Source organism: Mycobacterium sp. IS-3022 (assembly GCF_001500065.1).
Lineage (GTDB): Bacteria > Actinomycetota > Actinomycetes > Mycobacteriales > Mycobacteriaceae > Mycobacterium.
This window is the reverse complement of the sequence record NZ_LQIN01000034.1, coordinates 57,672-114,247: the sequence shown is the minus strand read 5'-3', so window position 1 is coordinate 114,247 and position 56,576 is coordinate 57,672. Positions and strand designations below refer to the sequence as shown.

63 protein-coding genes and 2 pseudogenes (2 of these 65 cut by a window edge) are annotated in these 56,576 nt (G+C 66.2%); 11 read left to right on the top strand and 54 right to left on the bottom strand.

The genetic code is table 11. The annotated features are described in order from the left end of the window. The 6 genes from resB to AU188_RS17635 form a co-directional block, all read right to left on the bottom strand. Window positions 1-991, bottom strand: the 5' portion of a protein-coding gene (gene resB / locus AU188_RS17660) for a cytochrome c biogenesis protein ResB (protein ID WP_286137552.1). 533 nt of this gene lie to the left of the window's left edge; only the first 991 of its 1,524 coding nucleotides appear in the window; it begins with the start codon at window positions 989-991; its stop codon lies off the left edge, out of view. Between the two features lie 122 nt (window positions 992-1,113). After that, window positions 1,114-1,947, bottom strand: a complete 834-nt coding sequence (locus tag AU188_RS17655; RefSeq protein WP_059164967.1) for a cytochrome c biogenesis CcdA family protein — start codon at window positions 1,945-1,947, stop codon at window positions 1,114-1,116. Next, a complete protein-coding gene (locus AU188_RS17650) occupies window positions 1,944-2,561 on the bottom strand; it encodes a TlpA disulfide reductase family protein (protein WP_156426738.1) in 618 nt (205 codons plus the stop codon). The genes AU188_RS17655 and AU188_RS17650 overlap by 4 nt, the downstream gene beginning before the upstream one ends. Further along, window positions 2,558-3,178: a histidine phosphatase family protein gene (locus tag AU188_RS17645; protein ID WP_059164966.1), complete on the bottom strand. Its 621-nt coding sequence runs from the start codon at window positions 3,176-3,178 to the stop codon at window positions 2,558-2,560. Before AU188_RS17645 ends, AU188_RS17650 begins: the two co-directional genes overlap by 4 nt. Then, window positions 3,175-4,479, bottom strand: coding sequence for a glutamate-1-semialdehyde 2,1-aminomutase (gene hemL / locus AU188_RS17640; RefSeq protein WP_059164965.1), 1,305 nt, complete (start codon window positions 4,477-4,479; stop codon window positions 3,175-3,177). The genes AU188_RS17645 and hemL overlap by 4 nt, the downstream gene beginning before the upstream one ends. 52 nt (window positions 4,480-4,531) lie before the next feature. Further along, window positions 4,532-4,915, bottom strand: coding sequence for a nitroreductase/quinone reductase family protein (locus AU188_RS17635; protein WP_059164964.1), 384 nt, complete (start codon window positions 4,913-4,915; stop codon window positions 4,532-4,534). Between the two features lie 21 nt (window positions 4,916-4,936). Here AU188_RS17635 and AU188_RS17630 point away from each other — a divergent pair, with 21 nt between their 5' ends. Then, complete coding sequence (locus AU188_RS17630) at window positions 4,937-5,317, top strand: nitroreductase family deazaflavin-dependent oxidoreductase (protein WP_059164963.1); 381 nt, start codon at window positions 4,937-4,939, stop codon at window positions 5,315-5,317. A gap of 5 nt (window positions 5,318-5,322) precedes the next feature. Here the strand turns inward: AU188_RS17630 and AU188_RS17625 are convergent, their stop codons facing one another. Further along, entirely contained in the window at window positions 5,323-6,009 is a 687-nt protein-coding gene (locus tag AU188_RS17625; protein ID WP_059164962.1) for a FadR/GntR family transcriptional regulator, read from the bottom strand. A gap of 84 nt (window positions 6,010-6,093) precedes the next feature. On the opposite strand from AU188_RS17625, the gene AU188_RS17620 reads away from it, so the two are divergent. From AU188_RS17620 to AU188_RS17610, 4 genes are all read left to right on the top strand, one after another. Further along, window positions 6,094-7,302 carry a CynX/NimT family MFS transporter gene (locus AU188_RS17620; RefSeq protein ID WP_502687623.1) on the top strand — a complete coding sequence of 403 codons (1,209 nt, stop codon included), beginning with the start codon at window positions 6,094-6,096 and terminating at the stop codon, window positions 7,300-7,302. Window positions 7,303-7,437: 135 nt separating this feature from the next. After that, on the top strand, window positions 7,438-7,563 hold the full coding sequence (locus AU188_RS25825) for a hypothetical protein (RefSeq protein WP_286137541.1): 126 nt from the start codon (window positions 7,438-7,440) through the stop codon (window positions 7,561-7,563). 248 nt (window positions 7,564-7,811) lie between these two features. Further along, window positions 7,812-8,285, top strand: coding sequence for a hypothetical protein (locus tag AU188_RS17615; protein WP_059164961.1), 474 nt, complete (start codon window positions 7,812-7,814; stop codon window positions 8,283-8,285). A gap of 61 nt (window positions 8,286-8,346) precedes the next feature. Continuing rightward, complete coding sequence (locus tag AU188_RS17610; protein ID WP_156426737.1) at window positions 8,347-9,006, top strand: hypothetical protein; 660 nt, start codon at window positions 8,347-8,349, stop codon at window positions 9,004-9,006. Here AU188_RS17610 and AU188_RS17605 read toward each other — a convergent pair. The 14 genes from AU188_RS17605 to AU188_RS17540 all read right to left on the bottom strand — a co-directional run bounded on the left by AU188_RS17605 (window position 8,954) and on the right by AU188_RS17540 (window position 19,766). Further along, on the bottom strand, window positions 8,954-10,312 hold the full coding sequence (locus AU188_RS17605) for a cytochrome P450 (RefSeq protein WP_059164959.1): 1,359 nt from the start codon (window positions 10,310-10,312) through the stop codon (window positions 8,954-8,956). The genes AU188_RS17610 and AU188_RS17605 overlap by 53 nt on opposite strands. After that, window positions 10,309-10,794 carry a pyridoxamine 5'-phosphate oxidase family protein gene (locus AU188_RS17600; RefSeq protein WP_059164958.1) on the bottom strand — a complete coding sequence of 162 codons (486 nt, stop codon included), beginning with the start codon at window positions 10,792-10,794 and terminating at the stop codon, window positions 10,309-10,311. The genes AU188_RS17605 and AU188_RS17600 overlap by 4 nt, the downstream gene beginning before the upstream one ends. 80 nt (window positions 10,795-10,874) lie before the next feature. Next, window positions 10,875-11,201: a hypothetical protein gene (locus tag AU188_RS17595; RefSeq protein WP_059165031.1), complete on the bottom strand. Its 327-nt coding sequence runs from the start codon at window positions 11,199-11,201 to the stop codon at window positions 10,875-10,877. Between the two features lie 44 nt (window positions 11,202-11,245). Further along, window positions 11,246-11,938: a TetR/AcrR family transcriptional regulator gene (locus tag AU188_RS17590; RefSeq protein ID WP_082686684.1), complete on the bottom strand. Its 693-nt coding sequence runs from the start codon at window positions 11,936-11,938 to the stop codon at window positions 11,246-11,248. Next, window positions 11,925-12,782, bottom strand: coding sequence for an oxygenase MpaB family protein (locus AU188_RS17585; RefSeq protein ID WP_059164957.1), 858 nt, complete (start codon window positions 12,780-12,782; stop codon window positions 11,925-11,927). The genes AU188_RS17590 and AU188_RS17585 overlap by 14 nt, the downstream gene beginning before the upstream one ends. A 115-nt stretch (window positions 12,783-12,897) precedes the next feature. Further along, complete coding sequence (locus AU188_RS17580) at window positions 12,898-13,149, bottom strand: hypothetical protein (protein WP_059164956.1); 252 nt, start codon at window positions 13,147-13,149, stop codon at window positions 12,898-12,900. Further along, complete coding sequence (mce1N, locus tag AU188_RS17575) at window positions 13,146-13,628, bottom strand: transport-regulating membrane protein Mce1N (RefSeq protein WP_059164955.1); 483 nt, start codon at window positions 13,626-13,628, stop codon at window positions 13,146-13,148. Before mce1N ends, AU188_RS17580 begins: the two co-directional genes overlap by 4 nt. After that, window positions 13,625-13,996: a hypothetical protein gene (locus AU188_RS17570; RefSeq protein WP_059164954.1), complete on the bottom strand. Its 372-nt coding sequence runs from the start codon at window positions 13,994-13,996 to the stop codon at window positions 13,625-13,627. Before AU188_RS17570 ends, mce1N begins: the two co-directional genes overlap by 4 nt. A gap of 20 nt (window positions 13,997-14,016) precedes the next feature. After that, window positions 14,017-14,442, bottom strand: coding sequence for a hypothetical protein (locus AU188_RS17565; protein WP_059164953.1), 426 nt, complete (start codon window positions 14,440-14,442; stop codon window positions 14,017-14,019). Beyond that, window positions 14,439-15,419 carry a porphobilinogen synthase gene (gene hemB / locus AU188_RS17560; RefSeq protein WP_082686683.1) on the bottom strand — a complete coding sequence of 327 codons (981 nt, stop codon included), beginning with the start codon at window positions 15,417-15,419 and terminating at the stop codon, window positions 14,439-14,441. Before hemB ends, AU188_RS17565 begins: the two co-directional genes overlap by 4 nt. A gap of 16 nt (window positions 15,420-15,435) precedes the next feature. Continuing rightward, window positions 15,436-17,106 (bottom strand): bifunctional uroporphyrinogen-III C-methyltransferase/uroporphyrinogen-III synthase, encoded by a 1,671-nt coding sequence (locus AU188_RS17555; protein ID WP_059164951.1) that lies wholly within the window; start codon window positions 17,104-17,106, stop codon window positions 15,436-15,438. Window positions 17,107-17,160: 54 nt separating this feature from the next. Next, a complete protein-coding gene (gene hemC, locus AU188_RS17550) occupies window positions 17,161-18,093 on the bottom strand; it encodes a hydroxymethylbilane synthase (protein ID WP_059164950.1) in 933 nt (310 codons plus the stop codon). A gap of 3 nt (window positions 18,094-18,096) precedes the next feature. Then, entirely contained in the window at window positions 18,097-19,440 is a 1,344-nt protein-coding gene (locus AU188_RS17545) for a glutamyl-tRNA reductase (protein WP_059164949.1), read from the bottom strand. Window positions 19,441-19,511: 71 nt separating this feature from the next. Continuing rightward, window positions 19,512-19,766, bottom strand: a complete 255-nt coding sequence (locus AU188_RS17540) for a glutaredoxin family protein (protein WP_059164948.1) — start codon at window positions 19,764-19,766, stop codon at window positions 19,512-19,514. 38 nt (window positions 19,767-19,804) lie between these two features. On the opposite strand from AU188_RS17540, the gene AU188_RS17535 reads away from it, so the two are divergent. Together AU188_RS17535 and AU188_RS17530 are read left to right on the top strand one after the other, a co-directional pair. After that, window positions 19,805-20,722 carry an HAD family hydrolase gene (locus AU188_RS17535; protein WP_059164947.1) on the top strand — a complete coding sequence of 306 codons (918 nt, stop codon included), beginning with the start codon at window positions 19,805-19,807 and terminating at the stop codon, window positions 20,720-20,722. Between the two features lie 47 nt (window positions 20,723-20,769). Continuing rightward, a complete protein-coding gene (locus AU188_RS17530; RefSeq protein ID WP_059164946.1) occupies window positions 20,770-21,309 on the top strand; it encodes an FAS1-like dehydratase domain-containing protein in 540 nt (179 codons plus the stop codon). Between the two features lie 90 nt (window positions 21,310-21,399). On the opposite strand, the gene AU188_RS17525 is transcribed toward AU188_RS17530, so the two are convergent. The 9 genes from AU188_RS17525 to AU188_RS17490 form a co-directional block, all read right to left on the bottom strand. Next, complete coding sequence (locus AU188_RS17525) at window positions 21,400-22,467, bottom strand: lysophospholipid acyltransferase family protein (RefSeq protein WP_059164945.1); 1,068 nt, start codon at window positions 22,465-22,467, stop codon at window positions 21,400-21,402. Between the two features lie 37 nt (window positions 22,468-22,504). Further along, window positions 22,505-23,605 (bottom strand): SDR family oxidoreductase, encoded by a 1,101-nt coding sequence (locus tag AU188_RS17520; protein WP_059164944.1) that lies wholly within the window; start codon window positions 23,603-23,605, stop codon window positions 22,505-22,507. A gap of 31 nt (window positions 23,606-23,636) precedes the next feature. Then, window positions 23,637-23,738, bottom strand: coding sequence for a 30S ribosomal protein bS22 (locus AU188_RS25050; protein ID WP_003402602.1), 102 nt, complete (start codon window positions 23,736-23,738; stop codon window positions 23,637-23,639). A 122-nt stretch (window positions 23,739-23,860) separates the two neighbouring features. Further along, on the bottom strand, window positions 23,861-24,121 hold the full coding sequence (locus tag AU188_RS17515; protein WP_059099129.1) for a helix-turn-helix domain-containing protein: 261 nt from the start codon (window positions 24,119-24,121) through the stop codon (window positions 23,861-23,863). Between the two features lie 127 nt (window positions 24,122-24,248). Beyond that, window positions 24,249-25,130, bottom strand: coding sequence for a pyrroline-5-carboxylate reductase (proC, locus tag AU188_RS17510; protein ID WP_156426736.1), 882 nt, complete (start codon window positions 25,128-25,130; stop codon window positions 24,249-24,251). Between the two features lie 30 nt (window positions 25,131-25,160). Then, window positions 25,161-25,973, bottom strand: a complete 813-nt coding sequence (locus AU188_RS17505) for a thioesterase family protein (RefSeq protein ID WP_059164942.1) — start codon at window positions 25,971-25,973, stop codon at window positions 25,161-25,163. A 25-nt stretch (window positions 25,974-25,998) separates the two neighbouring features. Then, window positions 25,999-26,844, bottom strand: a complete 846-nt coding sequence (locus AU188_RS17500; RefSeq protein WP_059164941.1) for a sugar phosphate isomerase/epimerase family protein — start codon at window positions 26,842-26,844, stop codon at window positions 25,999-26,001. 15 nt (window positions 26,845-26,859) lie between these two features. Continuing rightward, on the bottom strand, window positions 26,860-28,032 hold the full coding sequence (locus AU188_RS17495) for an Rv0497 family membrane protein (RefSeq protein WP_059164940.1): 1,173 nt from the start codon (window positions 28,030-28,032) through the stop codon (window positions 26,860-26,862). Window positions 28,033-28,058: 26 nt separating this feature from the next. Then, a complete protein-coding gene (locus AU188_RS17490) occupies window positions 28,059-29,081 on the bottom strand; it encodes a Ppx/GppA family phosphatase (protein WP_059164939.1) in 1,023 nt (340 codons plus the stop codon). A 33-nt stretch (window positions 29,082-29,114) separates the two neighbouring features. On the opposite strand from AU188_RS17490, the gene AU188_RS17485 reads away from it, so the two are divergent. Further along, window positions 29,115-29,891, top strand: coding sequence for a DUF3109 family protein (locus tag AU188_RS17485; RefSeq protein ID WP_059099135.1), 777 nt, complete (start codon window positions 29,115-29,117; stop codon window positions 29,889-29,891). Beyond that, on the top strand, window positions 29,888-30,181 hold the full coding sequence (locus tag AU188_RS17480; RefSeq protein WP_172799536.1) for a YciI family protein: 294 nt from the start codon (window positions 29,888-29,890) through the stop codon (window positions 30,179-30,181). The genes AU188_RS17485 and AU188_RS17480 overlap by 4 nt, the downstream gene beginning before the upstream one ends. Window positions 30,182-30,253: 72 nt before the next feature. On the opposite strand, the gene AU188_RS17475 is transcribed toward AU188_RS17480, so the two are convergent. From AU188_RS17475 to AU188_RS17365, 24 genes and pseudogenes are all read right to left on the bottom strand, one after another. Continuing rightward, the gene (locus AU188_RS17475; RefSeq protein ID WP_059164938.1) at window positions 30,254-31,225 is read right to left on the bottom strand and encodes an oxidoreductase; all 972 of its coding nucleotides are present in this window, start codon (window positions 31,223-31,225) and stop codon (window positions 30,254-30,256) included. Then, complete coding sequence (locus tag AU188_RS17470) at window positions 31,222-32,151, bottom strand: SDR family NAD(P)-dependent oxidoreductase (RefSeq protein ID WP_059164937.1); 930 nt, start codon at window positions 32,149-32,151, stop codon at window positions 31,222-31,224. The genes AU188_RS17475 and AU188_RS17470 overlap by 4 nt, the downstream gene beginning before the upstream one ends. Then, window positions 32,148-33,725 carry a flavin-containing monooxygenase gene (locus AU188_RS17465; RefSeq protein ID WP_059164936.1) on the bottom strand — a complete coding sequence of 526 codons (1,578 nt, stop codon included), beginning with the start codon at window positions 33,723-33,725 and terminating at the stop codon, window positions 32,148-32,150. The genes AU188_RS17470 and AU188_RS17465 overlap by 4 nt, the downstream gene beginning before the upstream one ends. Beyond that, on the bottom strand, window positions 33,722-34,612 hold the full coding sequence (locus tag AU188_RS17460) for a metal-dependent hydrolase (protein ID WP_059164935.1): 891 nt from the start codon (window positions 34,610-34,612) through the stop codon (window positions 33,722-33,724). The genes AU188_RS17465 and AU188_RS17460 overlap by 4 nt, the downstream gene beginning before the upstream one ends. Window positions 34,613-34,654: 42 nt before the next feature. After that, window positions 34,655-35,467, bottom strand: coding sequence for a metal-dependent hydrolase (locus tag AU188_RS17455; RefSeq protein ID WP_059165028.1), 813 nt, complete (start codon window positions 35,465-35,467; stop codon window positions 34,655-34,657). Window positions 35,468-35,715: 248 nt separating this feature from the next. Beyond that, the gene (locus AU188_RS17450) at window positions 35,716-36,420 is read right to left on the bottom strand and encodes a TetR/AcrR family transcriptional regulator (RefSeq protein ID WP_059099140.1); all 705 of its coding nucleotides are present in this window, start codon (window positions 36,418-36,420) and stop codon (window positions 35,716-35,718) included. A gap of 250 nt (window positions 36,421-36,670) precedes the next feature. Further along, window positions 36,671-37,309, bottom strand: coding sequence for a TetR/AcrR family transcriptional regulator (locus tag AU188_RS17445; RefSeq protein WP_286137539.1), 639 nt, complete (start codon window positions 37,307-37,309; stop codon window positions 36,671-36,673). Between the two features lie 66 nt (window positions 37,310-37,375). Beyond that, entirely contained in the window at window positions 37,376-37,810 is a 435-nt protein-coding gene (locus tag AU188_RS17440; RefSeq protein WP_059099141.1) for an SRPBCC family protein, read from the bottom strand. Next, a complete protein-coding gene (locus tag AU188_RS17435) occupies window positions 37,810-39,108 on the bottom strand; it encodes a saccharopine dehydrogenase family protein (protein ID WP_059164934.1) in 1,299 nt (432 codons plus the stop codon). The genes AU188_RS17440 and AU188_RS17435 overlap by 1 nt, the downstream gene beginning before the upstream one ends. Next, window positions 39,105-39,215: pseudogene (locus AU188_RS26065) on the bottom strand (metal-dependent hydrolase); the annotation flags it as partial. The pseudogene AU188_RS26065 and the gene AU188_RS17435, both read right to left, overlap by 4 nt. A 161-nt stretch (window positions 39,216-39,376) precedes the next feature. Further along, window positions 39,377-40,942, bottom strand: coding sequence for a flavin-containing monooxygenase (locus AU188_RS17430; protein ID WP_059164933.1), 1,566 nt, complete (start codon window positions 40,940-40,942; stop codon window positions 39,377-39,379). After that, window positions 40,939-41,928 (bottom strand): SDR family NAD(P)-dependent oxidoreductase, encoded by a 990-nt coding sequence (locus AU188_RS17425; RefSeq protein ID WP_082686681.1) that lies wholly within the window; start codon window positions 41,926-41,928, stop codon window positions 40,939-40,941. Before AU188_RS17425 ends, AU188_RS17430 begins: the two co-directional genes overlap by 4 nt. A gap of 10 nt (window positions 41,929-41,938) precedes the next feature. Then, on the bottom strand, window positions 41,939-42,841 hold the full coding sequence (locus AU188_RS17420) for a metal-dependent hydrolase (RefSeq protein WP_059099145.1): 903 nt from the start codon (window positions 42,839-42,841) through the stop codon (window positions 41,939-41,941). Further along, window positions 42,804-43,822: pseudogene (locus tag AU188_RS17415) on the bottom strand (SDR family NAD(P)-dependent oxidoreductase). The gene AU188_RS17420 and the pseudogene AU188_RS17415 overlap by 38 nt, the downstream one beginning before the upstream one ends. A 24-nt stretch (window positions 43,823-43,846) precedes the next feature. Next, window positions 43,847-45,403, bottom strand: coding sequence for a flavin-containing monooxygenase (locus AU188_RS17410; protein WP_059164932.1), 1,557 nt, complete (start codon window positions 45,401-45,403; stop codon window positions 43,847-43,849). Next, entirely contained in the window at window positions 45,400-46,278 is an 879-nt protein-coding gene (locus AU188_RS17405) for an SDR family NAD(P)-dependent oxidoreductase (RefSeq protein WP_059164931.1), read from the bottom strand. The genes AU188_RS17410 and AU188_RS17405 overlap by 4 nt, the downstream gene beginning before the upstream one ends. After that, complete coding sequence (locus AU188_RS17400) at window positions 46,275-47,132, bottom strand: SDR family NAD(P)-dependent oxidoreductase (protein ID WP_059164930.1); 858 nt, start codon at window positions 47,130-47,132, stop codon at window positions 46,275-46,277. The genes AU188_RS17405 and AU188_RS17400 overlap by 4 nt, the downstream gene beginning before the upstream one ends. Before the next feature lie 297 nt (window positions 47,133-47,429). Then, the gene (locus AU188_RS17395) at window positions 47,430-47,738 is read right to left on the bottom strand and encodes a hypothetical protein (RefSeq protein ID WP_156426734.1); all 309 of its coding nucleotides are present in this window, start codon (window positions 47,736-47,738) and stop codon (window positions 47,430-47,432) included. A 136-nt stretch (window positions 47,739-47,874) separates the two neighbouring features. Then, window positions 47,875-48,555, bottom strand: coding sequence for a DUF3108 domain-containing protein (locus tag AU188_RS17390; RefSeq protein WP_059164928.1), 681 nt, complete (start codon window positions 48,553-48,555; stop codon window positions 47,875-47,877). A gap of 15 nt (window positions 48,556-48,570) precedes the next feature. After that, window positions 48,571-50,427: a CocE/NonD family hydrolase gene (locus AU188_RS17385; protein WP_059165016.1), complete on the bottom strand. Its 1,857-nt coding sequence runs from the start codon at window positions 50,425-50,427 to the stop codon at window positions 48,571-48,573. A gap of 130 nt (window positions 50,428-50,557) precedes the next feature. After that, window positions 50,558-52,135 carry a flavin-containing monooxygenase gene (locus AU188_RS17380; RefSeq protein WP_059164926.1) on the bottom strand — a complete coding sequence of 526 codons (1,578 nt, stop codon included), beginning with the start codon at window positions 52,133-52,135 and terminating at the stop codon, window positions 50,558-50,560. 9 nt (window positions 52,136-52,144) lie between these two features. Then, on the bottom strand, window positions 52,145-53,206 hold the full coding sequence (locus AU188_RS17375) for an alpha/beta hydrolase (RefSeq protein ID WP_082686679.1): 1,062 nt from the start codon (window positions 53,204-53,206) through the stop codon (window positions 52,145-52,147). A gap of 64 nt (window positions 53,207-53,270) precedes the next feature. Further along, window positions 53,271-54,887, bottom strand: a complete 1,617-nt coding sequence (locus tag AU188_RS17370) for a flavin-containing monooxygenase (protein ID WP_059164925.1) — start codon at window positions 54,885-54,887, stop codon at window positions 53,271-53,273. Between the two features lie 29 nt (window positions 54,888-54,916). Beyond that, complete coding sequence (locus AU188_RS17365) at window positions 54,917-55,468, bottom strand: SRPBCC family protein (protein WP_156426733.1); 552 nt, start codon at window positions 55,466-55,468, stop codon at window positions 54,917-54,919. 186 nt (window positions 55,469-55,654) lie between these two features. Here AU188_RS17365 and AU188_RS17360 point away from each other — a divergent pair, with 186 nt between their 5' ends. Together AU188_RS17360 and AU188_RS17355 are read left to right on the top strand one after the other, a co-directional pair. After that, complete coding sequence (locus AU188_RS17360) at window positions 55,655-56,431, top strand: class I SAM-dependent methyltransferase (protein ID WP_059164923.1); 777 nt, start codon at window positions 55,655-55,657, stop codon at window positions 56,429-56,431. Next, window positions 56,428-56,576: the 5' portion of a hypothetical protein gene (locus tag AU188_RS17355; RefSeq protein WP_059164922.1), read on the top strand. The gene runs 67 nt beyond the window's last position; the window shows 149 of its 216 coding nt (coding positions 1-149); its start codon is at window positions 56,428-56,430; the stop codon falls past the right edge of the window. The genes AU188_RS17360 and AU188_RS17355 overlap by 4 nt, the downstream gene beginning before the upstream one ends.

The window sequence follows — 56,576 nt, the reverse complement described above, 5'->3', positions numbered from 1 at the left end:
CCATGATCGCGAGCTGGTTGTCGCGGCGTTCGTCGGCGTCGGGGTAGGTGCCGCCGGGCGGATCGAACCGGTGCACGCCCGAAGACAGCAACGTCATCTGGTCATCCGGGCGCCACTGCAGCGTTTGGGTGCGCGTCTGCCCGTCGGGGAACGTCACGGTGAATGTCGGTGCGTAACCGTGGCCCTGCAGATAGATCCGGTCGCCGCCGACCCGCAGCGGATGGTTGACCTTCAGGTGGTAGGGCCGCCAGGTGCCGGATCGGAGGTCGGCGCCCGCTTGGTACTCGATGTCGGCGGCGAACGACGTCGCCTGCCCCGTCGGCAGATAGTCGGCTTGGAAGTCGTTGACACGTAGACAGATCGGGTTCAGCGAGGTGCCGTCGACGGTGTTGCCCGCGCGAAACGAGTCGAACGCCGCGGGCGAGGCCGAGCAGAATCCCGGGCCGCCGTCGGCGATCACGATGACGTTGCCCTCATAGCCGAACAACTTGCCCGCCGCGACCGCCACGAGCAGCCCGAGCAGCGAGAAGTGGAAGACGATGTTGCCGAACTCCCGCAGATAACCCTTCTCCGCTGAGATTTCCGTGATTTCGTCGTTGCGCCGAACGGCGGTGCGCCATCCGCGCAGTCGCGAAGTCACCGTCGCGGCGAGGGCTTCGGGCTCGGCCGCCGTCTCGATGCTGTGGTGTTTGGGCAGCCGGCTCAGGTTCCGCGGCGCGGCCACGGGGGTCGCCCGCATGCTGCGGAAGTGTTCGATCAACCGCGGGGTCAGGCAGCCGACTAGCGAGATGAACAGCAGGACGTAGATCGCGGTGAACCAGAAGCTGGAGAACACGTCGAAGGCCTGCAAGCGGTCCAGCCACGGCCCGATCGTCGGGTGTTCGGCGATGTACTCGTGGACCTTGGACTCGTTGAGGCTGCGCTGGGGCAACAGCGCGCCGGGGATCGCTGCGAGCGCCAGCAGGAACAGCAGCACCAGCGCGGTACCCATCGACGTCAGCGTGCGCCACGTGTTGCGTATCAGCGCGGCACTTCTGCGCGCGAACAGTCGCAAATTGCCCAGTTTTCGCGGGTTTTTCGGGCAATTTGCGTCTGGTCGCGCCGGGGTGGTGCTCATATCGGCAGCGTCACGTCACTGACGAACGCGTCGCGCACCCAGGACACGAAGTCGCTCCACACACCGGTCACCAGAGCGGCCCCGACCAGGATCAGCAATACCCCGCCGACGATCTGGATGGTGCGGGTGTGCTGTCGCAGCCACGCCAGCCCCTGCACGGCGCGCGCCGACCCGAATGCCAACAGCACGAACGGTATTCCCAGGCCCAGGCAGTAGGCGATGACGAGCGCGACGCCGCGGGCGACGTTGCTCCCGTCGGTCGCCGAGGCCACCGCGATCACCCCGGTCAGCGTCGGGCCGAGGCATGGTGTCCACCCGAGCGCGAACACCGCGCCCAGCAGCGGGGCGCCGCCGAGCGTGGAGATCTGCCGCGGGGTGAACCGCGCCTCGCGCTGCAGGACCGGGATGAACCCGACGAACACCAGCCCCATCACGATGGTCACCACGCCGCCGATGCGCTGCAGCAGAAGCTGATTGGTGATCAGTGACGTGGTCATCCCGAGGACCGCGACCGTGCCCAGCACGAACACGACCGTGAAACCGGCGACGAACAACGCGGCCGCACCCGCCACGCGCAGCCGCGTCGCCTTCGCCGAAGCAGCAGTGCGATTTGTGGAACGGGAACGGCGCTCACCGCCGCTAACACTCCACAAATCGCCGGGCGCATCGTCGGAAACGCCCACCACCGCGGCCAGATACGACAGGTAGCCCGGCACCAGCGGCACCACGCACGGCGAGGCGAACGACACCAGCCCGGCCAGCGCGCTGACCAGAAGCGCCAGCAGCACCGGGCCGCCCGCGATCAACTGGTCGACCCCCTCGAGGCTCATGTGCCGGCCTCTTTGTGCTCCGCCGCCCCGTCCTTTTCGCCTGCAAGGCGTTCCACGACCGGCTGCAGATCCTCGGCGAGAAGTTCGCGCAGGAACACCGCCGCGACGCGGTGCTCCCGGTCGAGCACCACAGTCGACGGGATGACCGTCGTCGGGTACCGGCCGCCGAACGCGATCATGGTCCGCATCGCGGGGTCGTAGATCGAGGGGAAGGTGATCTTCCGGTCGACGATGAAGTCGACCGCGGCCTGACGGTTGCTGTCGCGGACGTCGATGCCGAGAAATGCCACACCGAGGTGCCGCGTCTTGTCGTAAACCTGCTGCAGTTGGGTGATTTCGGTACGGCACGGTCCGCACCACTGTCCCCACACGTTGAGCACCACGACCTTGCCCGCGAAGTCGTCGAGGGAAATGGTTCTCGAAGGGTCCATCAGATCCGGACCGCTCAGCGGGCCGGGCCGGCCGCGGTCCTGCGGCGGATCGTAGAAGATGTCGGTCTGCCCGCCGGGCGCGACGAACTCGAAGGTGCCGCCCTGCGCGACCGCGTCGTCGCCGGTGGAGCAGCCAGCGAGCGCGACGATCGCCACGCACGCCAGAAGCAACCGCAGCTTCACTGCCCGGCCAACTCCGCGTAGCTCCAGCCGACGTAGGCGTCGCCGTGAAAGTAGAACGAGGTGAGCGAAGCCAGGTTGCACAGCCGTCGGGTCGGAAAGTGGTGCAGCGCATGACCGGTCATCGACCGGCGCAACGTCTCGACGGGCAGTTGGTGGCTCACGCACACCGCCTCGTGGCCCGCCGCCTTGGCCCTGGCGCGATGCACCGCGGCGGTCATCCGCTCGGCGATCTCGCTGTACGGCTCTCCCCAGGAAGGCGTCCGCGGGTTGCGCAGATGCCACCAGTTGCGGGGGTCGCGCAGCGCACCGTCGCCCGGCGAGACCCGTTGTCCCTGAAAGATGTTCAGCGACTCGATCAATCCGTCGTCGGTGTCGACCGACAACCCCAGGCCCGCCGCGATGGGACCCGCGGTCTCCTGTGCCCGCTCCAACGGCGAGGCCACCACATACACGATGTCGCGCGACGACAGCCAGTCGGCGACCGCCTGCGCCTGCGCCCGGCCCCGCTCGGAGAGGTGATAGTCCGGCAGGCGGCCGTACAGGATCTTGTCGGGGTTGTGCACCTCGCCGTGCCGCATCACGTGCACCACGGTCTTCACGTCCTCGGTGCTCGTCATGCCGGTCTCTCGGCTTCCGCCGCGGCTCGCGCGGCGCCCGGCAGGGCTGCGGCGATCCGGTCGAACGCGTCGTCGTCCAAAGCCGTTGAGACGAACCAAGTCTCGAACGCACTCGGCGGCGGGTACACGCCGGCATCGAGCAGCGCGTGGAAGAACGCCGGGAAGCGCCATGTCTCGGAGGCCCGCGCCGATGCGAAGTCGGTCACCGCCGCGTCGGTGAAGAAGACGCTGAACATGTTGCCGGCGCGGGGAACCCGGTGCGCCACGCCGGCTTCGGTCAAGGCGCGGCTCAGCAGCTCGGTCAGGCGGTCGGCGTTGGCGTCGAGTTGGGCGTAGGTGGCGTCGTCGGCGGCGCGCAGCGTGGCCAGGCCCGCCGCCATCGCGACCGGGTTTCCCGACAGGGTGCCCGCCTGATACACCGGCCCCAGTGGGGCCAGCCGATCCATCACCTCGGCTCGGCCACCGAACGCGGCCGCCGGCAGTCCGCCGCTCATCACCTTGCCGAAGGTGAACAGGTCGGCGTCGACGGGATCGACGCCGTACCAGCCCGACCGGCTGACGCGGAACCCCGTCATGACCTCGTCGACGATCAGCAAGGCGCCATGTTCGGCGGTGATCCGGCGCAGCGCGGCGTTGAAGCCGGGCAGCGGCGGGACGGTGCCCATGTTGCCGGGGCTGGCCTCGGTGATCACGCACGCGATCTCGTCGCCGAAGCGGGCGAAGATCTCCTCCACCGCCGCGACGTTGTTGTACGGCAGCACGATCGTGTCGGCGGCCGCGGCGCCCGTCACCCCCGGCGACGACGGCAGCCCGAGCGTGGCGACGCCGGAGCCCGCGTCGGCCAACAGCGCGTCGCTGTGGCCGTGGTAGCAGCCGGAGAACTTCACGATCTTGGCCCGGCCCGTGTAGCCGCGGGCCAACCGGATCGCGCTCATCGTGGACTCGGTGCCGGAGTTCACCAGCCGCAGCCGCTCGACCGGTGCGACCCGGCCGATGATCTCGGCGGCCAGTTCCGACTCCGAGGGGGTGGGGGCGCCGAACGACAAGCCGTCGGACACCACTCGCTGCACCGCCGCGACCACATCCGGATGCGCATGGCCGAGGATCATCGGCCCCCACGAGCAGACCAGGTCGACGTAGCGGTTGCCGTCGGCGTCGGTCAGCCAGCAGCCACTGGCCGAGGTGATGAACCGGGGGGTGCCGCCGACCGCGGTGAACGCCCGCACCGGGGAGTTGACCCCGCCGGGGATGAGGGCGCACGCGTCGGCGAAGAGCTTCGCGGAGACGTCGGTGCTCGACATGGCCACCAGTGTCCCAGCAGGCTCGAAACCGTCAACTACAGGGTGTAGTGGCTCAACCGGGAGTGAGCGCGAAGGTGGGGTGATCGACATCAGACGGCAGCTGCTTCCAGTAGGCCTCGACGACCTTGCCCGCGAGCGGCCGGTAGGCGGCGATGATCGGCCCGCGCTTGTCGACCGGCACCTCCGTGGCAACATACGCCACGTCGCCGAGCTTGACGTGGGGATCGGCGCGGACGTTCTTCACCCACTCGGCCTCGCCTCGGGTGGAGACCAGATACTTGACGCCGTCGACCTCGGGGACCACCACGGGGATCTGTTGCGGCTGCTTGCTGACGCGCTTGGTCACGGTCAGTGTCTGGCTGTTGCCGACTCCGGTCGCCATCGCGATCTTGTTGAAGATCTTGCGCACGAACCACGGAGGCTTGAGGTAGGCCATGGCGTCGAGTTTGATGGCCGTATGCAGCTGCCGCAATGGCTGGCCCGGTTCAACCGGCATGTGACCAATCCGATCCAGCGGCTGTGGGCCGGCTGGGCGCCGACCTTCGGCATCCTCGAACACGTCGGCCGCAGATCGGGCACGCCGTATCGCACCCCGTTGACGGTCTTTCCCACGGAGGATGGCGTGGCCATCCTGCTCACGTACGGACCCGACCGCGACTGGCTGAAGAACGTCACCGCCGCCGGCGGCGCGCGGATGAAGCGCTACGGCAAGACCTTCGAGCTGCGCGCGCCACGCGTGATGCCCAAGGCCGAGGCGGCGCCGTCGGTGACGGGTTTCTGGCGGCCCATCTTCGCCCGACTGCCCTTCGAACAGGCCGTGCTGCTGACGCGGGTGTAGCTCGACTACGTCGACGCCTCGTCCGACAGCCGGAACTCGCTCAAGATCTCGTCGATGAACCCGCCGGCTTCGAGCCCGGCGGATTCGACGTCGCCCGCCGCGATTGCCTCGACCAGGCGGCCGTGATCAATCACGGCCGTGGCCGGTTCCTCGGCTGCGGTCGCGACACTGGCCATGACCACGTCGGTGAGCCCGCGATACAGCTCGATCAGCACGACATTGTGGGAACTGCGCACCACGGCGACGTGGAACTCGGTGTCCGCACGGGCGAAGGCCTCGGGCTCCTCGGACGGGGAAATCTGGTCCCGACGTTTCAGCAGGGCCCGCAAGTCGTCGACGTCCGCCGCGGTTCGGGCCCGGGCGGCCAGCCGCGCCCCCTCCACTTCAAGACAGCGCCTCACCTGTAGCACTTCGCGCAACTCGGTTCCACAGAGTCGGCGTAGAGCGCCCGATACCTCACTGGTCGCCCGGACGTACGTCCCGTCACCTTGGCGGACCTCCAGCAAGCCGCTGTGCGCCAACGCCCGAACCGCCTCCCGCACGGTGTTGCGCCCCACGCCGAGCGCTCCCGCGAGTTCCGGCTCGGCGGGGATGCGGGAGTTCACCGGCCATGCGCCCGACTCCACGGAGGCACGCAGTTGCTCAATGGCCTGATCGACCAGGCCGGTCCTGCGGGTGGTAGCGAGCGTCACACATTCTCCATTTCATCCGATCATCGGATGTATGAGACTCTACAACATGTGACTTCCACCGGGCTCGGCGGCGCCGTCGACAAGATCAGGCAGGACGCCGACGCCCCTTGCCGCAACGAGATAGACCGGCCCCCGCTGCTGGCCGGTCGGTTCCTGCTCGTCGTTGCGGTCGTTCTCACCGCACTCAACCTGCGGCCGGCGATCACCAGCATCGGGCCGTTGCTGGGACCGATGCGCACCTCGCTGGACGCCTCGGCCACCTGGGCAGGCGTGCTGACCACGCTGCCCGGGCTGTGCTTCGCGGGTGCAGGACTGGCCGCGCCGGCGCTGGCCCGCCGGTTCGGTCTGGGGCCCGGAATCGCCGGCGCGATGGCGACGCTGGTTGTCGGGCTCGTCGTTCGCCCGCTCGACGGGGCGTTCGTGGTGATCGGCGGGACGCTCGTCGCCACGGCGGGCATCGCGCTCATCAACGTGCTGATCCCGGTGGTCATCAAGGACGCCTTCCCGGCCCAGATCGGCGTGATGACCGGTATCTACACCGCCGCGCTGCAAGGCGGCGGCGCGCTGGGCGCGGCGGTCACGCCGATGCTCGAGCAGGTGTTCGGCGGGTGGCGGCAGGCGCTGGGCGGCTGGGCGTTGCTCGCGGCGCTGGCGTTGGCCGCCTGGCTGCTCGGCGGCAGGGATCTCGGTAGGACCGACCTCGGCGCCACCGTCGAACCACGAGACCGCCCGATGATGCGCAGCGGCCTGGCCTGGATGGTGACGTTGTTCTTCGGTTGTCAGGCCTGCCTGGCGTACATCGCGATGGGGTGGCTGCCCGAAGTTCTGATCGACAGTGGCCTGACGCCGACGCAGGCCGGCCTGCTCAGCGGGCTGGTGTCACTCATCGGCGTGCCGATCGCGCTGTTCGGCTCGCCGCTGGCGGCCCGCGCGACGAGTCAGGGTCCGTGGGTCCTCGCCCTGGGCGTGACGGGGCTGACCGGCGTGCTGGGCCTGATGCTGGCACCGGCGGCCGCTCCCCTGTTGTGGAGTGCCCTGTTCGGAATTGGGTTGGGCGCCTTCTCACTTGCGTTGACCATCATCGCGCTACGGGCGCGAAACTCGGCAGATACCGCCCGGTTGTCCGGCATGGCGCAGGGCATCGGGTATCTGCTGGCCGGGATCGGTCCCTTTCTGTTCGGCCTGCTGCACGACGCGACGGGCGGTTGGACCGTGCCATGGGCGTTGGTGCTGGCCGTCTACGTGATCCAGATCGGTGCCGGGATGGTGGCGGGCCGCAACCGCTACGTCTGAGAAGACGCGCGGCTGTCGCCGCCGCCGGGGCGGCGGTCCGGTCCCTTTTCTGGCCCAATTGCACGGCGACTGGCCTTTATTTTTTTCTCGGGTATGGTCGCGCATTGATGCGGGGTGCCAGCGAAAGGAGAAGTTGTGGCTGGTAAGTCTCAAAGTAAGGAACTCAAAAAGCCGTCGATGACTCTCAAGGAACGCCGCGCGGCCAAGCGGGAAAAGACCGCCGAGGAGACGATTGCGCGCCGCAAGCGGGCAAGCCGCTAGTAAACCGAGCGGACCGCTTCGACTGCGGTATCGCAGTTTCTGTGATCCGGCCGCGGCATTCGCATTTTTTGCGATCCGCAATTTTCACGACACCTGCCCAACAAACTGCTGAAGTGGAAAAGGCGCGTGCGCGAAATTGTGAAAAGACGGAAAAAGCACGTTACGGGTCGAGAAATCGACCATTCAGAAGTGTGGGATTCGAAGGATGACACAGTGTCTTTTGAAGACGATCAGATATTGGCGTGCGGATGACCGCGACGAGCGTTGACCACGCAGACACGGGGGCGGGGCGTCGGGGCGCGCCCGCGGCGGCGACGAAGGCGGAGTCCACGAAGACCGGCAGACCTTCCGGTGCGGCGGGCACGAGGGTGCTGGTGCGACTGCTGGACGACTTGGCCGATGCGCCACCGCCGGCGGATCGAAGCACCGCATACCACAACGGCTACACGGCGGGCATTCGATTCGCACGTATCTGTGTGCTCGACGAGATCGCCTTGGCGTCAGGGAGTTTCGCGAAGTCATCGCATACCCGCGGGCGTCGGCGAGACCGGGAACGCGTACGCGCCGGCGTGGCCCTCGGCACGATAGCCGCGAGACTGTCACGGGATGCCGTGCCGGGCGCCGAAGACGACGCTGCGGGCCGTCGGGACGCCATTTCGCTTGCGTTGCGGCTGATTTCCGAGTACGAGCGAGAAATAAACCAGGAGACCGGCGGCGTCTAGGTGAGCGCTTCACACGAGTAGTGAGGTTGTGTTGGCGGTTCAGGTATCCGGCGATGCGCCGGTGACGATTTACGGCCGGCTTCCGGGCGTTGCGGAAGCGATTGCTGCGGCATACCGAAGTCACGGAATTGCGGTGTGCCACGGCCGCCCACCGTGCGGACGGCCGACGGCTTCGCGCTGGACTGGCACTGTCGCCTGGCCAGCCTCGGCGGCGGGGTCCGACGACGAGCCGCTCGAGGCAGCGATCCTCATCCTCGATGCGGACGCCGTCGAATCGCTGTTCGGTGACGGCCATTCCCGGCCGCCGCGCAGGCGTCTGCGGGCGTGTGAGAGCGACTGCAGCCAGTTGGGGCTCGCGGCGGTCGCCACCCGGGGCGCACGCCGGGTCCTGGTGGTCTGCGACGTGCGTCGGTTGTCGTTCGGCCAGAGGATGCGCGCCCGCCGGTGGGTTCGGAACCTGGCGCACCGAATCGCCTACGAAAGCTCCATCAACGGATTCGATGAGCTTGCCACGGCGTTGGCCGAGATCGGCACCGATGAGGAAGTCGCCTTCGCCGCTGCTGCCGCCGTCGATTGGCACCGTCGGGAACAACTCAGTAGCGCCGCACAGCCAGAGCGCCTCCCCCTCTCCGGTGCCGACCGACACGCCTCGACTGCACTGTGCGACGTCAGTCGCGCGGGCGCACACGGGCCCGGATCGGTCCCTTCGCGACGGTGGTGAACGGCACCTCGCACTCGAAAGTGCCATCGACCGAGCGGATCTCCATCGCGCGTACGATCGTGGCCAGCGCCAGCGTCGTCTCCAGTCGCGCGAAATGCTCGCCGATGCAGGGACGGCCGCCGGCGAGGAACGGCAGAAACTGCCAGCGGTTGCGGTTCTTGACGTTCTCGGGACTGAACCGCTCGGGGTCGAACGTCATCGGATCGGGCCACAACGCCGGATCGTGGTGCAGCCCATACAGTCCCAGGGCCACCAGCGTCCCAGCTTCGACACGGTAGCCGTCGACCACGATGTCACGGGTCGCCTGCCGGGCCACGCCCGCGGCCGGGGGGCACAACCGCAGCGCTTCGTGGAGCACCTGCACGGTGTAGCCGAGTCGGGGGACATCCTCGGGGGTCAGCGGCCGATCACCGATGGCGGCGGCTTCCGCGGCGACGCGGGCCTGGATGTCGGGATGATGTCCGAGCACCCACAGCGAGTACGTCAACGCGGTCGACGTGGTGTCGTGTCCGGCGAGCATGAAGATCAGCAGGTCGTTCGAGATGTCGTCATCGGAGATCGGCAGGCCGGTCTCCGGATCTCTCGCAGCCATCAACGCCCGCACGAGCGGGGCGTCGCGCGTCGGGTCGGTGCGACACGCACGCACCATCTCGTCGGTGATGTCCTTCATCTCGGCGACCGCCCTGCGGGTCCGCCGGCGCGCCGGCGTCGGCAGCCAACGTGGTGCGCGCACCGGACGCAGCGCACGGTCCGCGGTGTAGGACGACGCGACGTGCATACACCGGGCGATGGTGTCGGCGCGCTCGTTGAGGTCTACGCCCAGCACCGACCGGCCCAACGACTGCATGGCCACCCGACGGCACTCGACGTCGAGGTCCACGTCGCCGCCGTCGGGCCAGCGGTCGACGAAAGCCTGTGCCGCCCCGGACATATGGCCACCGAAGTTGCGGACGTTCTGCTTGGTGAACACCGGCTGCAGCGCACGTTTGCGCGGGCGCCACAGGTCGTTGGGCAGCACGAACAGGCTGTCGCCCGCCATGTTGCGGACCTCGTCGTGATAGATGCACCGGTCTGAGGAGGCATCGGAGCGTCCCAGCACGTCGCGCATCCCGTTCGGCGACATCACCGCAACGATCGGCGGATACAACTTCCTCGGTGCGAACTGGATGCGCGTGAGGGGACCGCCGGCGGCACGAATCACTTCCTGTCCGGTGTCGAGCCTGCGCACAAGTTTCAGCAGCTGCCAGACCGGCAGTGGGTTCTTCGGCACCAGCGGCAACGCCCGGGCGTCGATCGTGCTGGTCATGTCGAGGACCAGGTCAGCGGTGCCCCTTCGCCTTTCGTCATCACGGTGCCGGGCATCACCCTGATGCGGTAGGGGGTCAACCGCAGCGCCGCGAACTCGTCGGAGGTCGGCCCGTCCTGCCACATCGGGACGATCCTCGGGTCGTAGCCCACCGGCTCGGGACCGTTCGCGAACTTGTCCCACACCGCGGTCCGCGTCTCGTCGTCGACGTACCACTCGACCAGGCACTCGGCGCTGCAGGTGTCGTGGTTGGTGCTCCAGTAGCTCACCGAAACCTCGGGGTGCACGGCGAGATGGTCCTTCTTGATGGGGGTCGGCACGGTGGCGATCCAGCCGAGCAGGTCGGTGCCGTCCCACTCCCATATCGGGTGCAGGATGCGGGTGCGGGGACGACCGTTGGCGTCGACGGTGGCCACCGAGGCCCACACGATCGAATGCGCCATCTCGACGAAGACGGGCGCGATCTGTTCGAGAGTGGTCACGGTTGCCTAGCGTAGGCAGCGCTACGGGTCGACCGAGACACCGAGTTCCACCTCTACGAGATGGTGGTCCCGACGCAGAGTCAGTTACCGGTGCTCTCGGCGCCTTGGCCGCCTGCGGATTCCTCGCTGAATTTCGGGTTGCCCTCGTCGTCGAGCCAGTCGTTGACGGCGGTACCCGCGACCGCCCCGCCGCTGCCCGGCATCTTGGTGGTCGGCCGGTCCTCCTCGTAGGCCTTGTACATCTCTTTGGCCTTCTCACGATGCTCGTCGGTGACGTCGGGCTTCTCGGTCGGCGGCGGTGTCTCCTGCTCGCTGGTGACCTGGTGGTGTTCGTCGGTTTCCGGTTCGGCTTTCCGCTGTTCGTCGGTGAGCCGATCGTCATCCTGCTGCTTGTCGTCGGTGCTCATGGCATATATCTGCCCGAACGTGTGATCCACCAAACAGAGGCGGGCTAACCAGTCGGCGCGGTGCGCAGCGCCGGCGGCAGGCTCGGCAGGAAGTGCCGGCGGGCGAAGGTGCGGATGTCGTCGGCGGACTCCAGCGGCTGGGTACTGGGCAGCAGCAGCACCATCGCCGCGTACCGCAAGGTGATGTCGGCCAGCTCCTCGATCGCCTGCTCGCCGATCCGCTCGGTGAACCCGGCTCCGAAGATGGTCCGCAACGCCGCGGCCATCCGGGCGATCGCCGCCCCGTAATGCGTACGCGTGAGCTCGAGCAGCAGTGCCGGCTCATCGGTCAGCATTCGGTACAGCACCCGGTGGCGGCGGAACTTCAGGATCGAGAGCGTGAATGCCTCGACGTAGTGATTCGACTGCGGCCCAACTCGTTTGACCTCGTCGGCGATGTCGGCGAACAGCGCGATGTTCTCGCGCTCGATCACTGCGGCGACGAGTTCGTTGCGGTTGGCGAATCGCCGGTAGATGGTGGTGCGGCTGACCCCGGCGCGACGGGCGACATCATCGAGTGCGACCCGGCGCACGCCGTGCCGCTCGAACTCGATGACGGCGGCGTCGAGGATGGCTTCCGTCGTGGGCGACGAATCAGGCCCCGTCGTGGGCGACGAATCAGGCCCCGTCGTGGGCGACGAATCAGGGCCCGTCGCGGGCGACGAATCAGGGCCCGTCGCGGGCTCACGCCCGGGCATAGCCCTTTTGCGCATAGCCGTTGTAGCGCACAGACATTGGCAGACGGTCCCACACCGAGTTGACCGGCCGCGACCGACACACCGCGGCGAAGCGCTGGTACCGCCGCTCCTGGCGGTCACTCCACGGCAGCTCGAGCAGCGCGCGGGCGCGTGGCGGCAGACCGCCGGTGGTCAGGAACGCCGCCAACGGGTTGAACACCGGGGCGATCAGCCGCCACGCCCACCGCGGAACGCCTTTCGGGCAGGGCAAACCCTTCGTCACGTAGCCGACTCCGTACCGTGCGGTCCGGTGAGCGACGACGATCTCGTCGAGCATGCGGTCCCAGTAGCGCTCGAATTCGTCGTAGGTGGCAGGCATCGGCCGGTCGCTCACGCCATAGCGGCGGTACCACGTCTTCGACTCGAGGTAGATCTGTTCCTTGTCCTCACGGCTCAACCGCTTGACGAAGGTGTCGGCGAAGTACAGCACCTGATCGACGAACGTCGCGTGCGCCCAGAAGTAGGTGTCCGGGTCTAACGCGTGATAGCGCTTGCCGTCCGGCATTTCACCTTTGATCTCGGTGTGGAAGTCGCGCACCTGGGTGCCGGGATGATCGTCGTCGGAGCCGTAGACGGTGTTGAAGATCGGCGGCAGGGAGCGCTTCACCCGGGCGGCGGTGTCGTCGAAGAACACCGAGTGGTCGAGCACGCCCTGGCCGAGTTCGGCGAGCATGTTCTGCAGCACCGCAGGCCGTGGCCCGATCAGGTACATCCGGTTGTCCCCGAAGTAGCGCCACACCAGCGACTGCGGCCCCAGCGGCAGGGCGTCGTCCACGCTGTCGTCTTTTTCCACCAACTCGGTCATTGGCACAGTGTTACAAATTCTGCACTTTGTACCAAGTGGATGTGAGCGACCTCTCACCAACCGCGAGCGGCCTCTTTCTACGCGGTGCAGCGGGCGTGTCGCCGTGCAGACGCGGTCACCCGCGGGCGGGAGGAGGGCGGCGGCGGCGGAACCGTGCCACCGCGAGCACCGCCAGCACGCCCGCGACCGTCGCCAACACCAGCGCCAGCCCCAGCAGGGGCGCGCTGTACTCCACCGACGTCGTCGGGGGTTCGCCTTCGAGCACCGGCGCCACCATGACCGTGGTGGTGGCCGCCAGCCAGCTCAGCACGCTGCCGACCGCCGCGGCGAGGGCCAGCATCAGCTCCAGCGTTGCCCGTACGGTCATGCCGGTGGGATGCGCTCTTCGATCAGCTGAGTCAGCGCCTCCCGCAGCCGCTGGTGCTTGCGCGCCCACGCCTGCGCGGTGCGGTCGTTGGTCAGCTTGAGCCCGATGCCGGTGCGGCCACGCGGAACGCCGGTGAGCTCGCCGAGCGCCCGTGCCGCCTGCCACTTCGGCGTCTCGCTGCCGGTCGCTTCGGGGTAGACGCGGACGATCTCGTCGGTGCGGATGCGTTCGGTGCCCTGCCGCAGGGTCTCCGGCGTCAGCTCGACCGAGGTGTGGATGCGCGCGGCCTTGACCTGGATCCCGAGGAAGCCGCTGACGAGCACGAGGAACACGCCGGGCATCAGCACCTGGAAGCCGTAGCCGGCGGACGCCTGGATCAACCCCATGGCGATCGCCGCCGCGGGCCCTGCCGCCACCCACCACCAGCTGGCTCCCTGCTCGTAGAACAGCACTTGGGGTCGGACCTGGTTGTCGGTCACGTCGGTTCCTCTTGCTTCGCCGCACCCGGCCGGGTGACGAGGATCGCCCCGGCGATCAGCGGCAGGACCGCGATCAGGGTCACGATGTGCACGATGCCCCGCGCCGAGAGCAGCACGACGAACACGACGATCGTCAACGACAGCGCGACACCCGCCCTGCGGAACCGGACATCACCGGTGCGGATCCGGCCGGCAAGGAATGCCATACCGGCGCCGGCGGCGACCGTGAGCATGCCCGCGCCGCGGAACAGGGCCGGCAGGTTCACCGAGGCGGCGATCAACCCGCCGACCATCAACATCACCGAGGCGACGACCCAGCACCAGAAGGCGGCGGTGACGACGCGGGTTCGCGGCGCGGGAGCGGTCATGGTCGGGTCAGCCTAACCCGTCACCGCGTGAAGTAATCTGTGGCGTCTTTGCGGTGCAAGAGATATGCGCCCCCGAGGATCAGCACCGACCCGAGGATGGCGGTGACGGCGTAGGCGACCGCGGCGGCGGCCGGACGGTCAGAGTTGAACAGGCTGGTCGCCACATAGACGACCACCGCCAGACCGGCGCCGGTCAGCACGGTGCGGGCCCACCGGTAGCCGTGCCGCATCAGGATCTGGAAGGTCAGTACGACGGCCGCAAGGATCACCACGAAGGTCACCGAGACCACCAGCACCGGGACCGGCAGCTCGCGAGCGCGATCGGTGACCAGTAGGTCGACGACATGCCCGACGACCATCAGCGCAAGCGCCGCCACCCAGAGCCAGAAGCCGGTGTCGACGTCCTCCGGTCGGGCACCGGGCGCGGCGGGCGGTTCCGGGCTCACGCCAACCAACCGGCGACGTCGGCCGCCCAGTACGTCAACACGATGTCGGCGCCCGCCCGCCGGATACCCATGAGGGTCTCCAGCGCGACGGTCTGCAGGTCGATCCAACCGTTGGCGGCCGCGGCGCTGATCATCGAATACTCGCCGGACACCTGGTAGGCGGCCACCGGCACGGGCGAGAGGTCCGCGGCCGCACGCACGACGTCGAGATATCCCATCGCGGGCTTGACCATCACGATGTCGGCGCCCTCGTCGATGTCGAGTTCGACCTCGTGCAGTGCTTCCCGGGCGTTGCCCGGATTCTGTTGGTACGTACGGCGATCCCCGCGCAGGCTCGACCCCACCGCCTCCCGGAACGGGCCGTAGAAACCGGAGGCGAACTTCGCGGCGTAGGCCAGGATCACCGTGTCGGTGTGCCCCGCGGCGTCCAGGCCGTCCCGGATCGCTGCGACCTGGCCGTCCATCATGCCGCTCGGCCCGACCACGTGTGCACCCGAATCGGCTTGTGCCACAGCGAGTTCCACGTATCGTCGGTTGGTCAGGTCATTATCAACCCTGCCCGTCCCGTCCAAAATCCCGCAGTGGCCGTGGTCGGTGAACTCGTCGAGGCAGGTGTCGGCCATCAGCACCGTGTCGTCGCCGAGGTCCTTGGCGAGATCGCGCAGCGCGACGTTGAGAACGCCGTCCTCGGCCACCCCCGCAGACCCCGTTGGGTCCTTGTCCTCGTCGCGCGGCACGCCGAACAGCATCAGGCCGCCCACGCCCGCGGCCACGGCGTCGGCGGCGGCGCGACGCAGCGAGTCACGGGTGTGCTGCACGACACCGGGCATGGAACCGATTTCGCGTGGTTCATCGATGCCGTCGGCGACGAACATCGGCAGCACCAGTTGTCGTGGCTCCAAAGTGGTTTCGGCGACGAGTCGCCGCATCGCCGGCGTGGCGCGCAGCCTGCGCGGCCGATGCCTGGGAAAGCCCACTAGCGGCTCCTCGCGGTCAGCGACGCCGGCTCTTCTTACGCGGCGGCGGCAGTGCGCCCTCGGCGCGCAACCGGGCGGCGTGTTCGGCGAGCGCCTCCACCAGCGGCCCGACGGCCGCGACTTCGGGCTGCACATCCACCCGAAGGCCGAATTCGGCTGCGGTCTCGGCGGTTTTGGGCCCGATGCACGCGACGATGGTCCGCGCGTGCGGCTTGCCCGCGATGCCGACCAGGTTGCGAACCGTCGAGCTCGAGGTGAAGCAGACCGCGTCGAAGCCACCGGTCTTGATCATCTCGCGGGTGTGCGCGGGCGGCGGCGCGGCGCGCACCGTGCGGTAGGCCGTGACATCCTCGATCTCCCAACCACGTTCGCGCAGCCCCTCGGCCAGCGTCTCGGTGGCGATGTCGGCGCGCGGCAGCAGCACACGGTTCACCGGATCGAAAACGTCGTCGTACGGCGGGAACTCATCGAGCAAGCCGAGCGACGATTGTTCGCCGGCCGGCACCAGTTCGGGGTTGATGCCGAACGCCCGCACCCGGTCGGCGGTGGCCTGGCCGACGCAGGCGATCTTCACCCCGGAGAAGGCCCGCGCGTCGAGACCGAACTCGTTGAACTTCTCCCACACCGCGCGTACCGCATTGGTGGAGGTGAACACCACCCACTGGAACCGGCCGTCGACCAGACCCTTGACCGCGCGCTCCATCTGCGCCGGGCTGCGCGGCGGCTCTACCGCGATGGTGGGCACCTCGATGGGGAGCGCTCCGTGACCCACCAGCTTGTCGCTCATCTCGCCGGCCTGGTCCTTGGTGCGCGGCACCAGCACGGTCCAGCCGTACAGCGCACGGCTTTCCCACCAGTTCAGCTTGGCGCGGTTGGCCACGGTCTTGCCGATGGTCACGACCAGGGGGCCGGCCAAGGGGCCGGCCGGCTCGATGCCCGTCGGCTTGTCCAGCACCGCCTTGTCGAGCAGCCCGTCCAGTGTCGTCTCGACCGAACGCTGTTGGCATGTTGTGCCGCTGGCCGTCACCACCACGGGCGTGGTGGCGGTGAGCCCGTACTCGATCAGCGTGCGCGCCGCATCGGCCAGGTGGGTCGCCGTGGCGTGCAGGATCAGCGGTCCCGGTGCGGCGGCCAGCGCGGCCCAGTCGACGTGCGGGTCGCGAACGTCGGCCACGGTGTGGGCCGAGCCCAGCGGCAGGCCCGCGTACGTGGGTACCGCCGTGGTGTCCGGCAGGCCCGGCACGATCTCGAAGTTCAGGTGCGACTTCGCCAGCGCCGACACCTCGCTGATCACCGCGTCCACCGACAGTGGATCCCCGGCGACCAGCCGCACCACGTCGACACCCGTGCGGGCCTCGGCGATCAGCGTCTTGGCCACCTCGGCCGGATCGCCGACGGCCGACCGGATGTCGGGTCCGCCTGGGATCGTCGGCGCCTCATCGCCCCCGGCGTCGCCGTCGGCCGGCGCTGCCGCCGCGGGTTCGGGACCCGACGGGGGCGGCAGCTCGCTACCCACCAGGGCCAGCACCGCCTCCGGCACGTCGGGATCGGTGAACACCAGGGCGGCGTTGCCGAGCACGGTGCGGGCCCGCGTCGTCAGCAGTCCGGGGTCACCGGGACCCGAACCGACGAACGTGATGCGGCCCGGCTTCGGCTTGCGCCCCCGCCCGCTGGTCTGGCCTGTCATCTCAGTCACTCATCTCTCTGCTCTTCGCTCAACGCTCATCGCAGCTCTACTGCTTCAATCGGCGTCCGCCATGAGCTCGCGCGCCCCCAGGTCGAACAACTCCTCGGCCACCGAGAGCCCCAGCTCCCGGGCCCGGTCGGGAGTGCCGACGCCGGACGCGCGGATCACGTCGGATCCGTTCAGCGCCGCCACGCAGCCGCGCAGCGACACCTCTTCGAAGACGTTGCCGTCCTCATCGATGGACTCGACCACCTCAGCGATCGCGCCCACCGGTGCGGAACAACCCGCCTCCAGTCGGGCGAGCAGGGCCCGTTCAGCGGTGACTGCGGCGCGCGTGTCGGCGTCGTCCAACTCCGCCAGCAGCGCGGCGAGCTCGGTGTCGTCCGCGCGGCACTCGACCGCGAGCGCACCTTGAGCCGGCGCTGGCAACATCTGCACCGACTCGAGAGTCTCGGTGACATCGGCCAGCCGCCCGATGCGAGCCAGTCCCGCCCGTGCGACTACGATGCCGTCGAGATCACCGTTGCTAACCCTGTTCAACCTGGTATCCAGGTTGCCTCTTAGGGGGCGGATTTCCAAACCGAGACCCAGTGCTCTAAGCTGTGCGGCCCGCCGCGGGCTCGACGTGCCGATCAGCGAGCCGGCCGGCAACTCTCCGAGCACCAGTCCGTCACGGGCGACCAGCGCGTCGCGCGGGTCTTCGCGCGGGGGGCTTGCAGCGATGACGAAACGCGGGTCGGCCGCGGTCGGCAAATCCTTGAAGGAGTGCACGGCGGCGTCCACCCGGCCGTCATCGATGGCCTCCCGCAGAGCGGCGGTGAACACGCCCACGCCGATGTCGGCGATGGGGCCCTGGTTGCGGTCGCCCTCGGTGGAGATGGTGACGAGTTCTGCGGCGTGCCCGTTGGCAATCAGCGCATCCCGGACCGTACCGGCCTGGGTGGTCGCCAGCAGGCTGCCCCGGGTGCCTATCCGAATTACAGTCAAGCGTTACTCGGCCTTGTCGAAATCAGTTGGTATCAATGGCATTTCGGGGCCAGCGACGGCATCGACGGCCTGTTGGTCGAGCTCGAACAACTCGCGCAGCGCCTCGGCGTAGCTGTCGCCGCCGGGTGCGCTGGCCAGCTGTTTGACCCGCACGGTCGGGGCGTGCAGCAGCTTGTCGACCACCCGGCGCACGGTCTTGGCGACCTCGTCGCGGTGAGCCGCGTCCAGCCCGGGCAGCCGGTTGTCCAGCCTGAGCAGTTCGGCCTCGACCACGTCGGCGGCGCGCTGCCGCAACGCGGTGACGGTCGGGGTGACCTCGGCCATTCGCTGACCGGCCAGATAATTGGCGACCTCGGCGGCGACGATCGCGCGCGCGGCTTCGGCGTCGGAGGCGGCGGCGCGGGCCGACGGCTCACGCTGGATGCGCTCCATGTCCACCACGTAGACGCCGGGCAGCCCCGCCACCGCAGGATCGACGTCGCGGGGCATGCCGAGGTCGCAGATCACCAGCTGCTTGGGCTCTTGGCCGTGCGCCAGGCCGCGGTGCACGTCGGCCAGGGAGACGACGGGCCGCACCGCGCCGGTGCAGCTGACGACCACGTCGGCGTCGGTGAGCAGCGGCGGCAGATGGTCGAACGGGAAGGCATGGGCCTCGATGCCCAATTCGCGGACCTTCGCCGCGAGTCGCTTGGCCCGCGGCAGGCTGCGGTTCACGATGTGGATGCGATCGAGGCCGGCGCGGGTCAGATGCTTGGCGGCCAGCGAGCCCATCGCGCCCGCGCCGATCACCACCGCGGTGCGGCCGGCGAGCGAACCGAGCTTGCTTTCGGCCATGCCGAGCGCCACGGACACCACCGAGGCGCCGGCGGCGTCGATCCCGGTCTCCGTGTGCACCCGCTTGCCGACCGACAACGCCCGCTGCGACAGCTCGTGCAGCGTGCGGCCCACGGTGTGGTTGGCCTCGGCGGCCGCATAGGCGCGGCGCACCTGGCCGAGCACCTGCTGTTCTCCGATGACGGCGGAGTCCAGCCCGGAGGCGACGGCGAACAGGTGCTCGACGGCGGCTTCGGCGTAGCGCACGTAGGCGTATTTGGTGAGGTCGCCCAGGCCCATACCGGAGTGCTCGGAGAGCACCTGGCCGATGACCGACAAACCGCCGTGGAACGCCTCGACGACGGCGTAGACCTCGACCCGGTTGCAGGTGGACAGCACCATCGCCTCGGTGACGAGGGAGGACTGCAGCACCTTGTCGACGATCTTTGCCTGATCGGATTCATCGGTGCTGAGTTGTTCGAGCACCGACACCGGCGCGCTGCGGTGCGAAACCCCGAAAAGCAGCACGCTCACGGCTTAATCACCACGTCATCCACGGTAGTCGGTGAACAGTTAGGTGACCAAATTCCTGCCGGAGGCCGCAGTCACTTCGCCAGGTCGGCACGCAGCCGAGGCTCATCGACCTCCCAGTAACTGTGCTCGGCGCCGTCGAGCAGCACCACCGGCAAACGATCGCCGAACTCCGCCCGTCGCGCGGGTTCGCCCGCCGCGGCTGCGGCGTCGACATCGGTGATGACCAGCGTGAAACCCAGTTCATCCGCCAGCACGGTGAGCTGGTCGGCGACCCGTCGGCAGATCGTGCAGCCGTCGCGCGTCAGCAACTCCACCTGCCGGTCCACTCGACAAGTATCCCGCCACCGTGACTTAGGGTTGAAACGTGTCTGAGTCCGGTCGCGTCGAAGGCGAGCAGTTGGCGGGACCAGCCTCTGCCGCCGATCAGCAGCGTGCCGGTGAGGCGAGCGCCGAGCAGGCCGTCACCGGTCTGGTTCTCGAGGAGCCCACCACCCCGTCGCCACCGCCGCCCGACCTGACCGCGGCAGCGTTCTTCGACGTCGACAACACGCTGGTGCAGGGCTCGTCGCTGATCCACTTCGCCCGCGGGCTGGCCGCTCGCAAGTACTTCACCTACGGCGACGTCGCGAAGTTCCTCTACGCACAGGCCAAGTTCCAGCTGACCGGACGGGAGAACAGCGACGACGTGGCCGCCGGCCGTCGTAAGGCGCTGGCTTTCATCGAAGGCCGGTCGACGGCCGAGCTGATGGCCGTCGGCGAGGAGATCTACGACGAGATCATCGCCGACAAGATCTGGCCTGGCACCCGCTCGCTGGCGCAGATGCATCTCGATGCCGGCCAACAGGTGTGGCTGGTCACGGCGACGCCGTACGAACTTGCCGCGACGATCGCCAAGCGGCTGGGCCTGACCGGGGCGTTGGGCACCGTCGCGGAGTCCGTCGACGGGGTGTTCACCGGGCGCCTGGTCGGCGACATCCTGCACGGGACGGGCAAAGCCCATGCGGTGCGGTCACTGGCCATCCGCGAAGGGCTCAACCTGCGTCGCTGCACTGCCTACTCGGACAGCTTCAACGACGTGCCGATGCTGTCGCTGGTCGGCACCGCGGTGGCGATCAATCCCGACGCGGACCTGCGCGACCTCGCCCGGGAGCGGGGCTGGGAGATTCGCGACTTCCGCACCGCCCGCAAGGCCGCGCGCATCGGCGTGCCGTCGGCGCTGGCACTGGGCGCGGCGGGTGGGGCGTTGGCCGCCGTCGTCTCCCGTCGCCAGGACGGCCGCTGAACCGCTGATAGGCTCGCGCCGCTGACTCCGACCAGAAGAGACCGTGTATGGCCATCGCAGAGAACATCATCGGCACTCATTACCGCTACCCCGATTACTTCGAGGTCGACCGGGAAAAGATCCGGGAGTTCGCGCGCGCGGTCAAGGACGAGCACCCGGCCCACTTCAGCGAAGAGGCCGCCAAGGAATGCGGTTACGACTCGTTGATAGCGCCGTTGACGTTCCTCGCGGTCGCCGGTCGCCGCGTCCAGCTCGAGATCTTCAACCAGTTCGACGTGCCGATCAACATGGAGCGGGTGCTGCACCGTGACCAGAAGATCACCTTCCACCGCCCGATCGTGGCCGGCGACAAACTGTTCTTCGATTCCTACCTCGACTCGGTGACCGAATCACACGGGGCCGTCGTCACCGAGGTCCGCGGCGAGGTCACCGACGCCGACGGCAACCCGGTCCTGACGAGCGTCGTCACCGTGATGGGCGAGGCGCAATCCGACACCGAGGCCGACGAGGTGAGCGAGCGCATCGCCGCCGCCCGCGATGAGGCGATCGCGAAAATGATTGCCAAGCAAACTAGTTCGGGTAGCTAGCCTCTAGCGCGAGCAGTCGCGAAGTGCCCCTTAAGAGGCCCGTTCGGGGGCAGTTTGCGCCTGCTCGCGGAGGAACGCTCAGCCGGAGACTCAGCCGAGGAACGTGTTGCGGCGCTGCGCGAGCAGTTGGTACAGCGTCTGCTGGATGGTCTCGCGCACCTGGTCGGTGAGCTCGAACGTGATCATCGGGTCCTCGGCGGCCGACTCGTCGTAATCGGCCGTCTCGATCGGCTCGCCGAACTGGATGTGCCACTTCGACGGCAGCGGGACCATCCCTGCCGGGCCTGCGAGCGGGAAGAACGGCGTGATCGGGAAGTACGGCAGCCCCAGCAGCCGGGCCAGCAGCTTGACGTCGCCGATCATCGGATAGATCTCCTCGGAGCCGACGATCGAGCACGGCACGATGGGCGCCTTGGTGCGCAGCGCGGCCGAGACGAAGCCGCCGCGACCGAAGCGCTGCAGCTTGTAGCGGTCCTTGAAGTGCTTGCCCAGGCCCTTGTAGCCCTCCGGGAAAACCGCGGTCAGCTCACCGGCGGCCAGCAGGCGGTGCGCATCGGCGGTGCAGGCCATGGTGTGGCCGGCCTTACGCGCGGCCTGACCGACCATCGGCAGGTCGAAAACCATGTCGGCGGCAAGCAGGCGCAGGTCGCGGTGTGCCGGGTGGTGGTCGTGCACCGCCACCGACGCCATCAACCCGTCGAACGGCAGCACCCCGGCGTGGTTGGCAACCACCAGCGCGGCACCCGTCTCGGGCAGATGCTCGACACCGCTGACCTCGACGCGGAACCACGACTTGAAGAACACTCTCAGCAAAGGCAAAAAGATTGCGTTGTTGAGGTGGGCGTCGAATCCGAATTCGTCGACGACGTAATCGCCCATCATCCGCTTGCGGACGAATTCGGCGACCGCCCCTATTCGCTTGGCGAGTTCGGTGGGCGTCTCGTCGACGGTCGGGACGCCGGCGGCGCCAGCCCTGCGGTCGTCGATCTCACGGACGACGGCGGCGATGTCCTCAGCGGAGGCGCGACCGAGCGGATCCGAGGTCTGCGAGGGATGTCGGCGAGAGCCCTGCGTGCGCGCGGCGTTGCGCCGCTGCGCCGCTGCACGGCCCGAATTCGCGTGCAGCGGAATGACTTTCGCCTTGGACTCGCCCGCCACTGTCGTTACCTTCTCCCCACCCGATCAGTTGATGAGCCTAGCGCCCCCACCGCTGCGCCGCAGCGACGGCGCGACTCTCCATTGAGCGTACCCACCGAGGGTCGACGATCGGAGTCAATCCGCGGCCTCGGACGTAATCGTCGAAGGCTTCCACGGTGGTCCACTTTGGGTTGTAGCCGAGTTCGTTTCGCATTCGCGATGTGTCCATAACACGGCCGTAACTCAGGTAGTCCAATTGCTCGCGATCGAGTTCAGTGTAGCGAGTCGCGCGCCTCAGCGAATCCACTGCCCACAGCGCCGATCGAGGCACGGGAAGCGGGATTCGGCCGGCCCGCCGGATCGCCTGGCTCATCATGATGATGCCGGACGCCCCGATGTTGTAGGTGCCCGACTTGCCCGCCATCGTCGCGCGCTCGAGCGCCCCGAGCGCGTCCTGCTCGTGCAGCAGCTGTAACCGGGCGTCGTGCCCGACGACGGTCGGCACCACCGGACCGGCGAGGTAGCGCGACAACGCGGTGTCCATCGCGGGACCGATCATGTTGGCCAGCCGCAGGATGGTGACCGCGATGTCCGGCCGGCGCCGCCCCAGCCCGCGCGCGTAACCCTCGATGTCGATGCTGTCGCGGGCGAATCCTTCGCCCGGGGGACGTCGAGCGCTGCTGTCCTCGGTGAACAGCACCGGGTCGCGTGAGCTCGAGCCGTACACCTCCGAAGTGGACTTGAGTACGACGCGTTGCACCGACGGTGCCTTCTGGCAGGCCGCGAACAACTGGATCGCGCCCATCACGTTGAGCTCCTTCAGCGCCGCGCGCCCACCGGAGCGGGGCGCGTAGGACGCCGCGGCGGCGTGCACCACGGTGTCGACGTCGCCGTTGCGAATGACCTTCGCGATGAACGGGTTCCGGATGTCGGCGCGGACGAACTCTGCGCGGCCCATCCGGCGCAGCAGGTCCTTGCTCGGCGCGATCGCGTCGACGGCGATCACATGGTTGATCAACGGGTTCTGCGCCAGCCGGGCCGTCAGGTATCCGCCGAGGAACCGGCACGCCCCGGTGACCAGGACGACTTTGGGATAGTGCACGGCGTCGCGCGAGTCAGACCCGTTGGCGTGCCCAGTGGAACGACCCTCGGAATCCATGACCGGTCAGCCTAACGACCGCGCGCGGAGATTACTTGCCGAGTTTTCTGCGCTGGACCCGGGTGCGACGAAGCAGCTTGCGGTGCTTCTTCTTCGACATGCGCTTGCGCCGCTTCTTGATGACTGAACCCATGAACTCCGCTACCTGTGACTACTTGCCGAACAAGCATTGTTGATTGACCCGGCCACTTTACCGGGCTGCGCAGGTAACCGCGAAACTCGCCTGATCGCCGGTGCGGGCTTGCGTGAAGAAGATCAGCCTGCGTCGAAGTACGAGCTCTCCAGCATGTCGTGAACAGCCTTGGCGTGCACCCGGAACGACCGGCCGACGCGGACGGCGGGCAGCTCCCCGTTGTGCACCAACCGGTAGACCGTCATTTTGCTGACCCGCATCAGGCTCGCCACTTCGGCGACGGTGAGAAATTGAGCTCGTGGCTGTTGACCGTCGGATCCGGCGTCCCGAGCCGACTTTCCACTGGCCGAATCCCGCCCGGATGGCCCGTTCATAGACGTCATCGCAACCCAATCATTCAGGCACGGGCAGTCCCAGCGGCTTCCCCACCGCTGGCACCGACCCGTGCTTACACCAGGAGAATAGCGTGGCAGATGGTGTTACTGCGACGGGTGTGGGTAATTAAACGAATTACTCCGATGTAATTCCGAGCTGCTCAGAGCGCCTTTTCGCGGCCTCGACCGCTTCGGCGACGGCCGCCCGCAAACCACTCCGTTCGAGTTCCCGCAGACCAGCCGCTGTGGTCCCCCCCGGCGAGGTAACGGTCGCGCGCAGCTGGGCGGGCGTGGTGTCCATCGTGATTCCCGACGACGAGCCGGCCGCTCCCCCGGCCGATGCGGCCCGGTCGAGCCGGTCCAGCAGCATCGCGGCCGACCCCGCCATCGTCTGCGCCACCAGATCCGTGGCCACCGTGCGCGACAGCCCGGCGGCGACGCCCGCGTCGATGAGCGCCTCGACCATCAGGTAGAAGTAGGCCGGCCCGGAACCCGAGAGCGCGGTGACCGCGTCGAGTTGGGATTCGGGCACGGTCAGCACGCCGCCGACCGCGTCGAAGATCGCGGAGACCTCTTTCATCTGCTCCGCGGTGGCGAACCGGCCGGCGGACAGCGCGCTGACTCCCCCGCCGACGACGATCGGGGCGTTGGGCATGACACGGATCACCGGCGCCCCGGCCGGCAGCTTGTTCTCGTAGTAGGCGGTGGTGACACCGGCGGCGACCGTCACGAAAACCTGTTCGGCCGCGTCGCTTTCGGCTTGGGTGGCCGCATCGACGATCTCCCCGACGAGCTCCTCCACGTCGGCGGGCTTGACGGCCACGACGACGTAGCCGGCGTTGTCCACGGCGTTGGACACCGTCGTCACCAACACCGAATACGTCTCGGCGAGGTGTTTTGCCCGGGCCGGGTCCTTCTCGGCCACCACCAGGTCCTTGACCTGTCGCCCGGCGCGCAGCAGCCCGGACAGGAGTGCCTCACCGATACTTCCCCCGCCGACGATCGCGATTCTGGCCATGCCGGAAAGCATTGCAGAAAGCCGGTACGGCTACGCGCTCGGCACCATCGCGAGTTGGCGGCTCTGCACCACGATGCGGCCCTCACAGTCGACGACGATGTGATCCTCGTCGAACCAGTCCTGGCCGATCTCCACCGTCGTGCAGAGCACCCGCAGCCACCCGTCGGCGGGCAGGGTACGCAGATACGCAGTCAACTGGACGGTCGGCGCCCAGCCGAACCGGTTCACGCCCAACGTCACCGGCGCCGACACATCGCCGCACAGCAGCGCGAACAACACATCGGGCGCAACGCCTTTCGGGCGCACCCAGTACTCGATGACCGGCGGTCCACCGTCGGACCGCGGCGCCATGGTGGTCAGCGAGGGCCGGATGTCGCAGCCGTGCGCGAGGTGCACGATATCGGCCATCGGATGTCCCTCGCCGATCGGCTCGAGACCGGGCGGCGGCTCGGGTTGCATCAGCGGGATCACGGGGTTGACCGACAGCAGTGGCGCCACGTGATGCTCCGGGTCGCCGAGCGTGATCGCGGCCCGCACGGCCGTACGCTCACCCTGATTGAGTTCGACGTCGATCAGGCTGATGCGACGTCCGCGCTTGCGCACCGTGGTGACCACCTGCATCGGGCCGGGGTCCGGTGCCCACAGGAAGTTTCCGGACACCGCGATCGGCTGCACGTCCCCGCCGCCGTGCTCTGTTCGCGCCGCGTTTGCGCACAGCGCCAACATCGCGCCGCCGTGCACCTTCGGCCCGATTGTCCAATGTTCGTTCAGCTCACCGTGATACACGCCGTCACCGGCGTCGGTGAGCGCCATGGCGTCGGTGAACAGGGTGGAGCCGGTCATCTGGTGGTTCCTTCGCAAGGTGAGGTCAGCGCAGCAGGTGCGCGCGGGCGAACTGCAACGACTCGACCAGCAACGCCTCGCGTTCGGCGGCGGTGCGGGCGCCCGACGTGGTCACCTCAAGGATCACATGCCCGGTGAAATCGCTCGCGGCCAGCATCTCGCAGACCTCCACCGTCGGCTGCGTGCCCCGGCCCGGCACCAGATGTTCGTCGGTCGAGGCGCCGCTGCCGTCGCACAGGTGCAGGTGCACCAGCCCGTCTCCCATCCGACGGGCCATCTCGATCGCATCGGAGCCCGCGGTCGCGGTGTGCGACAGGTCCAGCGTGTAGTGCGCGTGGTTGCCGTCGAGCGGGTCGTAGGACGGCGCGAACGCCGAGATGCCGGGCCCCGGCCTGCCGCCACGTTTGCGCATCCGCTCGATCGAGGTCTGACCTGCGCCGAAGAACCGGTCGGCCCGAAACGGGAACATGTTCTCGACGGCGACCATCACGTCGCTGGCCGCCTCGAGCTCGGCGACCTGCTCAGAGAAGCCTTCGGCGTAGCGGCGCTGCCACCGGAACGGCGGATGCACGACGACGGTCTGGGCGCCCAGCTGCTCGGCCGCGCGCACACTGCGCTCGAGCTTCGGGATCGGGTTGGCGCCCCACACGCGCTGCGAGATGAGCAGGCACGGTGCATGCACCGAAAGCACCGGCATGTGGTATTTCTCGGACAACCGCGCGACGGCTTCCACGTCCTGGCTGACGGTCTCGGCCCACACCATCAGCTCGACGCCGTCGTAGCCCAGGCGGGCCGCGTACTCAAAGGCCGCCTCGGTTCTCAGCGGGTAGACCGACGCCGTCGACAGACCGACCTTGATGGCTGGGCGCACGAGTTATTGGGCGCCTCAGCCCGCCTGCATCAGTGCCAGCGGCCCGAACGTGACCATCGCCCCGACCGCGACGGCGATCAGCGTGCTGCCGATGTCCTCGGTCTTACGCACCACCCGCACCCCGACCACCAGGCCGAGGATCACCAACACTCCGAGCACCAGCGCGATGATGCTGTTCCACTTCCACAGCTGATCGAACGCGATGAACAGGCCGGCACCGAAAGCGACCGCAATCACACACTGGGCGACGACCCAGGCTCCGCGCAGGAACGCCGACATCGGTCCCGATGGCGCCACATCGGCGTCGTCCTCGAGATCGATGTCCTCCGGGCCCAGGCCGCGGCCGCGCCGGACCTCGTCGTCGGCGACGTCCGGACCGCCGAACAGCTCACTGTCCTTGTCGGGGGACCGCAGGTATGACGGCAGGTCCTCGCGGTCGTCGTCGTCTGGTTCGACGAGATCGACGGCAGCGTCGGCGGCGTCCTCCTCGTCGGCCTTGGGATCGGACCAGTCGAACGGGTCCGGGCTCATCTGCTCGGCCCCCACGCCGGTGTCGGTGTCCTCGCCCACCGCGCTTCGCCCGCCGGTGTCCTCTCCCACCCCGCTGCGCCCGCCGGTGTCCTCTCCCACCCCGCTGCGCCCGCCGGTGTCCTCTCCCACCCCACTGCGCCCGCCGAAACCGAACCGGCGCCGGGTGAAGTGCGAGCGGCGCGGCGGGGCGAAGAAGTCCAGGTCTTCGTCGGAGTCGCGATGCTCGACATGGGTCTGGTAGTCGGCGACGGCGTCGGCGTACTCGTCCTGCTCGTCTGCGGAGGCCTCGGGTTCGACTCCGGTGTCCTCGGCGGCGGGCGATACTTCCTCGACGTGGTCAGGGGCGCCGTTCGTGGCAGCGGGTTCGGCCGCTTCGGGTACGGGTTCGAGGCGTTCGGGTTCGACGGTTTCGGATTCGGCCTCGGCCGGGGCATCGACCACCGCGGCGGCCGACGGCCCGGTCGCGGGTGCGTCGTCCTGATCGCGGACGACCGGGATTTCGCCGGTCAGTTCGGCGACGGAGATCGAGTCGGTGTCCCCACGGCGACGCCGGCGCCGACCGCCGATCGGCGGGGCACCGATCGTGCCGTTGCGCGCCAGCAACTCCGCAACCGAGATGGGTCGCGTGTTGCTGTGGTCGTCTTCTGGTCCTGTCATGGTGTATTGCCTTCGGCCCTCGTCACCTATCGTCCAGCATTGCGCAAAAACGTCTGTACTGAGGCCGGATTGTCAGCGCCGCCGATCGTCGTCGGATCGTCGGCACCGACGGAGCCGCTGCCGTCGGCTTCGCTGTCGAGTCTCCGCAGAATCAGCCCTTCCCGCAACGCCCAGGGGCAAATGTCCACGCTCTCGACGGCCAGGGCCTTCATGCTCGCCTCGGCGACCAACGCTCCGGCCACGATCTGTGGCGCCCGTTCGGCACTCACTCCTTCCAATTCCGCTCGGTCGGCCGCGGTCATCCTAGAGATGAATGCTATGAGCTGCCTTAACCCGGTGGCTGTGAGCGTCCGTTTGACCCGCGGACCGGCCCCGGACGGCGCGGCGCCGGTCAACCGGGCCAGCGAGCGGAACGTCTTCGACGTCGCAACGGCCAGGTCCGGGGCGCCGGCTTTGAGCAGCTCGGCCCCGGCGTCGGCCAGTTCGGTGGTCAGCCAGTCGCGCAGCATCGCGACCCGCCGACGGCCCGGTGGGTCGTCGGGCAGCCATTCGCGGGTGAGCCGGCCCGCGCCGAGCGGGAGCGACAGCGCCACCTCCGGCTCCTCGTCGACACCGTTGGACAGCTCCAGCGACCCGCCGCCGATGTCGATATTGATGATGCGTCCGGCGCTCCACCCGTACCAGCGCCGCACGGCCAAGAACGTCAGCCTCGACTCGTCGACCCCGGCGAGTACGCGCAGCGAGACCCCCGTCTCGGCGAGCACCCGCGCGAGCAACTCCTCGGAGTTCTTGGCGTCACGCACCGCCGAGGTGGCGAACGCCATCAGCTCCGAACACCCGGAACTGGTGGCGATCTTGGCGAACTCGTCGATGGTGCCGATCAGTTTGTCCGCACCCTTACGGGTCAGCTTGCCGGAGCCGTCGATGGCCTCGGCGAGCCGCAACGAGGCCTTGGTGGAACTCATCGGTGTCGGGTGCCCGCCCCGTCGCGCGTCCACCACCAGAAGGTGAACGGTATTGCTGCCCACGTCGAGCACGCCTAATCGCACACCTTCAACTTAATCGGTCTACCGTTGATTACCGTGAGCGCATCGCATCCCGGCGAGGTCGAACTCGATTTCGCCCGTGAGTGGGTCGAGTTCTACGACCCGGACAATCCCGAGCATCTGATCGCAGCCGATTTGACGTGGCTGTGCTCCCGCTGGACGTGTGTGTTCGGCACACCGGCCTGCCAGGGCACGGTCGAGGGGCGCCCGGACGACGGCTGCTGCTCGCACGGCGCGTTCCTGTCCGACAAGGACGACATCGCCCGCCTGGACGACGCGGTCAAGACGCTGACCGACGAGGACTGGCAGTTCCGCGAGAAGGGGCTCGGTAAGAAGGGGTACCTCGAGATGGACTCCTACGACGACAAGCCCAACCTGCGCACCCGAAAACACAAGGGCGCCTGCATCTTTCTCAACCGGCCCGGCTTTCCCGGTGGCATCGGCTGCGCACTGCACAGCAAGGCACTCAAGCTGGGTGTCGAACCGCTGACGATGAAACCCGACGTGTGCTGGCAGCTGCCGATCCGGCGCACGCAGGAGTGGGTGGAGCGGCCCGACGGGACCGAAATCCTCAAGACGTGGATCACCGAGTACGACCGTCGCGGCTGGGGTGAAGGCGGCGCGGATCTGCACTGGTACTGCACCGGCGATCCGAACGCGCACGTCGGCAGCAAGCCGGTCTGGGAGTCCTACGGGCCCGAGCTGACCGAACTGCTCGGCGAGAAGGCGTATGCGGAGCTCGCGGCGATGTGCAAGCGGCGCAGCGGTTTAGGGCTCATCGCCGTGCATCCCGCGACTCGGCTGGCCGGATGAACCTGTTCCTGTTCCGGCTAATTCCGCCGCGAGCGGATTTCGCCCAGACCATGACGCCCGCCGAGCAGCAGGCCATGGCCGCGCATCAGGAGTACTGGCAGCAACTGCTCGCCGACGGTCACGTCGTCGTCTACGGACCGGTCGCAGATCCGGAAGGTGTCTGGGGAATGGGCGTGCTGCGCGCCACCGACCGCGCCGAGGTGCTCGCGATCGCCGAGCGCGACCCGTCGGTCACCGCCGGTGTCAACACCTTCGACGTGTTCGAGATCATGGGCGGCACGACGGGCTAGGTGCGGCGAGTGTCGGGTTGTGGCACGCGATCACGCCTCGAAGTCAAGTGAAGGTAACCCAGTTTCGGCGGGCTACTTCTCGAGTTTGTCAACCGACTCGAGAGCGTCGTATCGCGCACCCGTGAGCTCGACCGACTTCTCCCACAGCTCCGCCGCCAACTGTGCATTGCGCGCTGCTGCGCTGCGCGGCGATCGGCTCACCGGCCCGCGGACCCCGAACAATCGGTTCGGACCGAGATAGTCGCCGTTGCGTACGTCGGGCATCGTTGCCGCGTACAACTGGCTCAGCGCACCGCTTTCCTCGCTGTTGGTGAACAACCGAAGCGCGACGTGCATTAGTTGCACCGCTCCCGGAATCGGCGGAACCATCGAATCGAACAAGTTGGTTGCGGCCACCCCGGGATGGGCGATCACCGACTTCAGCGCGAGCCCGGCGGCGTCACTGCGTCGCGCCAGTTCCGCCCCGAATAGCAGGTTGGCCAATTTGGATTGCGAGTAGGCCGACATGCGTCCGTATTCGCGCAGCTCGAAGTTGAGATCGGCGAGGACGATGAGCCCCTGACGGTGGGCGATGCTGGACAGCGTGACGACCCGGGGTTCGGACGTGGCCAGTAGCGCGGGCAGCACCCCGTCGGTGAATGCGAAGTGGCCGAAATGGTTCGTGCCGATCTGCATCTCGAAGCCATCGGCTGTTCGGGCGAAGGGAATGGCCATCAGGCCGGCGTTGTTGATGAGCACGTCGATGCTCGGCGCTACCTCCACGACTTCGGCGGCGGACTCCCGCACCGAACCCAGATCGGCGAGATCGAGCGGAACGAGATGGTGCTCGGCTCCTGGCCCGGCCAATCGCACCCGGTCGAGTGCTTCGAGGCCGGTCATCTGGTTGCGGCAGGCCAAAATAATTCGCGCGCCGGCAGCCGCGAGCGCAGTCGCAGCCTGGAGACCGAGGCCGTTGTTCGCACCGGTTATCACCATGGTCTTACCGGCCTGATCGGGGATGTCCGCCGATCGGAAGTTGTCGACCTGCAACCTCGTTCGCGTCATCGGACTTCGGCCATCCCTGACTCCTCGACGGTGGTTCTCGGTGCGACCCGCGCCAATAATCGAGCCCCCACCGTCTCGGCGAAGCTGATCGAGAACGGTTGTGCCATCCGCCGATTGATGCCCGGCGCGATGCGCAACATGAAGTACCCCAGCCATGCCTCGGTCCGCACCGGCACGACCGCGAGGTCGTAGCGGACCGCTCGCACGGCCGCCCGGGCCACCAAATCAGGGCTCATCGGCGAGAACGGAAGCTTCTCGGCGAACTCCTGCAGCTGCCGGGTCAATTGCTTGCCACGCTCGATGATTTCAGGGTCGACGCCGACGGTCACCGCCCGGTCACCGATGTTGGTACTGATCACACCCGGACAGATCGCGCTGACACCGATACCGTGCGGGCCGAGCTCCAGGCGTAGGCATTCGCTCAGCATCTTCACCCCGGCCTTGGACACCGAGTACGGCGCCATCACCGGTGTGGGCGTGAAGGCCGCTGCCGATGCGATGTTGACGATGTGCCCGCCTCTGCCCCGCTCGACCATCATGGTGCCGAACACCCGACAGCCGTGCACCACACCCATCAGGTTGATGCCCAGTTGCTTGTCCCAATCCTCGGCGGACAGCTTGAGGAACGGGCCGCCGACGACGATCCCGGCGTTGTTGACCACAACGTCCGGCACCCCGAAGTCGGCACGCACCTCGCGAGCGAACAGTTCCCAGGCGTCGGGGTCGGTCACGTCCAGCAGCATTGCCGATGCTCGGTTGCCTACACCCTTGATCATCGCCGCTGTGGCCTCTGCAGAGTCGAGGTCGATATCCGAAACCACCACGTGGGCACCGAGTTTGGCGAAGCGGATCGCGGTCGCCCGCCCGATACCGCTACCGGCGCCGGTGACAACGACGACTTCCGGTTTGAGGTTGTTGAACTTCACAGGGCTTCTTTCGACGTAGCTGCCAGTTCGCGGACGGTTCCGGTGCCGGTACCGTAGTGGTAGACGTCGAGGTCGTAATGGCGGTTGTGCCAGTACATCTCGCCGTGCGTGGTCGGTCGGAACGGCGAGTCGCCGTGATAGTCGATGTAGTAGGTGTTGGAGCCCTCGCACGCCGGCGTGAACAGGAAGTTGCGCTCCTGGCGCCGGAGGCACTTCTGGAAGTACGCGTCGTGGACTTCTTGGCGGATCTCCACCTCCAGGGCATCGCGCCGCTTGGCTTCGGCGATCGCTCGGCTCAGATGCGCCGATGTGGCCTCGATCATCCACAGGTAAGAGCCCAGTACGAAGCCGTACGGTCCGGTGATCATGAACATGTTCGGAAAACCGGGTACCGAAACCCCTTGGTACGCCTGGAACCGGTTGACCGCCCAGAACTCCCCGGCGTCGACGCCGGCACGGCCGACGACCGGGAAGGGTGGAACCGAATCGCGCTCCCACAGTTTGAATCCGGTCGCGCAGATCAGAACGTCGACCTGGTGCTCGACGCCGTCCGCGGTCAGCACCCCGTTCGGGGTGATCCGCTCGATGGAGTCGGTGACCAGGCTGACGTCGCTGCGGTTGAATGTCGTCAGGTAGTCGTTGGACATCGACGGCCGTTTGCAGCCAAGCCCGTAGCGCGGGATCAGTTTCTCTCTGGTCACCGGGTCCTTGACCTGGCTGCGCATCCACGCCCTCACAGGTGCCTCGGCGAGCTTGCGCGTCGAGTTGACCAGCCACCCCGGGCCGGCCAGCATCCCGCTCATCCCGATCTCCGTCGCGATCGTGCCGAGACCCCGAACCGCGGAACGCAGCTGTCGCTGCTCCATCACTCTACGTAGGACGCCGCGGATCTCAGCGTCCCGCTTGGGGAACACCCAGATCGGGGTGCGCTGGAAGACGGTGAGATGCTCGACCTCGTCGACGATCGCCGGAACCAATTGCAGCGACGTCGCGCCGGTCCCGATCACGGCCACCCGCTTGCCATCCAGGGCTACGTCGTGGTCCCACAGTGCGGTGTGCATCAGTACGCCACCGAAGTCGTGCAGACCTGGAATATCCGGCATCTTGGGCCGTTCCAGCCCACCGACCGCCATCACGACATACCGGCCGGTGATCTCTGCCCCACCGTCGACGGTCAACCGCCACAGGCTGTTGCGCTCGTCGAAGGTCGCGCCGATGACCGTGGTGTTCAGTCGCAGCTTGTCCCGCAGGCCATACTTGTCCACCATGCGGTCGGCGTAGTCGCGCAGTTCGGCGCCGGGCGCGAAGACGCGTGACCAGTCGCCCCGCTGTTCGTAGGAGAAGCTGTAGATCACCGAGGGGATGTCGACCGCCACACCGGGATAGGTGTTTGCATGCCACGTGCCTCCGACGTGATCCCACTTGTCGAGAATGACGAAGTCGTGAATGCCTTTACGCTGCAACGCGATACCGGTGCCGATTCCGCCGAATCCCGCACCGACTACCACTACCTCGTGGTCGGGGTCGATGCGCTCCGCGACCGGCGGACGCTCGATATCTGTGCTCGTCGTCATTTCACGTAACCGACGAGTTCGCCGTCGGCTCCGAACAGTTCCCGTTGCCAGCGTTCGAGTAGCTCGCCGGTCCGGACATCGTCGGGGTGAAAGCCGGGTCGTAGGTACTCTCGGATCTCCGGCATGAATCCGCGCAGAAGCGGACCGCGGAAGATGTGATAGGTCTGCCGCAACACCTTGACGGGGCGCCACGCGGTCGGATCCATCAGCATGGACACCGACACCGCAGCCGTGACGAACGGGATCGTCAGGTAGTACATGAACCACATCACCGCGATGCGGATCCGCTCCGAACCGCCAACCGCGCGATAGACATCGAAGGCGACCGACTTGTGCTCGAGTTCTTCCATCGCGTGCCAGTTCAGTAGGTGCCACACCTCGGGATCACCAGGGATCGCCTGGATTTCGTCCTTGGACAGCACCCGCGCTCCCAATACGGCGGTGTAGTGTTCGGCAGCGGCCGTCATCGCCAGGTGCACCTTCGCGGGGAACAGTTTCTCGATGCGCAGCATGAGCTTCTGCCGCACACTCGTCGGTGAGAACAGCAGGAAGCGGACCAGCGGATAGCCCAGGTCGGCCAGGTGCGCGTTGAGCTTGCGATGCTCCTGGCCGTGCACGGACTCCTGGCCGATGAAGCCCGCGACCCGCTTCTTCAAGACTGGATCGGTGATTTGGTCGGAGAAGCGGCGCACCGACCGAATGAACGACTCCTCGCCGGGCGGAAACGCTCCGGACAGCACGGCCACGAGGTGGCTCATCACGATGTCGCCTTCGACGAAGTGGCGCCGGATGGGTTCGGGCTCGCCGAATGGGAACCTCATCCGACGGACCGTCGGGTACGCGCCGGTCGTCGAAGTGTCGCCGGTCGCCAGTGACTCCGTTGTCATGGTCGAATCCTTCCTTGTGGCTGTCTATTTCAGGTTGGCTGTCTATTTCAGATGGTCGACGAGGACGCCGCTGGCGCCGAAGAGTTCGTCCTGCCACCGCTCGAGCAGCGCAGTGGTATCGATGTCGTCAGGATGGAATCCCGGGCGCATGTACTTGGCGAGTTCACTTGGCAGGCCCTTGAACACCGGACCGGTGAACAACTTGTACGCCTCACGCGCCAGGCGGCGCGGTTGGCGACGCGCGATCGGGTCACGACCTATCGAAACGCCCAGCGAGACCAGGGTCACCGGAACGGTCAACGCGTACATAACGGCCATCACCGCAATACGCGTGCGCTCGGTGCCGCCGACCGCGCGGTACACGTCGAACGCCACGGACTTGTGCTCCAGTTCCTCCAGCGCATGCCAGTTGAGCAGGTGCCACATCTCCGGTTCGGCGGGGATCGACTGGATTTCCTCGCTGGAGAGCACCCGCTCGGCCAGCACGGCGGTGTAGTGCTCCGCGGCGGCGGTCATCGCCAGGTGCACCTTCGCGGGCAGCCGCTCCTCGAGACGTATCTGCCCGGCCTTCAACCGCTTCGAGTCCCACCACTGGATGGCATAGCCCATCTCGACCAGCTTCTCGTTGAGGTGGCGGTGCTCCTGGCCGTGCATCGACTCCTGGCCAATGAAGCCGGCCACCCGCTTCTTGAGGTCCGGATCGGTGATGAGGTCCGCGAAGCGGCGCACCGACCGGATGAACCCCTCTTCACCCGGAGGGAATCCCGCCGAGAGTCCGGCGACGAAATGGCTGTACACCATGTCGCCGGCGACGAAGTACTTCTTGGTGGCTTCCTCGTTGAAACGGAAGCGGATCCGCCTGGTCTTGGGATGAGGCCTGGTCTCTGGCTGAGAAAGTGTCGCGCTTCGCGCTTTCGTTACTGCCGACCCTTGCCCACTGCGTTCGTTCACGGTTGCCCGCCCTTTTCTCGAACATTCAGTAACTAGTACCGCTAGTACTAGGTGATCTCAGCCTAAGTCGCGGCGCTGCGACGCGCAAGGGTTTTGAATAATGACGTTCTTCGAGAATCGCGATCGAGGAGACGAGCCGCTTCCGGCGCGGGTCAGTCGGTTTCGAACAGCGGCAGCTGCTCGTCAGGATCTATGGCCACGCCGCGCGCAGCAGCCGTTGCCGACAATGCGCCCCAGAGCAGGGTGCTCAGCTCATCGATCAGCTCGTCCTTGCTGATAGTCGGCTCGTTGAGCCATCGCAATACGCCGAGCGCCACGGCCCCGAGAATGCCGTCGACCACGTACTGCAGGTTGTCCCCGTTGCCACCGCGAGCAGTCAGCATCGCCGCAACGATCGCGGTGGTCGCATCGGACAGACCTCGGCCGCTTTCAATCAGCTCGGCACTTGACTTGCCGTCGCTGAAATGCGAACCGACCAGGAACCGAAAGAGATTGGGCCGCTCGTCCACCAGGTCGATGTAACCGACCAAAGCAGAGCGAACGAGCTCCAACGCCGTACCGGCGAGATGGAATCTCGGCACGACCCGCTCAATGATCAGCTCCTGCACCCGTTCACCGACCGCGGTGAACAGCGTCTCCTTGTCGGCGAAGAAGCGGTACAGCTTCGGCCGTGGCACGCCGGCCGTCTTGACCACGTCATCGATCGAAAGTTCCGGCCCGTACTCGTCGATGGCGCGCAGCGTCGCCTCGATCAACTCCGTCCGTACCGTTGCGCGGTGCGCGCGCCAGCGGTCGGTCCGCGCGTCGCCCGTCGGCTCCGACAGTCGCGCGGCGAGGCGGGTGGCATCTGCCGGCATACGCCGATCGTAATTCAGCCAGCTCTCGCCGGTCGGCGGCGCGCGAGCGCGGCCTGCCTGCGATCCGCCTGCGGAGGGTCGAAACCCTAGAAAGTGCTCCTGCGCCGCCGGCCGACCAGCTCATGAACTTGTATTCGTGACCGAAACCCTTACGGCGGTTTCTGCTGAACCGCCCAGCAGACGCGCTCGTGGTGCTCGTGCCGCCGCCGTTGTTCGGGTTCAGTCAGCGACTTTGCGCTCTAACAGGAAACTATGTGGCGACGACCTCGGTTCCACTTTCCAGCTTCTCGAGCCACATGCGGAGCGTGGCGACCATCAAACTTGCGCCCTGCTCGCCGTCGAAGAGGCCGATGGCCTGGCCGATCGCCAGCCCCGTGCCCGTGGACACGACGGCATTGATTGCGTCGTCCAGCCTCGGATCCGTCTCGGAGATCCCCTCGGGAAGCGCGTCCCCGAGCACTGCCCGGACCGATTCCGTGATCCGTGCGATGACATCGCGGTTGGCTGCGACCTGGTCAGCGTCATTGAAGGTGCTCGTCAGATACTCGGCCGCGAAGGTGACCAGAGACGTCTCAGTTGCCAGCCGGGTCCACCACGCCGACAATGCTTCGAATCGCGCATCCATCGAATCACCCGCGCGGACAATGCCTTCCATCAGCGCAGTGACCTCCGACATGAACCGGATTCGCATCACCTCGCGGCAGAGCGATTCCTTGCTGTCGAAGTTGCTGTAGACCGCCCCGATGGTCCGACCGGCTTCAGCGGCGATCGCCGCGATGGATGTGGCGTGGTACCCGTTGGTGTAGAACAACTGCTCGGCGGCATCCAGGAGGGCTTGTCGGGTCTGGGCCTGACTCTCAGCGCGAGTCAGCACCTTCCGAGCAGCCACTTCACCCTCCGCTTTGCTAGTCCAGGATGAGAGACATACTACCGCTATCTGAATAGTGAGTGCGTGCTAGCCAGCAGCCTGCCGTCGAGCTTCCCGCGCCGCGCCGCGGACCATGACCGAGGTCAGGCCACGCAGCGCGAGTGCGAGCAGCGACCCCGGCACCGGAATTGATGGCGTGCTGTCCATCCGGTAAGTCACCCGAGTCCCGTCGCCGTCGTCGGCGAAGGTGATCTCACCGATGTGGCGCCGCACCGGTGCGCCTGCGATCAGTTCGTAGGAGATCCGTTCGAGCGGCACGAGTTCGGTGATGCGCTCCTTTACGCCGATCGGACCGAGACCCAGCTGGTGCACCGCACCCACCCCCTGGCGTTCGTCGACGCCCTCCTGTACCAGGCGCATCTGAAGCGGAAGGAACCTGGAATACCCATCCCTGTCGGCGAATACGTCGTACACGATCGCGCGCGGTGCGGGTACTACCCGCGTGACTGTTGCGTTGGCCACTATGCCCTCATTCCACTCGTCGTCATGTCATTGTCCGATCTCGCGCATTCCAGCGTGACGCCGGCCGCCCTCAGTCGTTCGACGAGGACGTCACCGAGTGCGGCCACCGGTGTCAGTACGCCGGCTCTGACGGGAAGCCGGTCAGCATCGAGCACCAGTCCGAGCGCGCACTCGGCGAACATCACTGCGGTTCCCTTGTAACCGGGGTCGCCCGCGAGCTTGAACGTGGCCACGTACCGGGCGTCTGTCGATGTCCGCGTGTACGTCTCGACCCCGAGGTATCCCCTGTCCATCGTCTTATCGCTCGGGCCCGTGCCGGGCTTGGGCAACACGATATCGAGCGCTCGGCGGATCGGCGGGGTTGCCATCGATGCGAAGGCCACCGCGCAGCCGAGGACAACGGCCCCGGCGACGACTGTCGACACGATGGGCAACCGAACCAGCCTGATGCCTTCGCTGTACCGGAAGTCGGGTCCGTACGCGTCGCCGAGTAAGGCGTTGGTGCGTCGCACGATCCTGGTGTTGTAGATCGACACCGGGAAAGGCGCGAGCGTCCCGCGCAGTGACGGATCGACCCTGGCCGCGTTGATGATCCTGCCGTCGAACGGTTGCTTGGGCCGCGGCCGTGATTCACCGGGGTTGTTCGTCAAGGCGTCCGGGTCCAGCACCTGACGCAGCTGTGGGCGATTTCCGACGAGCCCGGCGATAACTCGGAATGAGTCAACCGATCCGCCCGACACCCAACCCCATATCTGACGGAGGATCATGGTCGTGTCGCCGAGCGTGCCTTCGCCGTCGTCGGCGGCGGCGCGGTGCAACAGGTACGCCGTCACATCCGAAGGCACGGAATCGAATCCGCACGAATGGATGATCCTCGTCCCGTTCTGCGCCGCCTGATCGTGAAACTTGTCGATGGACCAGCGCACGAACGGCGTCTCGGCGGTCAGGTCGAGATAATGGGTGCCGGCGTTCACCGCCGAAGCGACCAGGTTCTCGCCATACCGTAGCCACGGGCCCACGGTCGTCATGACCACCCGCGTCCGCGTGGCCATGGCGTCCATTGACGCCGGCGATCCTGCGTCGGCCTCGATGAGGGTCCAATCGGCCGCCCGGTCGGGCAGCGAGCGGCGAACCTGTTCTAACTTCGCGCGATTGCGTCCGGCCAGCGCGACCGAAACACCCTGCGGCGCATGGTCAGCCAGATACCTCGCCGTCGCGGCACCCGCGACCCCGGTAGCGCCGAAAACAACGATGTCGAACTCGCGCTTCCCCCGCCGGGACGCCCAAGACTTCTTCACCGGACGCGGTCCACGAGGTCGCCGTTGGCGCCGAACAGCTTGAGCTGCCACTCCTGAACGAGGTCCTCGGTGTCGATGTCGTCCGGGTGAAAGCCGGGGCGGGTGAACTTGGCGAGTTCGCGCACCAATTTCGGGGACATGGGCACCGGTTCGCCGAAGCGAAAGCGCATGCGCCGCAACTTCGGTAGCACCAAACTCAACGGTGACCGATGGCTCCTCGCATTGCGTATGAATAGAGATTCCAGGACTGCCACGGTGTTCCTCTCGCCTACGCGAATGCCGCGACGTCGGACGGGGAGGCCGCGTCGACGGCCACCTCGTATCGGTAGTCGTCGAGCGGGAACTTGCGGTTGCCGCGGCTGGCCTCGAAGAAGCCCGACGGCCGGATATAAGTACTGTCCCCCTGCGAGTTCCGGTAGTACGTGGGAACGTGGCCGTTGAGGTCGGCCAAGTAGTAGCGCAGGGCCTCGCCTCGCTCATACATAGCACCGTGGTAGCGCTCGGCCGCCTCCTTGCGTATCTCGCATATCGTCGCCCCGCGTCTGCGTGTCTCGGTGATCGCCCGCACCGCGTGATCTGCAGTCATCTCGACGAAGGAATGCCAGCCCGATCCCGTCCACGAGTAGGGCCCGACGAGGGTCCACCGATTGGGCAGCCCGGGCACCGAGACGCTCTCGTAGGCCTGCAATCCCTCGTCGCGGTAGAACGTGGCGAGGTCGAATCCGCCACGGCCAACGACTGTTCCAGGTCGATACGTCTCCGGGTCGGAGAACACCTCGTATCCAGTGGCCAGTATCAGAGCGTCGAGCTTGTGCAGCACGCCGTCGCGGGTCTTCACCCCCGTCGCGGTGATCTTCTCGATGGGCTCGGTGATGAGGGCGACGTTGTCTTTGTTGTAGGCCCTCAAGTACGCGCTCGACAAGGTCGGCCGCTTGGCCAGGACGCCGAAGTTCGGCGTGAGCTTGTCCGCGGTCACCGGATCCTTGACCACGCGTCCGACGTAGCGCCGGTAGCCGTTGATCGTCCACGCGTCGAACTTGTCCATCACTGGCCGAACGGCCCGTGCGGGCGGCTTGGTAAGCGAACGCAGCAATAGATCCATGACCACCAGTGCGCCGCCGTGGATGGTCGCCGCCAGTCCCGGTATCGACAGCACGAGCTGCACGGCCCGAGGTACGGCGAAGTCGGGCTTCGGCACCGACCACACCGGAGTGCGCTGAAACACCGTGAGATTCTTCACCTCCGGTGCGATGGACGGAATGATCTGCACCGCGCTGGCACCGGTACCGATGATGCCCACGGCCTTACCGCTCAGGTCATAGTCGTGGTCCCACGAGCTCGGCCGTAACACCTTGCCCTTGAACGACTTCGCCCCGGGGATCCCGACGTCCTCCTTCGGCCGTACGAAAGCACCGACGGCGCTGACCAGGAAGCGTGCGGTGACGATCGAGCCGTCGTGCATGTGCAACTTCCAGAACCGGCCTTCGTCATCCCACACCTCCTTCTCGACGTTGCAGTTGAACCGGGTTCGTTCGTACAGCCCGAACCGGGCGGCCACATCGGCGTGATACTGCTTGACTTCGGCGCCGTGCGGAAAGAGCCGGGACCACTTCGCGTTCCGCGCGAACGAGTACTGGTAGGCCAGCGCCGGAACGTCGACGCCGAGGCCCGGATAGTGGTTTTCGTGCCAGCTGCCGCCCATGTCGTCGGCCCGCTCGATGATGACGAAGTCATCGATGTCGGCCATGCGCAGCTTTGCGCCGATGGCGATTCCGGCCGGCCCAGCACCGATGATCGCCACCTCGTACTGCGGCCGGCTAATTGCCTGCGTCATGCCGTTTTCCCTTCATTGGGTTGCACCGATGTGTCGACAAGCTCGCCGTCGGCGTCGTAGATCCGCACCTCGATGGGTTCTCCGGCTGCCTCGCGGTCGCGATTGAGCAGGGTCAGGAGCCGCGCTCCGCCGGTCTCCAGCCGGGAGACCGGGAACTGCCGCACGATCGCCCTGGTGAGCGACGGCGCCACCCGCGACAATCCGTAGGTCAGCCAGGCTTCGGTTCGCACCGGCACAACGTTGAGGTCAAAGCGCACCGCCCTGACCGCAGCGCGTGCGACGAGGTCCGGGCTGAGCGGCTGGACCGGCAGTTTCGCAGCGTAGTCACGGATCTGCTGCAGGACGTCCTTGCCCTGATCGATCAAGTCGGCGTCGATTCCGACCGTGTCCGCGTTCTTGAACAGGTTGGTGTTGATCACCCCGGGGCAGACGGCACTGACCCCGATTCCTCTGGGGCCCAGCTCAACTCGAAGGCACTCGGTGAGCATCCTGACGCCGGCCTTCGAGACGCAGTACGCGGAAGTTCCGGGCAAGGGCGCGTAGGAGGCCGCGGACGCGATGTTGACGATGTGCCCGCCTTCGCCGTGCTCGACCATCTGCCTGCCGAACACACGGCAGCCGTGGACGACCCCCGTCAGGTTAGGACCGAGTTGGCGGTCCCACGCCTCAGCCGTCATGTCGAGGAAGTCACCGGCAACCACGATGCCGGCATTGTTGACCAGAACGTCGGAGACGCCGAATTCCTCGAGCACGCCATCGGCGAACGACTCCCACGCATCCGGGTCGGTCACGTCCAGCCGGGCCGCCGACGCCGAATGGCCATTGGCCCGAATCGTTTCTGTGGTCACCTCGGCTGCGGCGAGGTCGATATCGGACGCCACCACGTGGGCGCCGCGCTTGGCGAATCTGATCGCGGTCGCGCGGCCGATGCCGCTACCGGCACCGGTGACAACGACGAGCCTGGGTTGCAGGCGGTTGAGCTTCACGGTTGTCTCCTCATCGGACGCGATCCACCAGATCGCCGTTGGCGCCGAACAACTTCAGTTGCCACTCCTGGACCAGGTCTTCGGTGTCGATGTCGTCGGGATGCCAACCCGGCTTCAGGAACTCACCGAGCTCGAGGATCACCCCCGGTCCGAGCGGTCCACGGAGCACACTGATCAGATCCCGCAGGAACTTCATCGGTTGCCGCCGCGCGGCGGGATCGCCAAGTGCCGAGGCCAGGGTGAGACCGAACAGGAACGGGTAGAACAACAACACCGTGGGCAGACCCACAACCACGACGCGCACCAACTCAGATCCACCCTTGTGTTGGTACAGGTCGAACAACACCGACTTGTGTTCCAGCTCTTCCAGAGCATGCCAATTGAGGATCCCTCGCACGTTGGGATCCGTTAGCATCGACTGCAATTCCTCGCTGGTCAACAAGCGTCGCGTCGCCGTGGCGGTGCCGTGCTCGAGCATCGCCATGAAGCCCAGGTGCAACATCCGGCCCGCGAATTCTTCGAGCCGAGTGTATGTCCTTTCCAGGAATTCTTCCCTGGTGAAGAGCCAGGAGGCGATCGGGTAGGTGCCCATCTCGTGGATCGTTTGGTTCAGTCGATTGTGCTCTTGGCCGTGCGTGGACTCCTGGCCGATGAAGCCCGCAACCCGCTTCTTCATCACCGGATCGTCGATCTCACCGCTGAACCTGCGCGCTGACCGGATCAGCGAGTCCTCTCCCGTCGGAAAAAGTCCCGAAATCACTGCGGCTAGGTGGCTCAGAGCGATGTTGCCGTTGGCGAAGAAGTGATCCATCGGCTTCTCTTCACCGAAGGGGAACCGGACCCGTCGCACCTTCGGCGGCACCAAGCTCAGCTCACTACGAACCCGGTTGGCGTTCTTCTGCAAGATGTTCATGGCCATACCCATGGTCGATCCCCTTCGTCAGGATGAGACGGACTCGGCTGTCGGAAAGTGGCTTTCGATGGTCACGTCGTTCTCCCTGTCGTTGCGGTCGATCAAGGTCAACAGTCGAGCGAGTGAGGCCTGCAGTCTGGACGGCGGGAACTGACGGGTAATCATCCTGGTGAGCGATGGCGCCGTCCGGGACAACCCGTAGAACAGCCAGGCTTCGGTGCGAACGGGCACCACGTTCAGGTCCAACCGCACCGCTCGGACGGCGGCGCGAGCGACGAGGTCCGGGCTGAGCGGCTGGACCGGCAGCTTCGCGACAAAGTCACGGACCTGTTGCAAGACGTCCTTGCCGCGGTCGATCAACTCGGTATCCAGTCCGACCGTCTCACCGTTGTTGCCGATGTTGGTGTTGATCAAACCCGGGCAGATGGCGCTGACGCCGATTCCCTTGGGACCCAGTTCAACTCGCAAGCATTCGGTGAGCATCCTGACCCCGATCTTCGAGACGCAGTACGCGGACCCGCCGGCGAGCGGAATGTAAGAGGCGGCCGAGGCGATGTTGACGATGTGACCGCCCTGGCCGCGCTCCACCATCTGCTTACCTAACACGCGGCAGCCGTACACAACCCCCATCAGGTTGGGACCAAGCTGACGGTCCCACGCCTCAGGCGTCAGGTCCAGGAAGGCGCCGCCGACGCCGATGCCTGCGTTGTTGACCAGGACGTCGGCGACCCCGAACTCCTGCCGCACGTCGTTGGCGAACGACTCCCACGCATCCGGGTCGGTCACGTCCAGCCGCGCCGCCGACGCCGAATGGCCCTTGGCCCGAATCGTTTCGGTGGTCACCTCGGCGGCGTCGAGGTCGATGTCCGAGACGACGACGTGCGCGCCGTTCATCGCGAATCTGATCGCCGTAGCGCGTCCGATGCCGCTGCCGGCGCCGGTGACGACGACGAGCTTGGGTTGCAGGCGGTTGAGCTTCACAGTTTCTCCTGGGATCGTCTCAGGTCAGCCCACGGCGCCAGCGGGGACGGGCTCGAGTTCAGTGTCCCGGCTGCGTCCCGGGCGAAGGCGCGAGTATGCGTAGTGATCGAGCGGGAAATGCTTGTTTCCCCACCACATCTCGAGGTGCGTGCTCGGGCGGATGGCGGCGGGATCGCCCTGGTAGTTCACGTAGTACGTGTTGGAACCTTCGCAGGCCGGGGACAGCCACAACGTCTGCAGGGCGCGCCGCCGACTCTTGTTGTAGTAGGCATCGTGGGGTTGCTGCTTGATCTCCACACGCGTGGCCTCGCGCCGCCGCGCCTCGGTGATCGCGCGCGCCGCGTGCCGGCTGGTGCATTCGATCATGGCGATGTACGACCCGGCGGCGAACCCGTAAGGGCCGGTGATCAGGAAGCTGTTCGGGAACTTCGGCACCGAAACACCCTGGTAAGCCTGGAAGCGGTTGTCGTGGAAGAATTCTCCGATATCCAGGCCGTCGACGCCGCGCAGCGGGAAGGGCGGTGTGTAGCCCTTGGCCATCACCTTGAACCCGGTGGCACACACCAGAACGTCGACGTCGTGGGACACGCCGTCCTCGGTGACCACATCGGTCGCGGTGATTTCCCGAATCGGCGCCGTGACAAGGTCTACGTGCGGTTCTGCGAACGTCTTGAGATACCGGTTGGACACCGACGGCCGCTTGCAGCCAGGCGCGTAGGCCGGCGTCAGTTGCTCGGCCAGCTCGGGGTTGCCCCGCAGCCACGCCCGGTAGCCCACCGCTCCGCCCCGCCGAAGCGAATCCGCGAGAAACGGCACGCGCTCGTGGAACACCCCGATGCCGGTGATCCCGAAGTCGATTCCCAGGGTGACCGCCGCTCGGATTGTGCGCCGCAGCAACGACATCCTCAGCAGGGCGGCGCTGACGAACGTCGGAATCGGAAAGTCCGGCTTCGGTGCCACCCAGATCGGTGTGCGCTGGAAGACGCTGAGATGACCTGCCACATCGGCGAGTTCGGGGATCAGCTGCAGCGCCGTCGCGCCGGTCCCGATAACCGCGATGCGCTTGCCCGCATAATCGAAGTCGTGGTCCCAGTTGGCGGTGTGAACCACCTTGCCCGAAAACTGGTCGATGCCGGCGATGTCCGGGAGGTTCGGCACCTCCAGGCCGCCCACGGCACCGATGACGAATCTCGCGACGAGAGTCTCCCCGGACTGCAGCTGGATCCGCCAGACGTGCTGCTCCTCGTCCCAGTCGGCAGCGACGACGGCTGTGCTTAACCTGATTCGCGAGCGTAGGCCGAACGAATCGACCACCTGCTCGGCGTACTGCTGCACCTCAGCTCCTGGTGCGAACATCCGCGTCCACTTCTTGGGTGGCGCATACGAGAAGCTGTAGTAGATGGACGGAATGTCGACCGCCACACCCGGATACGTGTTCGCCCACCAGGTCCCGCCGATCCCGTCGTTCTTGTCGACGATGACAAAGTCGTCGACGCCGGCCTTCGTCAGTTCGACAGCTGCTCCAATCCCACCAAAGCCGGCGCCGACGATCAGGACCTCGTGGTCGATGCGCTGCGTCACGCGTTCGCCTTTCGATTCGCCAGACGTTTGAGGAGTGGTTGGGCAACACCGAGCAGTCGTTCGGCCCGGTCATAGGACGCGACCGAGGTGACCGTCCGCATCAGGCTCGGCGACAGGCGAATCACGAAGTATCCCAACCACGCTTCCGGGGTGACCGGAACCACGGCCCAGTTGCGACGCACCGAGCGCTCGATGGCCCGGGCAACCCGGTCCGGCCCGGCCAGCGCGACTCCCTGCTGGACCACCCTCATCTGCGCCCGCCATTCGGACTGCTGTTCCTCGGTGAGGCCGTTTCGCTCACCATGCGCCAGTAGTTCGGTCCGGATCACACCCGGGCAGATCGCCGTGACGCCAATGCCGTGCCGACGCAGTTCAATCCGCAATGACTGCGAGGCCATCAACACAGCGGCTTTCGCGACACTGTATGCGGGCGCCAACTGCGTCGGCAGGAACGCCGCCCCCGACGAGATGTTGACGATGTGGCCGCGCACGCCTGAATCGATCATCTGCTGCGCGAACACGCGTGAGCCGTACACGACGCTCATCACGTCGATATCGACCAGACGCTGCCACTGCGGAACGGTGGTTTCGACAAAGCCGCCGATATCCATCACGCCCGCGTTGTTGACGAGAACGTCTGCGGCCTTGAACTCGGCCCGCACCCAGGCGGCGAAATCTTCCCATTGATCCTCGCGACTCACGTCGAGTCGATATGGAACGGCCTGGCCGCCGTCGATCTTGATCTCCCCAGCGGTCGCCTCGGCCCCGACTTCGTCGATGTCGGCGATGATCACGCGATCTCCTCTGCGGGCGAACACTTTTGCAGTCTCCTTGCCGATCCCCGCGGCGGCTCCGGTGATGATCACGGTCTTCATCGCGCACCTCCAAAGATCTTTCCTGCCAAGGCCGTCGCCCGGTCGGCCAAAGGCATTTGCACGAAACCGCTCAGACCCCGCACCAATGACGGCGATAGGCGGTACAGGTACCAACTGGCCCACGCCTCAGCGCCGACCGGAACAGTCGAGATGTTCCACCGCACGGCACGCTGGATTGCCGCAGCCACCCGGTCGGGTGAGCGTCCGATATACCGATGTGCTGCACCAAGCTTTGCCGCCCACTCTGCACTGTCGTCCGCACCGACACCGGCTCTGGTGCCGTTGCCCGCCAACCCGGTACGGATCAGACCCGGACAAATCGCGCTGACACCAATCCCTTTGCCGCCGAACTCCTGCCGCAATGCCTGGGTTCCGAGCCAGACGCCGGCTTTCGCGGTCACATAGGACGGCGCCAGCGCCGTCGGAAGGAACGCACCACAGGACGCAACATTCACGATGTGGCCGCGCGTGCCCGCGTCCACCATTCGCTCGACGAAAAGTCGCGACCCAATCAGCGGGCTCATCATGTTGATCTGGATCATCCGTCGCCAGTCGTCCCCGGATTGCTCGAGAAATCCCCCGCCGATCAGGATGCCGGCGTTGTTCACCACCACGTCGGGCACGCCGAACTCTTCGCAAGTCCATGCGGTGAAGTTCTCCCAGTCGTCGACGTCGGCGACATCGAGGCGACGAAACACGGCGTTGCCGCCCTTGGCCCTGATCGCATCGACCGTTTCGTTCCCCGTCGTTTCGTTGATGTCGGAGACGATCACCGTCGCACCCTTGCGAGCGAATCGTTGCGCGGTCGCCCTGCCGATCCCGCTCCCCGAGCCCGTCACCACTGCCAATGTCATTCATCGACTCCTTGTCGTGTGCGCGGGATCACTCCCACTGACAGAATAATACTATTCAGATAGCAATGCAATCTCGATTGAAGCGCTCTTCTGTGTGTGGTGCCGCCACCGTCGTCGGACACCGCAGCACCATCCGCTTACACGCGCGCGGATTGGCCGTCGGGCCGCTGAACTTCGTTGTGCGGGAAAGTAAATTACGAAAGCTGCCGCGTCCCTCGCCGACGCATCTCGGTAGTCGTAGGTCGGCTGTGCCAGGCGGCTCGGCCGGTCCGCGCGCACCTCCGGGAGTCGGCGGACCTACGCCATGCAGTACTGACGAGCCACGGTCAACTGATGCCGTGCCCTGCCGAGGTCGCTCGTGAGTTGGCCGGGGGCCGTCAATCGATATGGGTCGCTGCCGTCGATATCCGAAGCCACCGCGCCGGACCACAGCCGGAGGTCGACCGCGGCCGCACTACTCAACCCAAACAGCGGAGCCAGCGCGCTGCGAATCTGGCCTGCCACCGACGGCGGAGTTCCGGACGCCGAAACCAGGTTGAACGTCTTGTCCAGCCGATCAGCTGACCGCAGGAGGATGTCGCATTCCCCATCGCTGGCGGTGGCCACTGCCGCAGTCCCCAAGCCCACTGCGACTGCAGCGATTGACAGTGCCACCCTGAGCATTGGTCGACGCATTGATCCACCCTCGCATCGCGTTCGTCGCCTCACCACCATTACCTCCGAGCCGAAACCCCGGGCCAACCTACGCGGCCAGTTCGAGCACACCCCGCGGGTTCCACGGCATAGGACCGGTGGGGAAGCTGAATCGCAGCATGCGGTGCGCACCGCTGGCTTCGAAATGTGCGGTGAACGGCGGGAGGAATCCCGCTATCACCTTGTCGAGCAATCCGTTGATATGAGCGAAACCAGGTCGAATGCGGACCTGCCAGGCATCGAACGATCCTGCTGCAACGTCGACGGTCGTGCACTTCTCGACCTTGACCTCGAGCGGCCAATGGAGCGAAAAGGCAAGCCACAGGTCGTGTTTCGACTTGTGGCCGCGGCGGAAGTCGATGCCGCGCATCAATGTCAGGCCGCCGATCAGGGGCATCACCCCTTGCGGAAAGGGGTCGATTCGGCCACCGAACTGGACATGCCGGGTTCCGATGAAGTAGCCCTCTTCCCGCGAGACAAGCCGCCCTTCGTAACGTGCTTCTGATCGGTAGCTTTCCGCGATCAAGGCGCCGTCCTGACGGCGGATGCGCTGCTCGACCCTCATCCTGAACAAGTCGTCCGAACCCCCTTCGAACGACGACAGGTAGGCGTCACCATCATGCTCTACAAGAATGGACACTTGGCGGACTGTCGAGTCGCCATCGACCCGCAGCGAGTAGATCGACTTCTCTCCATCCGCGATTGCGGGGTCGCGGAACGGGCTCGTCATCTCGGTGATCCTGATTCAGGCCGAGAGATCAGTAGCGGCATTGGAATCCGCCGGCGCCGCCATGAGCACCAGTCGACTCGGCTGACCCGGATCGAGCACTATCTCTTGCGCGCGGCGCATCTTCCACGCGACCCGCGGCGTGAGGTAGAACCGCGGCCAGCTCGTGCGCGCAACCGCGACACGTAGGCGGTGGCCGGCTCGCAGAACCGCTTCGGTCGGGTTGATGTCGATGTCCAACTCGTGCGGTATCCCGGGCTGCACCGGAAGCACCGCTTCGGCAGTGAGCGGATGACGTGCGGCAAGCAGTTCGCCACCGACGCGCAGACTGGAATCCTCGTCGATCGCACGACGGCTCGAGCGCAACGCACCGCGCGCGATCACCGACGACACACCGTCCGGCGCCACGTCGCAGACGGTGGCGAGCCAGAACGCGTCGATGCCGAGGGTACGGACCCGAAGATGCAGGTTGATCGGACCTGAGATCAGCATGTCTTCGGGGAGTGGGTCACTGGTGAAGGTCACTGCGCCCTTTTCGTGGCCACGGTCGTCGACCGCCCACTTGCTGCCGAGCACGGCGGTCAACCCCATCAGTCCCCAACTCGTGGTTTGGGACGCGATGCCCGGCCGCCTGCGCGGAAGGCGCACCTCGGTCGTCGCCTTGTCGGGGCTGGCGCTCAGCGAGCCATCGTAGGCCGAATGGTCGGCGCTCCCAGTATTTTTTGCCGACAGATACCAGGAGTGCACGGTGGCGCGTGGTGCTGGGAACTCGGCGCGAGAGACCCAGCCCGCCCCCTGCTGACGGATGGTGATCGGTCCGTAGGCATCAATACCGTTGTCGAACCCCTTCACCCAACGTTCGAAGAATGCGCACTGGAGCTCATCGAGCCGTTGCGGGTAGTCGGCAGCGCCGAAACCCGTCCCCGGCGCGATGTGATAGGTGTCCTCGACGACGAGTTGGCCCGCCCCGGGCGCCAGCTGCATGCGTTCGAACAACGTGGTCGCCGAATGGACGAATACGTCGTGCCAGCCCGCCTGAAGCCACGTCGCCGCGGTGATGTCTTCGATTCGTGGACAGCGCATCACGCTGTCTTCGTGGTACCAGTGCTCGACATGATCATCGGACAGGATCGACCGAGTGACGTCACCGAATCTGGTTCCAGGACTGGCCATCCGGTCGCGCACATAGCTTCGGAGCGCGCCGGTACGCACGAGCGCCGGCACCGATGGCAGCCACTTCACTGCATTCACCGCGGCAAGCCAGCCGATGGTGAACATCGACTGCACACCGCCGGTGAGCATCAGATCTTTCGTGAGATCGGCAGATCCCATCATCGCGAAGACGGCCTTGAGTCCTTCGGGCCGACGACCCGCGGCGTGCAAAGCGGTGATTGCCAGATACGAAATGCCCGTCATGGCGAGGTCGCCGTCGCACCACGGTTGTGCTCGAACCCAGGAAAGCACTTCCTGAGCGTCCTGTTGTTCGCGTTCGGAGAAGGCCTCCAACCGCCCTGTCGAGGTCCCGGTGCCCCGCACATCCACTGCGACGTGAACAAAGCCGCGGGAGATGAGCGTGCGGTTGGCGCTGACTGCTTCCAACGCTCCGCCGCCGAGCGTCCGCAGCACTTCCCGGCCGCCGGCCCGGCCGTGTCGTGAACTAGGGACCAGACGGTAGACGGCGGGCCCGAAGTGCCCGAGCAGACCGATGAGCGGTGCGGACCGCGTCAACAGCGTCTTGTTGTAGGGGGTCAAAGAGACGACCACCGGCAGCGGCTCGTCGACGGCCACACCACGCCGATAGGCAGGACGCGTGATGTCAGCAGAAAGAATCACGCCGTCCGACATCCGGATTCCCACCCCGCGGTCGACGCGCACCTTTGGGTACCGTTGCGGACCGAGAGAGAATCGAGCGTTCGGCGGTAGACCAACCAAACCCGGTCGCAGTGGCTCGCCGAATGAAACCTGTTGCGAAATGGTCACTGCCGCTCCTTTCGAGTCGAGTTGATCACCGTCGTGCCGCCCGCTGCGGCACCGCTACGGTGGATGCCATCCCCCCGGCCACGGACCGAGACGCCGTGTACCGGTAGTGATCGAGCGGGAAGTGCCGATTGCTCCAGTACATGTTGAACTGTGTCGTCGCACGTAGAGCCGGAGCATGGCCCTGATAGTTGATGTAGTACGTCTTGGATTCCGCGCACCCCAGATCGAAAAGATACGTGTTGTTGTTGCGGGCGAACATCTTCTGGAAGTACTCGTCGTGTGGTTCTCTGCGGATCTCGGCGCGGGTCGCGCCGCGGCGACGGGCTTCGGCGATCACGCGCGCGGCGTGGGTGGACGTGGCTTCGATGAGCGGGATGACCGAGCCGGGCGCGTATCCGTAGGGGCCGAAGATGTGGAACACGTTGGGATACCCCGGAACGGAGACACCTTCGTAGGATTGGAAGAGGTTCTCGTCCCAGAACTTGCCCAACTCCTCACCCCCTGACCCGTAGATCGGGTACGGCGGAGTAGCGCCCTTGTCCATGACCTTGAACCCCGTTGCGGCAACGACCATGTCGAACTCCCGTCGTTCACCGTCGGCAGTGACGATGCCGTTCTCTGTAAAGCTCTCGATGGGAGTCGTCACCAACTCGACATGCGGCAGGGTGAACGTCTTGAAGTACGAGTTCGACACCGAGGGCCGCTTGCACCCCAGTCGATAGCTCGGTATCAGCTTGCGGCGCAGCTCGCGATCACGTACCTGCGTGAACAGGTAGCCCTTGATGAGTTTCTCACCCAGCCCCAGCACGGCCGATGTCACGCGCGGGTAGTCCGAAAGCGCAAATGCGAGTCCTAGGAAGGCGTTGACGGCCACATTGCCGATCAACCGAACCCCGCTCTGCACGGGCCGGACGTCAAGCACCCGGTTCCAACCGGTTCCCATCGGGAAGTCCGGCTTTGGGGCGACCCAGATCGCCGTGCGCTGGTAGACCGTGAGTTGCTCGACGTGCTTGGCGAGTTCCGGAATCGCCTGCAGGGCAGTCGCACCTGTGCCGATCACGGCAACTCGTTTACCGCTGAAGTCGTAGGTGTGATCCCACCGCGCGGTGTGCATCATCTTGCCTGCGTAGTTCTCGATGCCATCGATTGGCGGCAGCTTAGGCTGCTCCAGGACTCCTACCGCGCTCACCAGGTATCGCGCCGTGATCACGTCCCCTGCGTCAGTCGTGACCCGCCACATGTCGGCGGAGTCGTCGAATCTGGCGTCCGTCGCGCCGCAGCCCAACCGCAGTTTGTCTCGGAGACCTTGCTTGTCGACGACTTCCTCGGCGTAGCGCTGGATTTCGGCTCCCGGTGCGAAGAACCGCGACCATCGCGACCGCTGCTGAAAGGAGAAGTTGTAGATCGGCGATGGAACGTCCACCGCAACGCCGGGATAGGTGTTGGCGTTCCAGGTGCCGCCGACGGTGTCCCACTTGTCGATGAGTACGAAGTTCTCGACGCCGACGCGGCGAAGCGCCACCCCGGTTGCGATGCCGCCGAAGCCGGCTCCGACGACGAGCACCTCGTACTGGGGTTCAGCATGCACTGCGGCGTCGGACATGACGTTTCCCTACCTAGCCGAACGGATCGTTGTCAATGGTGCCGGAGCAACGGCGGTCGGTGAGACGACTTCGCAAACAAACTGCACGACGTCCGCAAGGGCCTCGCGCGCTTCGGGGATGATGTCGGCCGCCGCATGGAAGACGTGGATGGCCTTTTCCCAGATCTGCAGTGTGTAGGGTACGCCGGCTTCGGAACACCTGAGCGCGAGAAGTTCAGCGTCGGGGAGCAGTACCTCCTCGGAACCCATCTGGATGAGTACCGGTGGTAGACCGGTGAAGTCGTGGTTCACCGGCGACCACGCCGGGTCGAGCTCTCCGCCGTTGGCCAGACCGCTCACCGCGGACATGGCGAGGATCTTGGCGGAGAGCATGGCGTCGCGCCGGTTGTTCGGATGTTGAAGGTGGGGTTCTGGATCCAAGTTGGCCCACGGTGAGATCGCCGCGATGCCACCGGGCATCGGAAGACCTTCGTCGCGGACCGCCAAGGCGATCGCGAAGGCGATGCCGCCACCGGCCGAGTCGCCGGCCAGGACGATCTTGTCGGCAGCGAGCCCCTGAGCGAGGAGATGCGCGTACGCCTGCAAGCCGTCTGCGTACGCTTCGATGATCCCGGCCTTGGGCAACTGTCGGTAGTCGACGTTGAACACCGGCACACCGCTGTCACGGGCGATGCGACCCACCAGCCGGCGGTGGCTGTGTAATCCGCCGCCAACGAACGCCCCGCCGTGGAAGTAGAGAATCGCACCCGCGGCGGGATCGTCCGGCGACGGGTGGTCTCGATGCCATACCCATTCGGCTCGAAAGTCAGGAAACGACACCCGTCGCATGCGCGTTCCCCGCGATGGACGCAACGGAATCGTCGCAAGTTCTGCGGCATTGGAGATCCGAAACGCCGGTTTCCCGCGTAGCGGTCCGTGCACAGCCAAAGTTGCAAGTCCATCGAGCGCCGGTCGCAACGTCGCACGGGAAAGCGCGTGGAGCGCGCGCAGTCGCAAGCCGGGCTTGCTGCCGAACTCGACGCGGACGGCGCCGCTGCCGACGTCGACTCGTCGTGTCGTCGATGCGGTCATGCCGAAGTCCCATGATTCCCACGATCCGTCGAGCTGACGGTCAAACGGTCACTGGTGCATTCACTCACGACGGAATACTCACCTCTTCCGGCAGCTGCGGTACAGCACGTTTGCCAGCAGACGACGCGACGGTCCGGTACTCGTAATCGTCACGATCGAATCGGGTGGCCTTGCGATATGTCTTGAGCAACGGCCATGGCCGGATGTACGGCGACTCGCCCTGCGAGTTGACGAAGTACGTGTTCGAGCCTGCGCATCTGTTGCCCAAATAGAAGCTCAGGTTCCGCCCGCTTCTGAGCATGTCTTCATGGAAACGGTCTTGTGCCTCGGGGCGCACTTCCGCGACTGTCGCGCCCCTCCGCCGTGTCTCGGCGATCACGGTCGAGATGTGCCGCATGGCGTTCTCCACGAAGTAGTGGAATGCGGTGCCCGTCCAGGAGTACGGCCCGACCATGATGAACCGATTGGGCACGCCCGATACCGAGGTGCTGTAGTACGCCTTCATGCCGTCGGTGTTGTATGAGTGCCCCAGGTCGAATGCGTTGCGCCCGATCACGGTTCCGGGACGATAACTCTCCGGGTCGGAGAACACTTCGTAGCCTGTCGCGAGCACCAACGCGTCGATCTTGCGCTCCGTGCCGTCGGCGGTGCGGATGCCGTCCGGGGTGATCTCCTCGATCGGCGTGGTGATCAGGTCGACGTTGTCGCGGTTGAGGTTCGTCAGGTAGCTGCCGGCCAGACCGCCGCGCACGCATACGACCCCGAAATTCGGCGTCAGCTTCTTGCGCGTCTCAGGGTCCTTCACGTTGATCCGTAGCCAACCGCGGTAGAGCTTGTGACCGAGGTAGTCGACGCCAACCGCAGCCCTTCGCCATACCGGAGCGGGTGTATAAACGGCAATGCGGAGCAACCCGTCGATGATCGCCTGGGCCAACAGGTTCACGACGAACGATCCGCCGGGCATCGCGAGAAACCGCTGCATCCACGGCCGAAGCACAAAGTCCGGCTTCGGCATGTAGAGCTGCGTGGTGCGCTGGTAGAGGTCGAGCTGCGCGGCCTTCGGTGCCAGCTGCGGAGCGATCTGCATCGTGGTCGCGCCGACACCGATGATAGCCACCCGTTTGCCGGCGAAATCGTAGTCGTGGTTCCAGTCGGCGGGATATATCCGTTGCCCTTCGAAGGAATCCAGACCGGCGATGTCGGGCCTCGTCTTCGGGTTGATGTAGGCACCGACCGCACTGATGACGAAGCGCGCGGTGATCGTCTCGCCTGTGTCGACATGCAAACGCCACAAGTGGCAGTCGTCGTCCCACATTTCCTTGACGACATTGGTGTTGAATCGCATCTTGGCGGGCAGGCCGTGCTCCGTGGCCAGATCCTCCAGGTACTCCAGTATCTGGTCTCTCTTGGCGAAGAAGCGGTCCCAGTCGGGCTTGCGTGCAAACGAGAACTGGTATGTGGTCGACGGTATGTCACATCCCGCATCTGGATAGTGGTGTGTGTACCACGTTCCGCCCATGCCGCCTACCCGGTCGACGATCAGGAAGTTCTGAACACCGATTTCCTGAAGCTTGATTCCCGCACAGATGCCGCCGAGGCCGGCCCCGATGACGACGGTCTCATATTGCGGCTGCTCGAAAATTTCGGTGACAGCGGCTGATTCGGTTGTTGCCTGCGACATGCCTTGATTTCTCCTGGAGATTCGGCGGATTAGGCGGCAGCGATGGAGGAGCGGGCAGCCAGCCGCTTGCGCATTCCGGGTCCGAACCCGATGCGGTATGCAGTGCGCCAGACCGGCTTGACGTACTTGACGAACCGAAAGGGAGCGCGCGGGTTGATCGCAACCGTCCAGACGACATGGGTGCCACCGTCAGCCGTCTCGTGAAAAGTCACATCCTCGGCGTACTGACGAACCAGGGCGAACTGCATCCAGTTCCCGCTCACCACACCGAAAGTGATTCTCTTGAGCGGCTCGTAGCGCCAGAACTGCTCGCGCTCTACCCACAGCACTCGAAACGGGTCATACACGCTGCCCATCTCGCGAACGATCCCGACGCCACGTTCCGGTGACGGGTAGCGGACCCCTGTCCCCGGGAAAGGCAGCCATTCCCAGGCTGCATCGCCATCAAGGACGTCCCATACGTCCTTGGGCGGCGCGTCGAACGTGAACTCAGTGGAGAACACCAGTGGCGCGGTGTCGAACGTCGAATCATCGACGGGCACGGCGGTCCACTGACGATGAAGGATGCCGGTTGGAGCCATGGACACTTTTCTGCTTTCACTCGACGACTGCGGCAGATATCGACCTTATTCGGATATTGACCCTATGTCAATGCTGGTTGAACCGTCTGAGCTGTGTGTTTATGGTGCAATATTGCTTCACTATCCACATAGTCCTATTATCTAGAAGGCCTGCCCGCGTTCGATGACGACGGAAGTTGACCGCTGATGTCTCTCACGACAAGTCCCACCGCAACCTCCCGCGCCGTCGGGCTTCTCGATCCTGATCGATGTGGCCGGGTCGAGATCACTGGCGACGGCTACTGCGACGTGCTCGGAGAGGCCGCTCCCCCGGCAGACAGACTCATCCAGCGACTGATGCGGACGAATGTCTATTCGGCGGGCTACCAACTCCTTCGTCCGGTCGGCCTGAAAGTCGCCGGCGGATTGAAGTCGCCCGGCCGGGACAAGGACCGCACCCGGGTCGCCGACTGGCTGCGTCTTCGTCCGGGCTGCACTGTCCTCGACATCGGCTGTGGGCCGGGGAACTTCACGGGTTGGTTCGGCGCTCAGGTGTTCCCGGACGGCCTCGCCGTCGGAGTGGACGCCTCACACCAGATGTTGCGCCGCGCAGTGGCCGACAACGCCGGTCCCGGCGTCGCGTACCTGCGTGGCGATGCCGAGAACCTGCCGTTTGCCGACGGTGTCGCGGACGCGACGACGTGCTTGGCGGCCCTATACCTCATCAATGAGCCGTTCCAGGCGATCAGGGAATTGGCCCGGGTCCTCAAGCCGGGCGGGCGCATGGTGATCCTCACGAGCCTCGCGCCCGGCGGTGTCAGCACCTCGCGACGAGGCAAGGTGATGCAAAGGGCCAGCGGCGTGCGGATGTTCGGTCGCGACGAGGTCACCGGGTTCTTGCGCGGAGCGGGTCTGATCGACATTCACCAGCACGTCGAAGGGCTGGCGCAGTTCGTGGTCGCCACGAAGGCGGAGCAAGTATGAATCCCGAACGCAATCCGCTGCTGGCGGAGCTGAAGGAGCCTCACGACGTGCTGTCCAAGCTGTCGCCCGAGGAGTCAGTGTTGCTGCTGGGCATGCTGCGAAGTGCGAAGGCGAAACTTCAGAAGAGCTCGGATCGCTCCCTCGA

Coding starts and splice junctions, on each gene's coding strand:
- AU188_RS17655 (WP_059164967.1), bottom strand. CDS start 1,947: ATGAGCCTCGAGGGGGTCGACCAGTTGATCGCGGGCGGCCCGGTGCTG.
- AU188_RS17645 (WP_059164966.1), bottom strand. CDS start 3,178: ATGACGAGCACCGAGGACGTGAAGACCGTGGTGCACGTGATGCGGCAC.
- hemL (WP_059164965.1), bottom strand. CDS start 4,479: ATGTCGAGCACCGACGTCTCCGCGAAGCTCTTCGCCGACGCGTGCGCC.
- AU188_RS17635 (WP_059164964.1), bottom strand. CDS start 4,915: ATGGCCTACCTCAAGCCTCCGTGGTTCGTGCGCAAGATCTTCAACAAG.
- AU188_RS17630 (WP_059164963.1), top strand. CDS start 4,937: ATGCAGCTGCCGCAATGGCTGGCCCGGTTCAACCGGCATGTGACCAAT.
- AU188_RS17615 (WP_059164961.1), top strand. CDS start 7,812: ATGACCGCGACGAGCGTTGACCACGCAGACACGGGGGCGGGGCGTCGG.
- AU188_RS17605 (WP_059164959.1), bottom strand. CDS start 10,312: ATGACCAGCACGATCGACGCCCGGGCGTTGCCGCTGGTGCCGAAGAAC.
- AU188_RS17595 (WP_059165031.1), bottom strand. CDS start 11,201: ATGAGCACCGACGACAAGCAGCAGGATGACGATCGGCTCACCGACGAA.
- AU188_RS17590 (WP_082686684.1), bottom strand. CDS start 11,938: ATGCCCGGGCGTGAGCCCGCGACGGGCCCTGATTCGTCGCCCGCGACG.
- AU188_RS17585 (WP_059164957.1), bottom strand. CDS start 12,782: ATGACCGAGTTGGTGGAAAAAGACGACAGCGTGGACGACGCCCTGCCG.
- AU188_RS17580 (WP_059164956.1), bottom strand. CDS start 13,149: ATGACCGTACGGGCAACGCTGGAGCTGATGCTGGCCCTCGCCGCGGCG.
- AU188_RS17570 (WP_059164954.1), bottom strand. CDS start 13,996: ATGACCGCTCCCGCGCCGCGAACCCGCGTCGTCACCGCCGCCTTCTGG.
- AU188_RS17555 (WP_059164951.1), bottom strand. CDS start 17,106: ATGACAGGCCAGACCAGCGGGCGGGGGCGCAAGCCGAAGCCGGGCCGC.
- AU188_RS17530 (WP_059164946.1), top strand. CDS start 20,770: ATGGCCATCGCAGAGAACATCATCGGCACTCATTACCGCTACCCCGAT.
- AU188_RS17520 (WP_059164944.1), bottom strand. CDS start 23,605: ATGGATTCCGAGGGTCGTTCCACTGGGCACGCCAACGGGTCTGACTCG.
- AU188_RS25050 (WP_003402602.1), bottom strand. CDS start 23,738: ATGGGTTCAGTCATCAAGAAGCGGCGCAAGCGCATGTCGAAGAAGAAG.
- AU188_RS17515 (WP_059099129.1), bottom strand. CDS start 24,121: ATGACGTCTATGAACGGGCCATCCGGGCGGGATTCGGCCAGTGGAAAG.
- proC (WP_156426736.1), bottom strand. CDS start 25,130: ATGGCCAGAATCGCGATCGTCGGCGGGGGAAGTATCGGTGAGGCACTC.
- AU188_RS17505 (WP_059164942.1), bottom strand. CDS start 25,973: ATGACCGGCTCCACCCTGTTCACCGACGCCATGGCGCTCACCGACGCC.
- AU188_RS17495 (WP_059164940.1), bottom strand. CDS start 28,032: ATGACAGGACCAGAAGACGACCACAGCAACACGCGACCCATCTCGGTT.
- AU188_RS17480 (WP_172799536.1), top strand. CDS start 29,888: ATGAACCTGTTCCTGTTCCGGCTAATTCCGCCGCGAGCGGATTTCGCC.
- AU188_RS17475 (WP_059164938.1), bottom strand. CDS start 31,225: ATGACGCGAACGAGGTTGCAGGTCGACAACTTCCGATCGGCGGACATC.
- AU188_RS17465 (WP_059164936.1), bottom strand. CDS start 33,725: ATGACGACGAGCACAGATATCGAGCGTCCGCCGGTCGCGGAGCGCATC.
- AU188_RS17460 (WP_059164935.1), bottom strand. CDS start 34,612: ATGACAACGGAGTCACTGGCGACCGGCGACACTTCGACGACCGGCGCG.
- AU188_RS17450 (WP_059099140.1), bottom strand. CDS start 36,420: ATGCCGGCAGATGCCACCCGCCTCGCCGCGCGACTGTCGGAGCCGACG.
- AU188_RS17430 (WP_059164933.1), bottom strand. CDS start 40,942: ATGACGCAGGCAATTAGCCGGCCGCAGTACGAGGTGGCGATCATCGGT.
- AU188_RS17420 (WP_059099145.1), bottom strand. CDS start 42,841: ATGAACATCTTGCAGAAGAACGCCAACCGGGTTCGTAGTGAGCTGAGC.
- AU188_RS17405 (WP_059164931.1), bottom strand. CDS start 46,278: ATGAAGACCGTGATCATCACCGGAGCCGCCGCGGGGATCGGCAAGGAG.
- AU188_RS17400 (WP_059164930.1), bottom strand. CDS start 47,132: ATGACATTGGCAGTGGTGACGGGCTCGGGGAGCGGGATCGGCAGGGCG.
- AU188_RS17390 (WP_059164928.1), bottom strand. CDS start 48,555: ATGACGAGCCCGTTCCGCGACCCCGCAATCGCGGATGGAGAGAAGTCG.
- AU188_RS17380 (WP_059164926.1), bottom strand. CDS start 52,135: ATGTCCGACGCCGCAGTGCATGCTGAACCCCAGTACGAGGTGCTCGTC.
- AU188_RS17375 (WP_082686679.1), bottom strand. CDS start 53,206: ATGACCGCATCGACGACACGACGAGTCGACGTCGGCAGCGGCGCCGTC.
- AU188_RS17370 (WP_059164925.1), bottom strand. CDS start 54,887: ATGTCGCAGGCAACAACCGAATCAGCCGCTGTCACCGAAATTTTCGAG.
- AU188_RS17365 (WP_156426733.1), bottom strand. CDS start 55,468: ATGGCTCCAACCGGCATCCTTCATCGTCAGTGGACCGCCGTGCCCGTC.
- AU188_RS17360 (WP_059164923.1), top strand. CDS start 55,655: ATGTCTCTCACGACAAGTCCCACCGCAACCTCCCGCGCCGTCGGGCTT.